Source organism: Sagittula salina (assembly GCF_017813235.1).
GTDB lineage: Bacteria > Pseudomonadota > Alphaproteobacteria > Rhodobacterales > Rhodobacteraceae > Sagittula > Sagittula salina.
Map to the genome: position 1 here is coordinate 1 of NZ_JAGISH010000002.1, position 55,799 is coordinate 55,799.

Below are 55,799 nucleotides of genomic sequence, written 5' to 3' on the forward strand. Positions count from 1 at the left end.
AGCGCATCTCCGCGCGGGATCCCGTTCGCCAAACCGCCGAAATCCACATCCGGGTCGCCCTTATCAATCGCTTCAACGCGCTCGGCACCGCCGAGGTCGTTCGCGTGGCATGAGCCTGAGCGGGAAAGGGTCACTCACCCCTCAGCCCGCCTTTCTGCAACAATCTAGGCGCCAGGCTCTTTAGAATCATATTGTTCTACCAACTTTATTTACAAATCGTGTTGGTGCAGCCTTTAGCTGTCCTTCCCCGTCTGTGACGTTGCGTTATAAGGTGCTGGATTGTGGCCAAGCGGGGTGAAGCACCTCGTTTTTCCCGGGCTACTTATGCAGGCGGTCAAAATCCCGCTTGGCCTCTGCGTGGCGCCGATCAAGGTAATCCGCGAGATCTTGCAGCGCGACGAAACGCGCCGATTTCTGGGATCGGGGTGACTGGCAGGGCTATGTCGCCCGCCTTCACCTTCGTCATGAATTTGACCGGGGTCACCATCGGCACCCTGTCGGCGGAGCTGGGCCGCCCCGCGACGGTCCAGGACGTCCGCGACCTCGACCGCCGCACCGCTGGCCGGATCTACCGTGCGAAGTATTGGGATCGGATCCGGGGCGATGACCTGCCCGCCGGGTTCGACCTGGTCGCCTTCGACGGCGCGATCAATTCCGGTCCGGCGCGCGGGGCGAAGTGGCTGCAGCGCGGCCTTGCCGTGCCCGCCGATGGCAGGATCGGCCCGCAGACGCTTGCCGCCGCCAACGGCGCGCAGAACGGCGTCGCCGTCATCGAAAAGGCCTGCGCCGTGCGCCTGGGCTTCCTGCAGGGGCTGGGCAGCTTTCGCACCTTCGGCAAGGGCTGGGGGCGGCGTGTCGCCAAGGTCGAGGCCCGCGCCGTGTCGATGTGGTCGGGGTCGCGCGCAACGCTGGCAGCACAGGAGCGCCGCGCCACGGCGGCCCGCAAACAGCAACAGACCAATGCCACGGCGGCCGGCGCCGGTGGCGGTGCCGCCGCGGGCGGGGGCGACCTGGCGGGCGTGCCTGACGTGGTCGTCTACGGGATCCTGGCCGTCGCGGTGGTCGCGGCGGTCTACGCGCTGCTGAAGGCGGCGCACCACGCGCGGCGGCGGGATGCCTACCGCGCAGAGCTGGAGGCCTGAGCATGGGCAAACCCTTCTGGAAGTCGAAAACCATCGCGTTCAACCTGGCGGTTGCGGTCGTCGGGGGCGCGAATGAGGTCGCGCCGATCCTCGATCAGCTGGTCGCCGGTGGCTACTCGGGCGAATGGGTGGCCCCGGTGCGGGCGGGCCTGCTGCTGGTCAACGTGGTCGGCAACGCACTGCTGCGCACGACCACGACGCAGCCGGTCACCCTGCGATGACCGGCCCGCTGGCGCGCCTGCTGGCATGGCTGGTGCGGGCGGGCTTCGCGCAGACGGTCGAGGCGGCGCTTGCCCGCCTCGATCAGCGGGCGGAGTTGCTGACCGATCGCGAGCGGATCCAGGCGGAGACGACCGCCGTCCTGGCGCGCGAGGCCGTGGCCGAAGCCCGGATCATGGCGGATTTCAACGCCCGCAAGCTGTCGTTCCCGTGGTTCTGGATCTTTGCCGCCGCCTTTGTCGGCCCGCTGGCCCTGTGGTGGTCGGCGGTCATCCTCGACAGCGTTTTCGGGTTTGCCTGGTCGGTCGCCGACCTGCCGACGCCGCAGATGCAGGCATGGGCGGGCGATATGATCCGCTGGACTTTCTATGTCGGCGGTGGGGTCGGTGCCCTGCGCGCCCTGCGTTGATCATCCGGCCCGCGACAGACGGTCGATCCATTCCCAACCGGCGTATTTGGCGCCGGTCTGCCGCAGATGCGTGTATCGCTGCAGGGACGACCAGGAGCGGTGCCCGCTGACGGCGGCGACCTGGGGGATCGACAGGCCGGTCTCGAACAAGCGCGACACGCCTTCGTGCCGTAGGTCATGAAACCGCAGATCCTTGATCTGCGCCGCATGGCAGGCCCGCGTGAAAGCGGTGTTGATGGTGGCGCCGTTGAAGGGGAACACGCGGGCGTCACCCTGTCCGCGCGGCATTGAGAGTGCAATCTGCAGCGCCTGGTCGGGCAGGTCGCACCATACGTCGTTTCCGACCTTGTCGCCTGGGTGCTTCATATCCTTGATGAAAACTCGCGCGTGCCCCTGTGTCTGATCCAGGCCGCCCCATGTAAGGCGCGTGATTTCGTCCAACCGCCGGGTCGAGAACAGCGCAAAGCCGATAACCCGGTGCATCGGGCACGAGCGGGGCCGCGCCACGTGCCTCTGCGCGAAGTCACTCAAGAGCTTGCCGAGTTCATCCAGTGTCGGGCGGCGGGACCGCTTTGCGCTCTTGGCGGTCAATCGCAGCCGCTTCGCCGCGTCCAGAGCGTCGCGCATGGCATTGCGATCCAGCGGGATCCCATAGGCGGTCGACGCGACGGCAAAGACCGCCTGCAGATGGCTGGCGTAGTTCAGCACTGTCGAGGCGCTGCCGACTTCCGGTCGGGAGCTGATCTCGCGCAGGAAGTCGACCAGGTCGGCGCTGGTCACATCCTCCGCTGGTTGTTCGGCGATATCGTATTCCTCCCGGATGGTTCGGAGAACCTGCGCCTTCGTCCTGCCGATCGTGGCACCGCTGTCTGCGATGTAACGGTCGATCGCGTCGCCCACCGTGCGCCCCTTTCCCTTCACCTTCCGCAGGTCATCGCCGGCCGCGGCGATCTCGCGCGACCGCTTCTTGTGCCACGCCTGCGCCTGTGAGCGCGTGTCGAAGGTCCGGCTTTCCCGGTGCCACCATTTGCCGTTTTTCTTGATCGCGATTTGTGCGAGGTAGGCGGTCGAACCGTCTTTTCGCTTGCGCGGGATGATCTGTGGCACGGAACAACATTTCCTGTTGGGAGAACAACTTTTGTTGTTCCGATAGATCAAAACGGGCAAAAATGGTCAAGAAACGGTAGAAAATTGTGCTGGCGAACAGGTGCGAATGTGTCGGGTAATCCAACAAAATCAGATATTTGCAGTGCCGCCCGCCTGAGTGTGGCGCCGATGATGGACTGGACCGATCGGCATTGCCGGGTCTTCCACAGGTTCATCAGCCGACGCGCCTTGCTGTACACGGAAATGGTCACCGCGCCCGCGTTGGTGCGGGGTGGTGCGCTGCATCTGCTCGACCATTCGCCCCAGGAACATCCCGTGGCCCTGCAACTCGGCGGTTCCGAACCGGAGGAACTGGCGCAGGCGGCGCGTCTGGGGACGGAGGCAGGTTATGACGAGATCAACCTGAACTGCGGCTGCCCCTCGGACCGGGTGCAGTCCGGTACCTTCGGGGCGGTACTCATGAAACACCCGCAGACGGTCGTCGACTGCGTGACCGCGATGAAGCGGGCTACCGACACCGAGATTACCGTAAAGTGCCGGATCGGCGTGGACGATCAGGACGCGGAGGCGGTGCTGCCCGACTTTCTCGCACGGCTTTCCGACGCTGGCTGCACCCGCATCGCCATTCACGCCCGCAAGGCATGGCTGCAGGGGCTGTCGCCCAAGGAAAACCGCGACATTCCGCCGCTCGACTACGATCTTGTTTTGCGGATGCGCGCGGCTTTTCCCGATCTGCACCTGTCGGTCAATGGCGGCATTGATTCGCTCGCACAGGCCGAAGATTTCCTGTTGAAGGGGCTCGACGGGGTGATGATCGGGCGCGCGGCCTATCACCAGCCGTGGGAGGTGCTCGGGCGGGCGGACCGCCTTTGGGGCGATGCGCCCGATCAAACGCGCGAAGACGTGGTCGAAGCCATGTTGCCCTATATCTCTGCGCATCTGGCGGCGGGCGGGCGGCTGCATCAGGTGACGCGACATATGCTGGGGCTTTACGCCGGGCGACCCGGGGCGCGGAAATGGCGGCAGATCCTCTCGACCGAGGCGCATCGCGACGGCGCGGACACCGGCGTGGTGGAACGCGCTCGCGACGCGGTTCTGGCAGAGGCGGTCTGACGCGAGGCACCCGAGAATCATAGCAAAAGGTGGCACCCCTGCCGCGCCGCGCATTTCCGTTAATAATGCCGCGTAAAGCCGATGTTTGTCCTGATTTGGGTGACAATTAACCGGCCCCGCTAAAATTTTTCCTTAATTCGTCCGGAAAACGTTAAATGTCTGGTAATTACTTCATGTGTTCCACGCGCGTCCGCTCGCGGTGAAAAAGGATTGATCTCATGTTGCTTCTCTCGCTCCTGCCCATGTTGCTTCTGGTTTCTCTCGGGGGGCTTTTCGACAGTGGCGAGGAAGACAGCTCCGAGGACTTCCCGGCATCATCCAATCCCGACGGCATGGATACGACGACCGGCGGTGGCACGGATACCATCGGCGGCGAGACGCCCGACATCCTGACCCGTGGCACCCTCGGCGATGACGTCATCACGCTGACGGAGGGCGACGATCTGTACTTCGGGCTGGACGGCGACGACGTGGTCAACGGGGCAGGCGGCGCGGATTCGGTCAACGGCGGGCCGGGCGACGACACGCTGATCGGGGCAGGGGGCGACGACCTGCTCTATGGTCTCGAAGGCGCGGACAGCCTGACCGGCAACGGCGGCAACGACACGTTGAATGGCGGAGCGGGCAACGACGATCTCAGCGGCAACCTCGGCGAGGACAAGCTGGTGGGCGGCGACGGCGATGACCGCCTCGACGGGGGGCCGAACGATGACAAGCTGGTGGGCGACGCGGGTAACGACACGCTGCTGGGCTCCGGCGGGAACGACCTGATGAAGGGCGTGGCAGGGAACGACAGCCTCGACGGCGGGCTTGGCAACGACACGATGGAAGGCGGCGCGGGTGATGATACGCTGATCGGCGGCGCGGGCAATGACGCGATCGATCCGGGCGCGGGCGTCAACGTTGTGGATGCCGGTGACGACGACGATGTGCTGGTGGCCACTGCCGGTACCGGTACGATCGACATGGGTGCGGGCAACGACACCGTGGCCATCACCGGCGACAGCAGCGACCCCGCGCTGGTGGCCTATGACATCACGCTGGGCGACGGTGACGATTTCTTTGCCGGGGTGGATGAGAACTCCACTGTCGACGGCGGCGTGGGCGATGACACGCTGATCGGTGACGGCACGCTGATCGGCGGACTCGGCAATGACACCTTCGGCGGCGACGGCACCTTTACCGGCGGGCGCGGCAACGACACCTACGTTGCCGACATGACCACCACCAGCAGCGTGACCGACTTCCATTCCGGGCAGGACATGGTGGTTTTCCAGCTGCCGGAGGCCGATCTCGCCGATGCCACGACAGAGATCGTGGCCCAGACCGACGGCACCTACATCGTGCGCGCGATGGTGTCCGGCGCGCAGGTGGCGGCGATGACCTCCGCCACGCTGGTCAACCCGGCGGACGTGGCGCTGCAAGGCGTCTGACCCAGGCGCATCGGCCCCGGACCCCGCAAAAGACAAAGGGGCCCGCGCGGCCCCTTTTTCATCCCCACACTGCTGGGCAGACCGCCCTGCAGGCGAGTCCTTGCCCTCGTCAGCCCCGTTTCAGCCGCGCCGCGCGCCCGCCGCGCCGTGCCTTCAGGCGGCTGGCACGGTCCGGCAGGTCCGTCATCAAAGCCGCGCGCTCTTCGTGGCTCATCCGCGCCCAGCCCGAGATTTCCTGGATCGTACGAAAGCACCCGGTGCAGATATGCTCTGCCGGGTGAATCACGCAGATCTTCACGCAGGGGCTTTGGATCTCGTCGCGCATCCAGACCTCTTCATCCTTCATTTCCGCAACCTACCCCGCCAGATAGCGCAGCCGATCCAGCGCGCCCTGCAGGATATAGGAGGCCGCGACGTGGTCTATGACCTCGGCGCGACGCTTTCGTGTCGTGTCCGCCTCCAGCAGCGCCTTTTCGGCGGCGACCGTGGACAGACGCTCGTCCCAGAAGGTGATCGGCCCGGGCCAAAGCCTGGAAAAATTGCGCGCGAAGGCCCGCGTCGATTGGCAGCGCGGCCCCTCCGTGCCGTCCATGTTGCGCGGCAGTCCCAGTACGACACCGGCGATGCGGCGCTTGGCAAGGATTTCCACCAGCCGCGCCGCGTCCGCTGCGAACTTCGTCCGTTTCACCGTTTCCAGCGGCGTGGCCACCGTGCGCATCCCGTCGGACACTGCCACGCCAATGGTCTTCGTCCCGAGGTCCAGCCCCATCAAGGCAGCCATCGGGGGCAGGGCCCGCGCGAAATCGGTCGCTTCGTCAAAGATCAGCGCCTGTTTGGCCCCCTGACCAGCCTCAGGGTTCACCGGATCGATCATTGCGTCACCCCGGCGCGGTCCGCCGCCGCGCGGATCGTGTCGAGCGCCGCGTTCCGCCCGGCAAAGACCTGCTTCGCCTCGGTCCAGACCTTGCCGGCCTGCTCCGTATCGCCCAGCACGCCGAGCGCGGTCACAAGCCGCGCCCATTCTTCCGGCGTGCCTCCCTCGGTCGCCAGCCGGTCCGACAGGCGCGAAACCATGCCCCGGACCATCTCCTGCCGGTCGCCTTCGCTCATCTCGCCGGCGGCGGCCACATCCGCAGCCGAGGGTCCCGCCATTTCCTGCAGGGGTGGCAGCTGATAGCGGTTCTGTCCGGCACGGATCGCCATTTCCTCGATCTGGGCGCGCAGCGGCTCTACCCACGGATCGTCCGGCTGGCTGTCGTCCAGCAGCGCGTCCCACATGCGGAACCCGATGTCCGGGCGTCCGGTCTGCGCCATCATCAGCCCGCCGTAGAACCGCGCGACCCCGTTGGACTTGTCCAGTTGCAGCGCACGTTCCAGCGCCGCCTGTGCTTCGGGCGACACATAGCCCCCCGCCGCCAGAACCAACATATCGGCGAGATCCGCGTAGTCCTGTGCGGTCGCCTTGTCGCCCTTGATGCGAACCACGTTCTGCAATGCCTCATAGGAGGCCGCGTAGTTGCCCAACGCCCCCTCGGACCGCGCCAGCAATATCTGCCCCTGCAGATCGTCCGGGCGCTCCGCCACGGCCGTGCGCAGCTTTTCCACCAATGTGCGATAATCTTCCGGCGCCTCGGCCTGCTGGCCCTGCGGCATGGCGGCCTCGGCCTCCGCCTGGCTGGCGCGATCCTTCAGCGCCTCCTGCGCCATCTCCAGCCGCAGTTGCAACGGCATGTCGCGGTACCCCGGTGCACCGAGTTGCGAATACAGCGCGTAGCCGCCACCCAGCAGCACCAGCGCCAGAACGCCCGCCATTGCCCGGCTCATGGCTTGCGGCTGCGCGGCGGCAACCGTTTCCCCGCGTGCCTTGGTATCCGCCGCCAGCAACCGGCGCGAGATTTCGACCCGCAGGCGCTCGGCCTCGACGGCGTCGATCTTGCCGCGCGCGGCGTCGGCGTCGATCTCGCCCAGCTGGTCGCGGTACACACGGATGTCGAAAGCCTCCGCCGGGCCGGTCGCGCGCCGCCCGGCGACCACCGACCACGCGAGCCCCGCCGCAACCGCCAGCGCCACCGCGCCCGTCAGGATCCAGAACAGCATATTGCCTCCCATTGCGTCGCCCTCGATCTAAGCATCACCCCCGCGACATGAAAGGGTAAATCAACGCACCGCGAAGCCATGTCGCAACTGCGTTCCAGAATGACGGTTGCATGTCGCGGTCGGGACGGTTTGGGTGCAAGAAACGCCCAAACCACCGGGGAATCGAGACATGAAACGCTACTCCGCCTTTGCCATCGTCCGCGAAGCGCTCATGAACGATCACAAGGGCTGGGAACGCGCGTGGCGCAACGCGCAGCCAAAGAAGCGCTACGACGTGGTCATCGTGGGGGCGGGGGGGCACGGGCTTGCCACCGCCTATTACCTTGGCAAGAACTTCGGCATCACCAATGTCGCGGTGATCGAAAAAGGTTGGCTGGGCGGCGGGAACACCGGGCGCAACACGACGATCATCCGATCGAACTACCTGCAGGATGCCTCCGCCGCGATCTACGAAAAGGCCCGGTCGCTGTATGAAACCATGTCCCAGGACCTGAACTACAACGTCATGTTCAGCCCGCGCGGCGTGATGATGCTGGCGCAGACCGAACACGAGGTCCGCGGCTACCAGCGCACGGCCCATGCCAATGCGCTGCAAGGGGTACAGACGGAATTCATCTCGCCCCGCCGGGTGAAGGACATCGTGCCGATCATCAACCTCGACGGGCCGCGTTACCCGGTGCTGGGTGCGCTCTGGCAGGAACGTGGCGGTACCGCCCGCCACGACGCCGTGGCCTGGGGCTACGCGCGGGCCTGTTCGGCCATGGGCATGGACATCATCCAGCAGTGCGAAGTCACCGGGGTCACGCGCGACGGTGCCCGCGTCTCCGGGGTCGATACCTCGAAGGGGCACATCGCCTGCGAAAAACTCGGTATCGTGGTGGCCGGGCACTCCGGCGAACTCGCCCGGATGGCGGGATTCCGCCTGCCGGTGGAAAGCGCGCCGCTGCAGGCTCTGGTATCCGAACCGATCAAGCCGGTCATGGACTGCGTCGTCATGGCCAACACCGTGCACGGCTACATGAGCCAGTCCGACAAGGGCGAGATGGTCATCGGCGGCGGCACGGATTCCTATAACGCCTTCACGCAGCGCGGGTCTTTCCACCACATCGAACACACCGTTGCCGCGTTGATCGAGACCTTTCCCATGGTCTCCCGCCTGAAGATGCTGCGCCAGTGGGGCGGCATCGTCGACATGACCGGCGATCGTTCGCCGATCCTGTCCAGGACCCCGGTCGACGGGATCTTCATCAATTGCGGCTGGGGAACGGGCGGATTCAAGGCCATCCCCGGTTCCGGCTGGGGCTTCGCAGAACTGATGGCTACAGGAAAATCAGCACTTTGCGCGGAATTCGGCATGGACCGCTTCGCCAAAGGTCGCTTCATCGACGAAAGCGTCGCCGCCGGGGTTGCGCATTGATGGCCCATCTCGCCCTCGGGAACCAACTCTCATGCCTGCGTGTTCACTCCCCAGACAACGTTCTGGAGGAAATCCAATGGCCGACACCAACCACCCGCACAATCACACCACGACCACCACGACCCTGCGCGACACCCGCGAGACCCGAGGCGGCAACTCCGGCATCGCCTTTATCGTCGGCATCCTTGTCGTCGTGGCCGCCTTCCTGCTGTGGATGTTCTTCAGCGGCACCGACGACTCGCGCGTCGAAAGCACCGCGCCGGCCGACGTCAACGTCACGGTCGAGGACGCCGCTCCCGCCGCTGACACCAACGCGACCGTCGCCGCGCCGGAACCGGACGCTGCCCCGACGATCGACGCCGCCCCGGCTGATGTGGCACCGGCGGACGAAGCCGCTCCGGCCGACGACACAACGGCTCCGGCTGGCAACTAAGGCACTACCCTCAGGTTCACGGCACGAACCGGAGAAGGTCGGATTGCGCATGCAATCCGGCCTTTTCTCGTGTTTCGGCGTCTCGTGCGCCCGCAACCCTATGCGCGTCGGCCGTGCTTGGGGTCTGCAGCCGTTGCGCACTTCCCGAAAGGAGGCCCTCCCATGCTGATTTTCAACTGTCCCCACTGTGGCGTCGCCGCCGAGGAGACCGAGCTTTCCGGAGGCGGTGAGGCGCATCTGAAACGCTTCGGCCCGGGCTGCAGCGACGCCGACTTCGAAGGCTATCTCTTTACCCGGGAGAACCCGAAGGGCGTGCATTTCGAACGTTGGCGCCATGCCTTTGGCTGCGGCAAATGGTTCATCGCCGCGCGGGATACAGTCACGCTGGAAGTCTTCGGCACCTATCCCGCGCAAACCTCCGAACCCCCGCGGGAGATCTTCGACCGTATTTCCGAGAAACGCCCCGGCTGGTCTTGGTGCAACCTTTCTGGCGAGGCGTGACGTAAAATGATCCACATTCTTGCTCAAAAAGAACAATTCCCACAGCGGAGGGCTGACGCATGAGCACCCGTCTGGCCTCGGGCGGTCGCCTGATCGACCGCTCGAAGAGGATCGAATTCACCTTCAACGGAAAACGTCTGCAAGGCTACGGCGGCGACACGCTGGCCTCCGCGCTGCTTGGCTGCGACCAGATGCTGGTGGGCCGGTCGTTCAAATATCACCGCCCGCGCGGCATCGTCGCCTCCGGCGTGGAAGAACCCAACGCCCTGGTGAACCTTGGCGCAGGGCACCGCCACGAGCCGAACCAGCGCGCGACGACGACGGAGCTTTTCCACGGGCTGACGGCGACCTCGCAGAACCACTGGCCTTCGCTCGACTACGATATCGGCGCCGTGAACGGGTTCTTCGGCCGGTTCCTGACCGCGGGCTTCTACTACAAGACCTTCATCCACCCGCGCCCCTTCTGGAAACACCTTTACGAACCCTTCATCCGCCAGTCGGCGGGACTGGGCCGCGCCCCCGACCCGGAAACCCGCGACCCCGACCACTACGAACACTTCTACGCCTTCGTTGACGTGCTCGTGGTCGGAGGCGGCGTCGCCGGGCTGCAGGCGGCAAAGGCCGCCGGAGAGGCCGGTGCGCGCGTTCTGTTGATCGAACAGACCGCCCATTGGGGCGGCCGCGCCGTGGTCGACGGCGGCGAGATCGACGGAAAATCGCCCGAAGACTGGGTGAAGGAAACCATGCAAGCCCTTGATGCTATGGATAATGTTCGTATCCGCCCCCGCACCATGGGCGCGGGCGTCTACGACCATGGCTACGTGCTGGGCTACGAACGCTGCACCGACCACGCTCCGGAGGCAAAAGGCCCGCGCCACCGGCTCTGGCGGATCCGGGCCAAGCAGATCGTGACCGCCACCGGCGCGCTGGAACGCCCCCTGAGCTTTGCAGGCAACGACGTTCCGGGGGTCATGCTGGCCTCTGCCATGCGCGACTATCTTGTGAACTACGGTGTGACGCCCGGCGACCGCACCGTGGTCGTGACCAACAATGACGACGCCTACCGCACCGCCATCGCGCTGAAACGCGCCGGGCTGGAGGTTCCCTGCATCGTCGATGCCCGCAAGAATGGCGGCGGCGCCCTGATGGCAGAGGCGCAAGCGCTTGGAATCCGGGTCGAAAAGGGGCGCGGGGTCGCCAAGATCTTTGGCGGCAAGCGCGTGAACGGCGTGGCGATCTGCCCGCAGACCGGCGAGGGCGCCGTGCTGGAGGAAATCGCCTGCGAGGCTGTCGCCATGTCCGGCGGCTGGTCGCCCGTCGTGCATCTGTGGTCACATAACGGTGGCAAGCTGATGTGGGACGACGAACGGGCCTTTTTCAGACCCGATCCCGATCGCGGGCCAATCAACCACGACGGTACGCCATTCGTCACCACAGCGGGTGCAGCCTCTGGCCACATGCGCTTGAACGATATTCTGCAAGATGCCGACAAAGCAGGAAAAAACGCCGCCGGGGCAGGGGGCGAGCCAACCGCGCCCAGGGCCTTCGATGCTGACGAGGCGCCGCTCGAGCCCGTCTGGCTGATGCCAGCCGGGGCGCATTACGGCCTGCGGCTGAAAGCCTGGCTGGACTACCAGAACGATGTGAAGGTTTCCGACGTGCAGCTCGCTGCCCATGAGGGCTATGAAAGCGTCGAGCATACCAAGCGATACACCACGCTCGGCATGGCCACGGATCAGGGAAAACTCAGCAACATCAATGGCCTGGCTGTCCTGTCCGGTGCGCTGGGGGAGCATATTCCGCAGGTGGGCACAACCACCTTCCGTCCGCCCTATTCGACCATTTCCATGGGTGCCATCGCGGGGGATGCCCGCGGTGCCCTGTTCCAGCCGGTGCGCAAAACGCCAATGCACGACTGGCACGACGAAAACGGTGCCGCCTGGGAGCCTGTGGGCGCATGGCGACGGCCGTACACTTATGTACGCCCCGGCGAAAGCAAGGTGGATTCCGTAACGCGCGAGGTCAATGCTGCGCGCCAGGCTATTGGTTTGCTTGATGCTTCGACCTTGGGGAAGATCCTCGTAAAGGGACCGGATGCGGGCCGGTTCCTCGATATGCTCTACACCAACATGATGAGCACGCTGAAACCCGGCAAATGCCGCTACGGCCTCATGTGTACAGAAAACGGCTTTCTTACCGATGACGGCGTGGTGGCGCGCTTGGACGAGGACACCTTCCTGTGCCACACGACCACCGGCGGGGCGGACCGGATCCACGCGCATATGGAGGACTGGCTGCAGTGCGAATGGTGGGACTGGAAAGTCTACACCGCCAACATCACCGAAGCCTATGCCCAGATCGCCGTCGTCGGTCCCAAATCTCGAAAACTATTGGAAAAAATCGGCGGGATGGATGTCTCGAAGGAAGCGCTGCCCTTCATGGAGTGGCAGGAGGGCACGCTGGGCGGTTTCGCGGCGCGGGTCTTCCGCATCTCCTTCTCCGGGGAACTCAGTTACGAGATCGCGGTGCCCGCCGGACAAGGCCGGGCGCTCTGGGACAAGCTGTTGGAAAGCGGCGAGGAATTCGGCATCACCCCCTACGGCACAGAGGCGTTGCACGTCATGCGGGCCGAAAAGGGTTTTATCATGATCGGGGACGAGACTGACGGCACGGTGATCCCGCAGGACCTCGGCCTTAATTGGGCGATCTCGAAAAAGAAGACTGACTACCTTGGCAAGCGCGCGCAGGAACGCGCCCACATGGCGAACCCCGACCGGTGGCAGTTGGTGGGGCTGGAGACGCTGGACGGATCGGTCCTGCCTGACGGGATCTACGCCACGGCAAAGGGCAAGAACGCCAACGGGCAGCGCAATACGCAAGGCCGGGTGACCTCTACGTACTATTCGCCGACGCTGAAGAAGGGGATCGCCCTGGGCCTTGTCCACAAGGGGCCGGAGCGTATGGGCGCGGTGATCCCCTTCCTGAAGGACGACGGAGAAACCGTGGTGGAGGCGCGCATCGTCAGCCCGGTATTTCATGACCCGGAAGGGGAGAAGCAGAATGTCTGATCTGAGCGGCTTCGAAGGGCTCGTGGCCATCCGCGAGGTCGAAAACCAGGGCATGCTGACGGTGCGGGGGGACTTCGGGTCCGAGGTGCTGCGCGCGGCGGTGACCGGGCTGACGGGGGTCGATTTCCCCGGACGGCGGGTGGCCCATGTGCAGGGCGCGCGGGGGCTGCTGTGGATGTCGCCGGATGAGCTGGCCGTGCTGCTGCCACGGGGCGAGGCGGCACAGGCCGCGACCCGGCTGGCAGGGCAACTGGCGGGCGTGCACGCGCTGGTGGTCGACGTCTCCGACGCCCGCGTGCATTTCGAGATCGAGGGCCGGGTCGTCCGCGAAACCATCGCCAAGCTGGCCCCCGTCGACATGCATCCCGACAGTTTTACCCCCGGCGAATTGCGCCGCACGCGCTTTGGCCAGGTGGCGGCGGGCTTCTGGATGGCTGACGAACGCACCGCGCGGATCTTCTGCTTCCGCTCGGTGCGGGATTACATGGCGGGGCTGCTGACGGTGGCGGCGGATGACCATTCGGAAGTCGCCTACTTCCGCAAGTGACGCCGTTTTCGCGGCGAAACCATCGGCATCTTGTTCGCCCGCCGGTTGCCAATCCCGACCGCCCCCCGGATAGTGGGGCGGGACTGACGAAAGGGCCGCGCATGATCCGGATACTCCTGCTGCTGGCGGCCACGCTCAGTGCTCTGGTGCCGGGGGGCGGGGCGCGGGCCGGGGATACGGTCGCCTACAAATGCCTGGTGGAGAAGGCGCGGGCCGATGGCTGGATCCAGCCGCTGATCTTCATCGCGCACGACCGGAATGACGGCCGCGTGGTGGTGTCGGACGCGGTGATCCTGCATTTCAACGATGGCCAGCCCGTTCCCGCCCGTGTGGCGAAGGACAACGGCAGGCGCACGACATTTGCCTGGGAGGTGCGTGCCGTGCTGGGCCGGTCGCCGGTCGTGATCCAGTATCGCGGCACCTACATGAAGGCGGACCGCCGGTTCGCTGTCTCGGCCACGATGCCGGGGAATGAGACCGCCTATCATGCGCTTGGGACCTGTCAGGTCGACCGGCTGGCGAGCTAGGCCACGCAGGCGGGCAACCAGGCGGCCACCGCCCGGCTCGCGGCGTTGCACATCGCCTGTGCGGGGGCGTTACAGCCTTTGCGCGGCCCTCTGCGCGCCGAAATTTCAGCGATCACGCTTGACCTTGCGGTCGGGGCGGAACAGGTAGGTAGGTGAAATTCCAAAACACGGAGAGGGTGACCCCAATGGCTTTCGAACTTCCCGATCTTCCCTATGCGCACGATGCTCTGGCCTCCAACGGCATGAGCCAGGAGACGCTCGAGTACCACCACGACATCCACCACAAGGCCTATGTCGACAACGGCAACAAGCTGATCGCCGGCACCGAGTGGGAGGGCAAGTCCCTCGAAGAGATCGTCAAGGGCACCTATCAGGCGGGCGCCGTGGCGCAGAACGGCATCTTCAACAACGCCTCGCAGCACTGGAACCACACCCAGTTCTGGGAGATGATGGGCCCGTCGAACCATGACATGCCCTCCGAGCTGGAAGCGGCGATCAAGGAGAGCTTTGGCTCTGTTGACAAGTTCAAGGAAGAATTCGGCGCCGCCGGTGCGGGCCAGTTCGGTTCGGGCTGGTGCTGGCTGGTCAAGGATGCCGACGGCGGCCTGAAGGTGACCAAGACCGAGAATGGCGTGAACCCGCTGTGCTTTGGCCAGACCGCGCTGCTGGGTTGCGACGTGTGGGAGCATTCCTACTACATCGATTTCCGCAACAAGCGCCCGGCCTATCTGAACAACTTCATGGACAACCTCGTGAACTGGGAAAACGTGGCTTCGCGCCTCTGATTTCCCGGACCCGCAGGATACCGAAGGGGCGTGGCGCAGGCCGCGCCCCTTTTTTGTTTCGGGCCGAGGGCGGGCGCAGCCCGGGTTTCGCGGCGAAACCCTTTTTGTTAACAATGGGTTAACTAAAATTTTGGCAAGGGCGTGCGAAACGCTGTGGCGCTTGCGTCCGGGCGGGCTTGTGGCGCGGCGGCGGGCTGGCTAGGGTCGCCCCCGGTCCGGGCCGGATTTCTCGCGCGGTTCAAGACGTTACCCGCTCCACCCCTCCCGCTCCTGACAAAGGCGCCCCATGTCGCAACAGTTCCAAGGTGTCCTTGCCATGATCGCCGCCTGCGTGATCTGGGGGCTGTCGCCGCTTTACTACAAGTTTCTGACCCACGTTCCCGCGCCGGAGGTCATGGCGCACCGGATGCTCTGGTCGGCGGTCAGCTTTGCGTTGCTGGTGGCGGTGCAGGGCAAACTGGCGCGCCTGCGCGAGGCGCTGTCCAGCCCGCGCCGCGCCGGGCTGCTGCTGCTGGCGGCGCTGCTGATTTCCGTCAACTGGTTCCTGCTGATCGTGTCGGTGCAGATCGAGCGGGTGATGGAGACGGCGCTGGGGCTGTATATTTTCCCGCTGCTGGCGGTGCTGATCGGCACCGTCGTCCTGAAGGAACGGCTGGGGCGGCTGCAGTGGATCGCGGTGGCGCTGGCCGCGCTGGCGGTGGTGCAATTGACCTTTGGGCTGGGGGTGGCGCCCTGGCTGTCGCTGACGGTGGCCACGAGCTTTGCGCTCTATGGGCTGGTAAAGAAACGCGTGGCGGTGGGGCCGGTCGTATCTGTCACGGCGGAAGTGCTGCTGCTGTCGCCGGTGGCGCTGGTCTACGTGATCTGGCGTCAGGCACAGGGCATGGGCGCGCTGGGGGCGGACCTGCCCACCGACGCGCTGCTGGTGCTGTCGGGCGTGGCGACGGCGCTGCCGCTCATGCTGTTTTCGGCGGCGGTGCAGCGCATCGGGATGGGCACGCTCGGGCTGATCCAGTACATCAACCCGACCCTGCAATTCCTGACCGCCGTCTTCCTTTTGGACGAGCCGTTGAACCGCTATCAGGTTATCGCCTTCGCGCTGATCTGGGCCGGGCTGGCGCTGTATTCAGTGCAGTCGATCGCTCGGGCCAGAGTTCAGGCCAGAGTTCAGGCCAGAGTTCAGGCCGAAGTTCAGGCCGAAGTTCGGGCCGAAGTTCGGGCCAAGGCTCAAGCGAGGGTTCAAGAAAGCGCGCGGCGCAAGAGCGCCATGGCCTCTGCCGCGCCACCGCCGCTCTGAACGAAATCCAGGAGCGGCGCCTCGGCGAAACCGTGGTCGATGACGCTGTCCAGAAGCGCCTTCAGCGGCTCCCAGTAGCCTGCGACATCCATCAGCACGATGGGTTTGTCGTGCAGGCCCAGCTGGCGCCATGTCAGCACCTCGAAGAATTCGTCCAGCGTGCCGGGGCCGCCGGGCATGACGACGACCGCATCGGCGTTCATCAGCATGACCTTCTTGCGTTCGTGCATCGTCTCGGTGACGACGAAGCGGGAGAGGTCGGTCTTGCCCACCTCCATCTGCAGAAGGTGGGTGGGGATGACGCCGAAAGTGTCGCCGCCGCCATCCTGCGCGGCGCGCGCGACGGTGCCCATCAGCCCGACATCGCCCGCGCCATAGACCAGCCGCCAGCCTTCGGTGGCGATGGCTGCACCGAGGCGGGCGGCCTCCTCGGCGTATTCGGGGCGGTCGCCCATGCGGCTGCCACAGTATACACAAACGGATTTCAGGGCGGATCGGCTGGACATCGGGGCACTTTCGGTTGGAAAATCGGCTTTTGACCGGTGTTACCCCGTGGTTTATACACGCTCAACTATTCCGTCGCGCGGGCTGGGGGGCTTTGGCGGCGAAAAGATGGGACAGAAGACTGCCATGAACAAAACCTTGATCAACAGCGCCATCGGCGGCGCGGCCATAGCGGGCGCGGTGGTGGTGGCCGTGGCGATGGGCCTTCTCGACTTCGGCGTGGAAGATCCAGTGGAGACGGCCCCGCAGCAGGCGTCTGGTGAGGCGTCTGGGGAGGCGTCTGGTGAGTCTTCTGGGCCGGGGTCGGTTGTTTCGGAAGCCGAGCCGGAGCAGGCGGAGGCCAGACCGGAGCCGAAAGCTGTCGTAGAAGGAACACCTGAAGCCGCGTCCGGAGCAAAGGCGGATGCGGCGGGGCCTTCGGACGAGGTGGCTGAGCCTGCGGCGGCGCAACTCGCCGCGCCCGAGGAACGCGCGCCTGAGGCCGGGCGGGCCGCGACAGAGCAACCCGCAGCCGGGGCAGAGATGCCGCCCGAAGAGGCATCGACGGACGCACAGGGCGATCCGGCGGAGACAGAGGGGGCTGCGGCGGAGACAGAGGGCGCTGCGGCGGAGACAGAGGGCGCTGCGGCCCCGGACGCGGACGTGGCCGAGGCGGGTAGCGCGGGTGTTACGGTGGCACAGCCGGCAGCGGACGCCAGAAGTGGAGGCTCGCGGGTCGCCGAGGCGGATACCGGGCGCGGCACGTCCAAGCTGCCGGAGACGGGGACGCCAGAAGCGAAAACCGCAGGCACCGAAGCTCCGGAGGTGCCGACCGCAGGGGCGGGCGCGTCCACCGCAGGGACTGCGGCCACAGGAGCAGAGCGGCCTGTGCAGAGCGCCGGAACCGACGCGGAGCGGCCCGCAGGCGGCGCGCCGGACGCGGGCGGAGACGCATCCCCCCCGGTGGCGCCGCGCTTTGACACGGTGCGCGCGGAGCCCGGTGGCAGCACGCTGGTGGCCGGCGCGGGCGAACCCGGCGCCGACGTGGAGGTGCTGGTGGGCGGGAGCCCGGCGGCTTCGACCCGCATCGGGTCGGACGGGAAGTTCGTGGCCTTTGTCGATCTGCCCGCCGAAGGGGAGGCGTCGGTGCTGTCGCTGCGCACGCAGGCGGCGGGCGGACCGGTCGTGTCGGAGCAGGAGGTCATCGTGATCCCGGCCCCGCGCGCGATGGCCATGGTCGGGACCGCGCCGCAGCGGGCCGCGCCGCAGCTGCCCGGTTCGGACAGCGTGCCGCATGGCGGGCGGGTACCGCAGGCACCGGGACAGGTGGGCGCGGAGGACACCGGCGCGGTGGCCGTCCCGCGACCGCGCGCCTCCGAGGCGCCGGCGGGGCTTTCGGCGCCCGAGGTCGACAGCGCCCCGGCGGCGCTGGGATCGGGCGACGCGCGGGCCACGGCCAGCGGCCCGGCTGCGGGGGCGATCACCGGCGCCGCGACGGGCGCCGGGCAGTTGCCGCAGGTGGGCGAGGCGCCCGCCGCCGCGCCGACGGTCCTGATGACAGGCCCGGATGGCGTGGAGGCGATGCCCGCCACCCCGCTGGCGCCGGGCGACGTGGCGCTCGACTCGATCCGTTATGGCAACGACGGCGCGGTGCATCTGGCCGGACGGGGGGCGGATGCCGCATTCGTGCGGATCTATCTCGACAACGCGCCTGTCAGCACCGCGCGCATCCGCGAGGACGGCCAGTGGCGGGTGCAACTGCCGGAGGTCGACAGCGGCACCTACACCCTGCGCGTCGATCAGGTGGACGCGGCGGGGCAGGTCCTGGCGCGGGTCGAGAGCCCCTTCCTGCGCGAGGACCCTGCCTACCTTGCCAGCCTGTCGCCGGGCACCGGCCCGTTCCGCGAGATTACCGTGCAGCCGGGCCACACGCTTTGGGCGATTTCGCGAGACCGCTACGGCAAGGGCCTGCAATACGTGAAGATCTTCGAGGCGAACCGCGACCGCATCCGCGATCCGGACCTGATCTATCCGGGGCAGATCTTTGACCTGCCGGAGATCGTCGGGCAGGACGCGGGCACCGCCACGGAGTAGGGGGCTGGCCCTCGCCGCGCGTCCGGGATAGGACGGGCGCAAGAGGACGGGCGCGCTGCGACGGTCCGCTGAACCCGGCATATTTCGAGCAGGAGACCGCGAGGCGGGGGCCCCCGGCCGCGCGGTGCAGAGAGGTTTTCCAATGACCAGACAGCCCGCGGCGCATGCGCCCGCCAGCCAGTCCCTGAGTCACCAGAGCCAACAGCCCACGGCGGCGCAGATCGCCGCGGAAGAGCGTCGCTCGGGCATGCGGACGATCCGCCGGGTCTGGCCCTATATCTGGCCCGAAGGCGAAAAATTCTCGTGGGTGCGGCGCCGCGTGGTGATCGCCATGGCGCTGTTGATCGCGTCAAAGCTGATCGCGGTGGTGACGCCGATCTTCTACAAACGCGCGGTGGATGCGCTCTCGGGCGAAGTGCCGGACCTCGCGCTCGGGGCCGTCGGGCTGACGCTGGCCTATGGCATGACCCGCATTGCCACGGTGGGCTTTGCCCAGATGCGCGACGGCATCTTTGCGCGCGTCGGGCAGCGCGCGCTCCGCTCGCTTGCGCTGGAGACGTTCCAGCACATCCACCGCCTGTCAATGCGCTACCACATCACCCGCAAGACCGGCGGCCTGAGCCGCATCATCGAACGCGGCGTGAAGGGCGTGGAGTTCCTGCTGCGCTTCCTTCTGTTCTCGATCGGGCCGCTGGCGCTGGAACTGGTGCTGGTGGGGGTCGTGCTCGCATGGCTTTTCGACATCTGGTATCTGGTCGTCGTCGCCGTGGTGGTGGGCCTGTATATCTGGTTCACCTTCAAGGTCACCGAATGGCGGGTGAAGCTGCGCCGTCAGATGAATGAGCAGGACACCGACGCCAACCAGAAGGCCATCGATTCGCTGCTGAACTTCGAGACGGTGAAATACTTCGGCGCCGAAGCGCGCGAGGCGGCGCGTTACGACCGCGCCATGGAGGGCTACCAGTCGGCGGCGATCAAGACCGCGACTTCGCTTGCCTGGCTGAACTTTGGCCAGTCCTTCATTATCACAACCGGCCTGATCATCGTCATGGTCATGGCGGCGGTCGGCGTGCAGAACGGCGCCCTGACGGTGGGCGATTTCGTCATGGTCAACGCCTACATGATCCAGATCACCATGCCGTTGAACTTTCTCGGGACAGTCTACCGCGAGATCCGGCAGGCGCTGGTGGACATGGCCGAGATGTTCGACCTGCTGGAGCAGCCCGAGGAGGTGTCGGACAAACCGGACGCCCCGGCGCTGGCGGTGCGGGGCGGGGCGGTGAACCTGGAGAACGTGACCTTTGGTTACGATCCCGCGCGGCCGATCCTCAAGGGCGTCTCGGTCAACGTGGCGGCGGGCGAGAGCGTGGCGCTGGTCGGCCCGTCGGGGTCGGGGAAATCCACCATCGGGCGGCTGCTGTTCCGGTTCTACGATGTCACCGGCGGCGCGGTGAAGATCGACGGGCAGGACGTGCGGGATGTGACGCAGGTATCCCTGCACCAGTCCATCGGCGTGGTGCCGCAGGACACGGTGCTGTTCAACGACACGATCCGCTACAACATCGCCTATGGCCGCGACGGCGCTTCGCAGGACGAGATCGTGGCGGCGGCGAAGGCGGCGCAGATCCACGATTTCATTTTGTCGCTGCCAGAAGGCTACGACACGGCGGTTGGTGAACGCGGGCTGAAGCTGTCGGGCGGGGAGAAACAGCGCGTGGGCATCGCGCGCACGCTTTTGAAGAACCCGCCGATCCTGCTTCTGGACGAGGCGACCTCGGCGCTGGACACGGAAACGGAGGCCTCGATTCAGGAGGCGCTGAAGCGCGCGGGCGAAGGGCGCACGGTGTTGACCATCGCGCACCGGCTGTCGACCATCGCGGATGCCGACCGCATCGTGGTGCTTGAGAACGGGCTGGTGGTGGAGGAAGGCACGCATGACGCGCTGCTGGAGCGCGGCGGGCGCTACGCCACTCTGTGGTATCGACAGCAGGCTGAGGACGCGGAGGCGGCGTGACGTGGGCGCGCCGGGAGGAAGGACTTTCGTCGAAAGTCCTTCGCGACCCAAGGCTTTTCGTCGAAAAGCCTTGGGTCGGGCGGCGGGATGTTTGGTCAGGCGGAGTCGAGAGCCTCTTGCAGGGCGCTGTAGAAGCTGCCGAGGTGTTCGCCATCGGTCACGGCGTGGTTGACCTGCACGTTCACCGCCATGGCGTAGCGGTCGCCTTCGGGTACGATCCGGCCCCATGACACGCGCGGGATGCAGTCCTCCGGTCCAGGCGTGGCGTGGTCGAGCGCGGTGAAATCGAGCCACGGCAGGCAGGAGAGGTAGGCCACCGCGTCGCTGGCCGTGTTGGCCGAAAGGTCGCGGCCCGCGCGCACGGTGGCGATGGTCGCCTGCACGCCCCTGTCGAAGGCGGCGAAATCCGCCTGCCAGTCCTGATAGGCATAGCCAAAGCCGCCACCCGGCCGTGCCACGGTAAAGGACAGCGCCACGCGGTCGTAGCGCACCACGGTGTCATCCCGGAACCGCGTGCGCATGTCGGGCACGGCGGACAGCGCGGCGCCGATGGCCCAGAGAGACGCGCGGAAGGGCGAGACGCCTGCGGGTTTGCGGTCCCGCATCAGGCGCGTCACGTCGAGGCGGCAGGTCACCGCGTAGTGCGGTTTGGCATAGGCGCGAAACCAGCGGTAGGCCTGCGCGCGGTCCCATGTGTCGAGGTCGATCGCGGTGTGGCCTGTCGTCTGGCCTGTCGGCTGGCCCGTCGGCTGGCCCGTAGAAGGTCCGGTCGCGTTTTCACTCATGGGATGTCCTCCTGTGTTGGCTCCGGGCATAGCCGCTGGGACCGGATTTTGCCATGGGGGCGGGCGATGGGGCGGCCGAAGTACGGGCCGGTGGGGCGCTGCCCGATCGGGAGGCGTTCCCGCCGGCCTGCGCGGATATGCGGGGGCTTGCGTGCGCCGTTCATCTTTTGCTCGGGGAATTATCGGATTATGTAGGGGGCAAAGAAGGAGCACCCTTTCATGACGCGGCCCATCGTCGGCATTATCGGCAATTCGCACCTCATCAACGATCAGTACCCGGCGCACGCGGGCGGCGCGATGAATTCGGCGGCGGTGGCGCAGGTGTCGAACTGCCTGCCGCTGCTGATCCCCGCCGATCCCGCGCTGGTTAGCGTGCCGGAACTGCTGGAGGCCTGCGACGGCTTCCTGCTGACCGGCGGGCGGCCCAACGTGCACCCGGAAGAATACGGCGAAGATTACACGGAGGCGCATGGCGCCATGGACCGCGCCCGCGACGCGATTGCCTTGCCGCTGGTGCGGGCCTGCGTCGAGCGGGGGCAGCCGTTCCTTGGCATCTGTCGCGGGTTTCAGGAGGTCAACGTCGCCATGGGTGGCACGCTCTATCCGGAGATCCGCGACCTGCCGGGGCGGATGAACCACCGGATGCCGCCGGATGGCACGCTGGAGGAGAAGTTCGCCCTGCGGCACTGTGTGACACTTACGGAAGGGGGCGTGTTCCACAAGCTTTTCGGCGCGGCCAAGGTGATGACGAACACGCTGCACGGGCAGGGGATCAAGACCCCCGGCAAACACGTCGTGGTAGAGGGTCTCGCCCCAGACGGCACGCCAGAGGCGATTTGCATCGAAGGGGCCGCCGGGTTCACGCTGTCGGTGCAGTGGCACCCGGAGTGGGACGCGGCCAACGATCCGGTTTCGCGCCCGCTGTTCGAGGCATTCGGCGATGCCGCGCGCGACTGGGCCGGATCCCGCCAGTCAGGGCGGATCTTGACGAGCGCCTGAGCCACGGGTCTGCGATGGCGCAATGGCCTTGGCTGGTTGGACCGCGAATCGCGGGCGCTCCGGGGGCGGGCGAGCCGGGGACAGGCAAGATCCGAGGAAATGCAATTTCCGAAGGCTGGCGCACCCGGCGGACAGGCACGACAGGACCGCGCCCTGTCCGGCCCCGGTGACATGCATGCTTTGGGACAGGCGCACACCGCAGGCGGCCCGGCTTCCTGGCTGCTCCGGCGAAGACCCGGCCCGGAGCGTTGCCAAGGCACCGGTCCACGCTGTCAGAGGCACCGTGCCGCAGGGGCTGTGACCTTGACGTTGCGGGGGTTCGCTTCATCATTGACGGCAAAAGGGCTGTGCCTTTTGCCGGGCCTGTTTGGTGCGGTAAGATTTCCGCCCCGGGCCGTTCGGAGCCGTTGTCCGACGGAGCAGACTGACGGCGGAGCAGACTCGCGACGGGGTAGGCTGCGCGGTGGAGCAGACAGGCCAACGGAGCAGATATCCGGCGGGCGGGGCAGACGAACCGCCCCGACAGACGAACAACCCGGGCGAACCACCCCGGCAGTCAAACCGCCCGGACGACCCACTGGGGCGGAGAACCAAGTCGCCGGAGCATTCCGGTGCGCCAGACTTCCCCAAGGGGCCAAACGCCCTTGGGGCCTGACAATTCCGCCGCGATGCGGCAAGACGACAGAGCACGAGACGGCAGCCAGCCTGCCCCGGAATTTCCGAAGAGAGGAGCCCAGATGCCCTTCACCCTCACGGTCAACGGCACCCCCCACGAGGTGGACTTGCCCGGCACGGTGCCGCTTTTATGGGTCCTGCGCGACGCGCTGAACCTGACCGGCACGAAATACGGTTGCGGTGTGGCGTCCTGCGGGGCCTGCACGGTCCACATCGACGGGGAGGCGGTGCGCTCCTGCCAACTGGCGCTGGAGGATGTGGACGGCGCCGTGCTGACGATCGAGGGGCTGGGCACGCCTGACCGCCTGCACCGCCTGCAAAAGGCATGGGTCGAGTATCAGGTGCCGCAATGCGGCTACTGCCAGTCCGGCCAGATCATGCAGGCGGCCGCGCTGCTGGACGAGAACCCGAGCCCGACAGAGGAAGAGATCGACGCCGCCATGGCGGGCAACCTCTGTCGGTGCGGCACGTATGACCGCATCAAGTCGGCAATCCGGTCCGTGGCGGAGGGCGTGTGATGGCGAGCATCGGCAAGATCGCGCGGCGCAGCTTTCTGATCGGTACGGCCGCCATCGTCGGCGGGGCCGCCTTTGGCGCCTGGACCGTGCTGAAGGACCCGCCGAACCCGCTGAAGCCCGCGGAGGGGGAGAGCGTGCTCAATCCCTTCGTGCTGATCGACGGGCAGGGGATCACGCTGGTCAGCCCGCGGGCCGAGATGGGGCAGGGCACGGAAACGACCTGGGCCGCGCTGATCGCGGAGGAACTGGACGTCACGCTCGATCAGGTGCGGATCATCCATGGCCCGCCCGCGCAGGCCTATTACAATCATGCGCTGATGGGGGCCGCGACGGAGGGCTACGACGCCAGCGCCTTTCAGCGATCCATGGGGGAACTCATGGGCCATCTGGGCAAGGTCTTTTCCATGCAGGTCACGGGCGGGTCGACCGCGATGAGGGACGGCTACGACCGGATGCGTGTCGTGGGCGCCGCCACGCGTGAAATGCTGGTGGCGGCGGCGGCGGACCGGCTGAAGTTCGACCCCTCGGAAATGGTCACCTATCGCGGCGCGGTGATCGCGCCGGACGGGACCAAGATCCCCTATACGAAGCTGGCCGCCCGCGCCGCCGAAATGGAGCCGCCGCATACGGAGCTGCGTGCGCGCGAGGAATGGAAGATCCTCGGCACGCAGTTCCGCCGCAGGGATATCCCGCCGAAGACCACGGGCACCGCTACCTTTGCCATCGACACGCGCCTGCCGGGGCAGAAGTTCGCCGCGCTGCGGCTTTCGCCGACGCGGGCGCCGATCCGCGAATTCGACGCCTTCGAGGTCGCGCGGATGCCGGGGGTCGAAAAGGTTGTCGATCTGGGTGACGGGCTTGCCGTGATCGCGAACAACACATGGGTGGCGATGGATGCGGTGAACCGCATCCCCGTGACATGGCACGACGCGGCCTACCTGGCCGACGATGCCGCCATCGGGCAGGCGCTGGAGTCGGGGTTTGATCTGGAACCGGATTCCATGCTGCGCAACGATGGAGACGTGACAAAGCTGCCCGAGGGGACGGAGCGGGTGGAGGCGGAGTATCGCGTGCCCTTCCTGTCGCACGCCACGATGGAGCCGCAGTCCGCCAACGTCTGGTTCGACGGCGGCAAGCTGAAGGTCTGGACCGGATCGCAGATGCCGACCTTTGCCCTGCGCGTCGCCGCCGAGGAGGCGGGGCTGGACGAGGATGAGATCGAGTTCAACGTGACCTATCTGGGCGGCGGTTTCGGGCGGCGCGGCGAAGTGGATGTGGTCCGCTACGCCACGCGCATCGCCAAGGAAATGCCGGGCAGCCCGGTGCTGCTGACCTATTCGCGCGAAGAGGACATGACGCATGACTTCTACCGCCCCGCAGCCGTCGGGCGCTTCAAGGGCGCGGTAAAGGCGGGCACGGCGGTGATGCTGGACGCCAAGGTCGCCTCTGCCCCGGTGGTCGGTCCGGCGCTGACACGCGCGGCGGGTTTTGCGCCGGGCGGGCCTGACACGGCGATCACCGAGGGCACGCACAATCAGCCCTATGCCATCCCCGCCTACCGGGCGCGTGGCTATGCCGTGCCGGACATGCCGCCGGTGGGCTTCTGGCGGTCGGTGGGGAATTCCTTCAACGGCTTTTTCATGGAAAGCTTCATCGACGAGCTGGCGGTGAAGGCCGGGGCCGATCCGTTGCAATTCCGCATGGGCATGACGCGGGACGAATTCCTGCCCGCGTGGGAAGTGCTGAACGCGGTGAAGGAGATGTCGAAATGGACGGGCGAGACGCCGGAAGGCGTCGGGCGCGGTGTGGCCATGTGCTACAGTTTCGGCACGCCGGTCGCCATGGTGCTGGAGGTACGGGACGGGCGCGCGGGGGGCACTGCCGCGCCCGAAGGCGGCGGCCCGGTGCGGATCACGGAGGCCTGGATCGCCGCCGATCCGGGCGTGGCGCTCAACCCCGACAACATCGAGGCGCAGCTGGTCGGGGCCATGGTCTACGGGCTGTCGGCCGCCATCGGCGAAGAGATCACCTTTGCGGGCGGTGCCGTGCAGCAGCTGAATTTCCCTGATTACGAGCCGCTGCGCATGACGCAGATGCCGCGGGTGCACACACGCATCCTTGAAATACAGGAGCATCTGGGCGGTGTGGGCGAGGTCGGCACGCCGCCCGCCGCCCCGGCGCTGGCCAATGCGCTGTTCGATCTGCGCGGTGAGCGTTATCGCACGCTGCCGCTGCGCAAGGCGGTCGATTTCGCGGTCTGAAAGCGCCTGCATCGCGGGTGGGACGCCGGGCCTTGGGTCCGGCGTTTTGCGTTGAGGCGGCGGGGTCAGAGAGCCGTGCGCAGGTGCCAGAGGTCCGGGAAGAGTTCGACCGCCAGCATCCGTTTCAGGTAGGCCGCGCCGGAGGTGCCGCCGGTGCCACGTTTCAGCCCGATGACGCGTTCGACCGTGGTGACATGGTTGAAACGCCAGCGGCGGAAGTAATCCTCCAGATCGACAAGTTTTTCGGCCAGTTCGTAGAGGTCCCAATGGGTGGCGGGATCGCGGTAGACCTCTGCCCAGGCCTGTTGCAGCGCGTCGTTCGGCGCGTGCGGGGCGTGGCGGTCGCGGTCCCGCGCGCCCTGGGGCAGGGCGATGCGGTCCGCCAGCAGGACCACCGCGCAGTCGTAAAGCGAGGGGCGGTCGAGTTCGGCGGCGAGTTTCGCCGCGATTTCTGGCCGGTGGTCGTGCGGGCGGATCATCGCGGGGTTGCGGTTGCCGAGCAGGAATTCGATTTCGCGGTACTGCCACGACTGGAAGCCGGAGCTTTGGCCCAACGTCTTGCGGAAGGTGGTGTAATCCGCCGGCGTCATGGTGCGCAGCACGTCCCAGGCGCCGTTCAGCTGTTCGAAGATCCGCGCGGTGCGGGTCAGCCGCTTGAACGCGGGGCGGATGTCGCCGGAGGAGAGTTCGGCGCGGGCGGCATGCAGTTCGTGCAGCGCGAGGCGCATCCAGAGTTCGGAGGTCTGGTGCTGGATGATGAAGAGCATCTCGTCCGGAGCGTCGGAGATCGGATGCTGCGCCGTCAGGATCGCGTCGAGGCGCAGATAGTCGCCGTAGGACATGCGGGCGTCAAAGGACATTTCCGCGCCGTCCTTGGCGGGGTCGTAGGGGTCGGTCATGGTCGTGTCGCCTTTGTCGAAGCGGGGAAGGGGGCGCTGCCCCCTCGGCCTTCGGCCTCACCCCCGGAGGTATTTGGAAAGCAGAGAAGCAAGGCGTCAGGTGACGGGTTTGCGGGCGCGGTACTCGGGGCGGTCCCAGGCGCGGCTGTCGAGGATCTGCGCCAGCGTGGCGGCGGCGTGGTCGATGTCGCCCTCGGAGAGGTAGAGGGGCGTGATGCCGAAGCGCAGGATGTCGGGGGCGCGGAAGTCGCCGATGACGCCTGCGGCAATCAGCGCCTGCATGATGGCGTAGCCCTGCGGATGCCGGAAGGACACCTGGCTGCCGCGCATCGCGGGATCGCGCGGGGTGGCGAGCGCGAGGTCGGTGGAGGCCTCGACGGCGGCGACGAGGCGGTCGGCGAGTTCCAGCGAGCGGGCGCGCAGCGCGTCGAGGTCGACGCCCTCCCAGACGTCGAGCGCCGCCTCCAGCGCGGCCATCTGCAATACCGGCGGGGTGCCGACGCGCATCCGTTCGATGCCCGCCCCGGGGATATAGTTCAGGTCGAAGGCAAAGGGCGCCTTGTGCCCCAGCCAGCCCGCGAGCGCCGGTTCGGCGTGTTCGGCATGGCGGGGGGCGACGTAGATGAAGGCGGGCGCACCGGGGCCTGCGTTGAGGTACTTGTAGGTGCAGCCGACGGCGAAATCGGCGCCGCCTTGGGCGACGTGGACGGGGAAGGCGCCGGCGGAATGGGCGAGGTCCCAGATGGTCAGCGCGCCGTTGTCATGTGCGAGACGGGTGAGCGCGCCCATGTCGTGGCGGCGCCCGGTGCGGTAGTCGACCTCTGTCAGGAGGGTGACGGCGATGTCCTCGGTGATGTTCTGCGCGACGTCCTCGGGCGGGACGGTACGCAGTTCGAAGCCGTCGGGCAGGAGTTTCAGCAAGCCCTCTGCCATGTAGAGGTCGGTCGGGAAGTTGCCGGTGTCCGAGAGGATCACGCGGCGTCCGGGGTTCAGGTGCAGCGCGGCGGCGAGCGCCTGAAAGACCTTGATCGAGAGCGTGTCGCCGATGACGGTCTGCCCCGGTTCGGCGCCGATCAGGCGACCGATGCGGTCGCCAAGCGCGCGGGGCATGGCCATCCAGTCGGCGGTGTTCCATGCTGAAATGAGCTGCGCGCCCCATTCCTGCGTGACGGTCCGGGCGACACGGTCGGCGGTGGCGGTGGGCAGGGGGCCGAGCGAATTGCCATCGAGGTAGGTGATGCCCTGCGGCAGGTCGAAAAGGGCGCGGGTGCGGGTGAAGTCGGTCATGTCTGTCCTCATGCGCGTGACGGAAGGTCCCGTCCCGGCAGGGGACGGTGGATCAGGGATGCGGCGCGCTGTGCGTGGGCGGGTCCGGGCGGTGGCAGGTATACGGCATCACATGTCGCCCCCGGCGATCTGCACCGCCTGTCCGTTCATGCTGCCGGAGTTCTGCGCGCAGAGAAACAGTGCGGCTTCGGCGACCTCTTCCGGGCGGATCAGGCGACCGTGCGGGTTGACGCCCACCATGAGGTCCTTGGCCGCTGCTGCGTCCATGCCGGTGCGGGCCATGATGCTGTCGACGTTGCGCGATACGATTTCCGTGTCCACGTAGGCCGGGCAGAGGGCGTTGAAGGTCCAGGGCCTGGCGGCGTAATCGGCGGCCAGCGCGCGGATCAGCCCGACGACCGCGTGTTTCGAGGCGGTGTAGGTGGGCGCCCCCTTCAGCCCCTTCAGCCCCGCGACGGAGGAAACGGCGATGACGCGGCCCCAGTCCGTCGTGGTCATGGACTTCAGCGATTCGCGGATGGTGAGGAAGGCGCCATCGAGGTTGGTCGCCATCATGCGGCGCCAGAAATCCAGGTCTGTCTTCAGGAGCGCGCGGCCTTCGGCGATGCCCGCGTTGGGGATGCAGATCTGCACCGGGCCGCGGGCCGCCACAGCAGCCGCGATGCCGTCCACGACGGAGGATTCGTCCATCACGTCCATCCGCAGGGGATGCAGGCCGGGGGTGGCAGCCTCCTCCAGCGTGGCAAGGCGGCGGCCGGTGATGGTGACCTCTGCGCCGTGGTCGGCCAGTGCGCGTGCGATGGCAAGGCCGATGCCCGTGCCACCGCCGGTGACCAGCGCGTGTTTGCCCTTCAGATGCCCGAACATGATGCCCTCCCGTTTGCGCGCGACTTTAACGCCGCTGCCGGGAGGGGCAAGACGATGGTTCTTGGCTTTTTTATTCACGGATGCGAATGTGTTTGGAGATTGGATGGAGGAGACCCGGAAATGACAGGCGTTCGGATTGGGATGGCGCTTCTGGTGGCGCTGGCAGGGGGGCAGTCGGGGGGGCAAGTCGCGGCGGAGGTCGTGGCGCAGCAGGACATCGCGGACAAGTATCCGCAGTCGGAATTGTACAACAAACCGGTCGAGGTCATCCCCGGCGTCTGGAGCGCGATCGGGGCCACCGCGCCGCCGAGTTACGAGAACGCGGGCCACAACAACAACCTGTCCTTCATCGTGACGGGTGACGGCGTGGTGGTGGTGAACGGCGGTGCCTCCGCGCGGCTGGCGCAGGCGCTGCACGACGAGATCCGCGCGGTGACGGACCAGCCGGTGAAGCTGGTGATCGACGAGAACGGCCAGGGCCACGCGGTGCTGGGCAATGCCTACTGGCGGGGGCAGGGCGTCGACGTGCTGGGCCATGTGGAGACCATCGAGGTCGTGGAGCAGGAGGGCGATTTCCTGTTGCAGGCCATGCGGGGCTACAACAAGGACCGCGCGGAGGGCACGGAGATCGCGGTGCCGAATCTGTCATTCGAGGACCGCTATGACGCCAGCATGGGCGGGGTGGAAATCGAGGTGCTGCGCCTTGGCCCCGCGCATTCGCCCGGCGATACGCAGGTCTGGCTGCCGGGGATGGGCATGGTGATCGCGGGCGACATCGCGTTTCATGAACGGATGCCGCCGATCTTTGGCGATACCTGCACCCACTGTTGGATCGAGACATTCGAGGGTCCGTTCACCGCGCTGGGCGCCACATGGGTGATCCCGGGCCATGGCCATCCCACGAACATGGCGGCGGTGCGCGAGGGCACGGTTGGTTATCTCTCGGACCTGCGCGAGAAGATCGGCGCGCATATCGAGGACGGCGGCGACCTCGCGGGTGCCTTTTACGTCGATCAGACGCGCTGGGCGGGGCTGGATACCTTCGAGGAACTGGCGACGAAGAATGCCGGCCGGGTTTTCGAGGAAATGGAGTGGGAGTGAAGCGCATTCCCTGTTGAGTGACGCAAGGGCGCGGGAAAGGCTTTCCGCGCAGGGTTCGCCGTGTCTCGTGAGACGTGGCGCTGCGCCGGGTCATGTCGGGTGTGGGCCGCGCGCAGGCAGGGAGCATTCGCCATCGCGGGCCGGGGGGCACCCGAGGGAAGGGCGCGCTGCCCCCGCCCGCCTGCGGAGCGACTCGCCCGCGGTATGCCGGAACCAAGGAAGCAGGGGCGCCCGGCCTGGCTTCTTTGGTTCGAAAATACCGCGGGGGGAGGCCGCAGGCCGTGGGGGGCAGCGCCCCCTTCGCGCCCGAACGGGCGCGCTTCAGGAGATTTCGACCGCGCGGCCTTCGGCCAGCATCCCGCGGGTGTCGAGCGGTTCGCGGAAGCCCGCGCGAACCTTTTCCGCAAGGTCTTCCTCCAGGCGCTTGACCTCCGCGATCTTGCCGATGATCTCGTCGATACGGTCGAAGGGCACCACGACCACGCCGTTCAGGTCGGCCACGATCATGTCGCCTGTCGATACGTGGCGCCCTCCGACCACCGCCGCGGTGCCGGTCACGCCGGGGCCGCTGACCGAGGGCGAATTCGGGTTCAGCCCGGCGCACCAGCAGGGCAGGCCGGTTTTCACGATGCCCTCGTAATCCCGCATCGGACCGTCAGTGACAAAAGCCGCCGCGCCGGCGTTCTTCAACATGCCCGAGATCTGATCGCCAATGGTCGCGCATGTTCGCGTGCCATGCGCCGCATGCACGAGGATGTCGCCGGGAACCAGGCGCTCGACCGCCGCCAGCGTGGCGAGGATGTCGGCGGGACCGGAATCGCAGACCAGCGCCGGGCCAGCGGCAAAGCTGGGCAGGTCCTGCCCAAAGCCCAGCGGTGCGACGCTGGCGTCCATCGCGGCTGTGCCGCCCATCGCGTCGGCCACATGCGCGGTCTCCACGCCCTGGAAGGCGGCGATCTGTGCGTCGGTCGGGCGCGGAGCGGAGGCGATGAGTGTCAGGGCAGGGGGCACTTCGATCATGGCTGTGGTCCTTTTTGGATGTCAGTCGCGTGTCACCCGCCACAGCAGGCGGATGTAGGCCAGGCCGGAGGCGGTGGCCTCGCAGCGGGTTTTTTCCATCTGCAGGAGGGATGCCTCGATCTCTGTCAAGCGGCCCAGGTCGGCCAGCCGGTCGCATTGCAGCAAGCCCGAGAGCAGGTCGTATTTCGCTTCGATACGGGCGCGCAGGGCGACGGGTTCGGGGGCTTCCGTGTCCAGCAGACCCAGCCGCGCGGCGGTGGCGCGGGTCCAGGAGTCCTTTGCCTCCGAGAAACACAGCGTCACCGCCGCGGGCGCCTCTGCGCTGATCGTGCCGCACGGGGCATGCGCGGTTGCAAGGCAGGCCTTGGGGTCGGAGTTTGCGTTCCGTGCCGTCTGCACGCAGGCGGTCAGGGCCGCGACATCCGGCGCGGTTTCCGCCGCCCCGGCGGGCCGTGCCGTGCAGGCGGTCATTGGGGCGGCCAAAAGGGCGGCCACCATGGCCGCGATGGTCCATCGCATGAAGTCCTCCCGTGGGATACAGGGACATCCGGCGCGGTTTTCCGCACCTTGTCGCCGCCATGGGAGGGGTGCGACCCGGTGGTGTCAAGGGGGCGCTTGCATTTGGTATACCAAATCGCGAGGATGGCCGCAGCGGCGCCCCGGGAGATTCGGGCCGGAAGATTCGGGCCGGAAGATTCGGGACCGGGTTCCGGCCGGTAATGAGACCACACTTGAAACCGGGCTTGAATCCGGGATCGGCACCGGGAATCGGGCGGGAACTCCGGCCCGGATTTGAATGGGATGCGCCAGTCTGCGCCCGTGACCGGGCAGAGGGAGGACAAGATGTCAGACACCCGCGCGAAAAAGCGCTTCCGCAGCCAGGAATGGTTCGACAACCCGAACAACCCCGGCATGACCGCACTCTATGTCGAGCGTTATCAGAACAGCACCTACACCCGCCAAGAGCTGATGTCCGAACGCCCGGTGATCGGCATTGCCCAGACCGGCAGCGACCTTGCGCCTTGCAACAAGATCCACGTCTTCCTGATGGACCGGATCAAGGCGGGTATCCGCGAGGCGGGCGGCATTCCGATGGAATTCCCCGTCCATCCGATCCAGGAGACCGGCAAGCGCCCGACGGCGGCGCTGGACCGCAACCTGGCCTATCTCGGTCTTGTCGAAGTGCTGCACGGCTACCCGCTGGATGGCGTCGTGCTGACAACGGGCTGTGACAAGACCACGCCCGCCATGCTGATGGGCGCGGCGACGGTCGACATTCCTGCCATCGCGCTCAACGGCGGGCCGATGCTGGACGGCTGGTGGAAGGGCAAGCGCGCCGGATCGGGCGCCATTGTCTGGGAAAGCCGCCGCCTGCTGGCCGAAGGCAAGATCGACTACGAGGAATTCATGTCACGCGTGTGCTCCTCGGCGCCATCGCTCGGGCATTGCAACACCATGGGCACGGCCTCCACCATGAACGCCATGGCAGAGGCATTGGGCATGTCCCTGACAGGGAATTCGGCCATCCCCGCGCCCTTCCGCGAGCGCATGGCCATGGCCTACGAGACCGGCAAGCGCATCGTGCAGATGGTGCTGGACGATCTGAAGCCGTCCGACATCCTGACCCGCGAGGCCTTTGAGAACGCCATCGTGGTGAATGCCGCCATCGGCGGGTCCACCAACGCGCCGCCGCATCTGCAGGCCGTCGCCCGCCACGCGGGCGTCGAACTGAACGTGAAGGACTGGGAAACCGTCGGCTTTGACGTGCCGCTGCTGGTGAACATGCAGCCCGCCGGCGAATACCTGGGCGAAAGCTTCTTCCGCGCGGGCGGGGTTCCGGCGGTGATGGGCGAGCTGCGCAAGGCGGGCCGCATCCATGACGGCGCGATGACCGCCACGGGCCGGACCATGGGCGAGAACCTCGCGGGCTGGGAAAGCCAGGACCGCGCGGTGATCAAGACCTACGCCGAGCCCATGCGTCAGAACGCGGGGTTCAAGGTGCTCTCGGGGAACCTGTTCGAGAGCGCGCTGATGAAGACCTCCGTGATCTCGAAGGACTTCCAGGAACGCTTCCTGTCGCATCCCGGCGCCGAGGGCATCCACGAGGCACGGGCCATCGTTTTCGAAGGGCCGGAGGATTACCACGACCGGATCAACGACCCCGCGCTGGCCATCGACGAGGATTGCATCCTTTTCATCCGCGGCGTCGGCTGTGTCGGTTATCCCGGTTCGGCCGAGGTGGTGAACATGCAGCCGCCGGACGCGCTGATCAGGGCGGGCATCAACCACCTGCCCACGGTGGGCGACGGACGGCAGTCGGGGACATCGGAATCGCCGTCGATCCTGAACGCTTCGCCGGAATCCGTGGTGGGTGGCGGATTGGCCTACCTCGCCACCGGCGACCGGGTCCGGCTCGATCTGAACGCCTCGCGCATGGATGCGCTGGTGCCTGAGGATGAATGGCAGGCCCGCATCGACGCGTGGAAGGCACCGGAGATGGTGCACCAGACGCCCTGGCAGGAGATCTACCGCACCCATGTCGGCCAGTTGGCCGATGGCGGCTGTCTGGAACTCGCGACGGCCTACCAGAAGGTCGCGCAGTCGCTGCCGCGCGACAACCACTAGGGGCATTCGGGGGGCAGGAGGGGGCTCCGCCCCCCGCGCATGCGCGCTCCCCCCGGCGGTATTTGAAAACCAAAGAAGCAGGGAGGGGGCGCGCCATGAGCAAGTCCATCATCATCACCGGCGCGGGCCGCGGTATCGGCAAGGCCTGCGCGCTGACGTTTCTGGAGGCGGGCTGGAAGGTCGGCCTCGTCGGCCGTCAGCCGGCGCCGCTGGAAGAAGTCGCCGACGGGCACGCGGGCGCCCTGGTTCTGCCGGGCGACGTGGGGCAGGAGGCGGAGGTCGATCAGGTGTTCGACCGCGCCATGAGCGAATGGGGCCACATCGACGCGCTGTTCAACAACGCTGGCGTATCGGTCATGGGGGCCACGATCGATGAGATCAGTGTTGACGATTGGCGCCGCTGCATGGACATCAACGTCACAGGCTCCTTCATCTGTGCCCGCGCGGCCTTCCGGCGGATGCGCGAGCAGAATCCGCAAGGCGGGCGCATCATCAACAACGGCTCCGTTTCGGCGGATGTGCCGCGCTGGGGCTCTGCGCCCTATACCGCGTCCAAACACGCGATCACCGGTCTGACGCGGTCCATTTCGCTGGACGGGCGGCCCTTCGGCATCGCCTGCGGCCAGATCAACATCGGCAACGCGCTGACCGACATGGCGGCCAAGATGACCAAGGGCGTGCCGCAGGCTGACGGCTCCATCGCGGTGGAACCCGTCATGGACGTCAGGCACGTGGCCGACGCCGTGCTGCATATGGCGGAACTGCCGCTCGAGGCCAACGTGCAGTTCATGACCATCATGGCGACGAACATGCCCTACATCGGCCGCGGCTGAGCGCGGTTGACCGGGAGGGGGCGTCGTCCCCTGTCTTACCCTGGTCCAGAGACCTCCGGGGGGAGGCGCGCAGGGGCGGGGGGGGCAGCGCCCCCTTACCGCTGGACCGGCAGGGGTCGCCGCACCCGCCCGCGCACCACCCGTTCGCGCTGCCAGATATACAGCCCCGACCCGATGATGATCAGCCCGCCACACAGCGTCCAGATCGTCGGCAGTGTGTCGAACAGCGCCCACCCCGAGAATGCTGCCATGAAGATCTGCACATAGACCACCGGTGCCAGGATCGAGGCATCCGCCAGCCGGTGCGCCACCGTCGCCGCGATATGCCCCGCCGCGCCAAATCCGCCGATCAGCACGAAAGGCAGCCAGGACCAGCCCTCCGGCCAGGTCCAGCCCTGCCAGACAAGCGGCGCGAGACAGGCCGCCGCCACCCCGGACGACCAGAGCTGCTGGGTCGCGTTGGCCTCTACGTCCGACAGCATCCGCGTCAGGACAAAATAGCACGATGCGCAGCACAGGGCCCCGAGGCTGAGGAACATCGCCGGATGGAAGTCCGCGCCCCATGGCTGCATCACCACCAGAACCCCCAGAAAGCCGACGCAGACCGCCACGATGCGCCGCAGCCCCACCGTTTCCCCCAGCAACGGCACCGCCAGAAGCGTGATGACGATCGGCCCCGCGAACATGATCGTCGTGGTGACGGTGATCGGCAGGTATTGCAGGGCGGTGAAATTCAGGATCGTGGAACCCAGCAGGAACAGCGAGCGCAGCAGCTGCTTCATTGGCGCGCGGCTGCGAAAGGCCGAAGGATCGCGCAGCCCGAACAGCGCCACGGCCAGCACGAAATGCCCGAAATACCGGGCAAAGACCACCTGTAGCGCGGGCAGCCCCGCGAGGATCAAGAGCTTTGCAGAACTGTCGATGCAGGTGAAAAACCCCACCGCCAGGACCATCAGGAGCACACCTGTGCCGGTTCGCTCCTCGCGCGGTTTCGCCTCTGCCATCTCGCCTCTCTTTCCTGTCCGCAGGCCGGGGGGCCGACCCGCACTGCTTTGCCGATCCCGGTGCCCGGTCAGGCCGAACAGAACCGATAAGGCCCGATCAGGCCTGATCAGGCCCGGTCACGCCGCCGCCCAGCCGCCATCGATCACATGCGCCTGCCCGGTGGTGAAGGCGCTCTCGTCCGAACCGAGATAGATCGCCAGATGCGCGATCTCTTCCGCCGTACCGATCCGCCCCATGGGCTGGCGCGCCTCGAAGGCCCGCCGCGCCTCGTCATAATCGCCCATCGCCCGCAGCCGGTCGTGCAGCGACGGGCTGTCCACTGTGCCCGGACAGATGCAGTTCACCCGGATGCCCTGCTTGACGTAATCCACCGCAACCGATTTCGTCAGGCCGATCACGGCGGCCTTCGACATGCCGTAGATGCAGCGGTTCGGCGCCGCCACGATGGAGGACGCGACCGAGGCGATGTTCACGATTGCCCCGCCGCCGCGCGCGATCATGCCCGGCAGGGCGGCATGCATGGCGTGAAACTGCGACTTCACGTTCAGCGCCATGGCAAAGTCGAACTCCGCCTCCTGCGCATCGAGCAGCGCGCCCGCATGTACGAATCCCGCGCAATTGACCAGGATATCCGGCGCCGCCGCCTCGATGGCCGCGCAAACCGCGGCCCGGTCGGTCACGTCCAGCGCGTGGCACTCCGCATTCAGCCCCTGAAGCAACTCGGCCTTCAGGTCGGTGGCCACGACCGTGGCGCCTTCGCGGGCGTAGCCTTCGGCGATGGCCCGGCCGATGCCCTGCCCGGCGGCGGTGATGAAGGCGCGTTTGCCCTGCAATCTCATGTCTCTCTCCCTTTGGGTTGCGGCACGCGGTCACGCGGCCCGTGTTCCGGGGGGCGCGTCATACGCCCCGATACTCTCCGGGCACCCTGTCCGGCACGACCGGCCGCCCGGTCTGCCCCGACAGCGCCGCGGCCAGCGTCACTTCCATCGCGGCGATGCCATCGGCGGCGGTGCAAAGCACGTCGTCCGGCTTCCCCTCGACGGTGCCGGCAAACCGGTCGATCTGCGCCAGCAGCGGATCGATGCGCGCAAAGCTTCGCCCGTCCTGCCGTGCGAGCGGTTTCGACCACTCGATTTCCCCCGGCCCTGATCGCCCCCAGCGCGTGAGCGAGGGGAAAGCCACCGCGCCTTCGGTTCCCACCAGCCGCAGGTAATCCTCGCCCGATCCGGCGATTGCGGGGTTCTCGTATGATCCCGCTTCAAAGGACCACGGCGACGCCCCCGCGTCCGAAATCAGGAAGGACCCCAGCGCGCCGTTGGCAAAACGAAGGGCCAGCGCGGCGGTGTCTTCAATCACGAACCCCCGCCGCGCGGAGGACAGCAGCGCCGTGACCTCCACCATGTCGCCGACAAGGAACCGCATGAGGTCGACCTCATGTGTCAGGTTCGTCAGCAGCGGTCCGGCGCCGGGCATACGCCGCCAGTCGGCCTCGTAATAGGCGGCGTGCTTGCGCAGCGACCACAATCCCTGCACGGCCACGAGATCGCCGATGTCAGCCAGTGCCGAACGCGCGGCGATGGAGAACGGGTGGCACCGCCGGTGATGGCCGGCAAACAACGGCAGCCCCCTGGCCTCCGCCAGACGCGCCAGCGCCCGCGCTTCGTCCAGCGTCGCGCCCAGCGGCTTCTCCCCGATCACGGCCCAGTTCCGCCCGAGGCAGGCGGAGACAGAGGCGAAATGGTCCTGCGTCGGTGTCGCCACCACGGCGGCACGCACGGTGTCGGGCACGGCGTCGAGGCCCGCCACCATCGGCAGGCCCTTCGCCGCCAGCGCGGACCGCAGGGTCGCATCCGGTTCCACCACGGCCACGAGGTCGACCCGCTTCGACAGGGTCGCGACCTCGATGTGACGCTGTCCGATCGACCCGGCCCCCACCACGCACAACGGTATCCGCGCCATCACGCCACCTCTCGTTCCGTCATCCCACGTCGGCGCCCAGGCGCCGTGCCCCCGCTTCTTTGGTTCGCAAATACCGCGGAGGGGTCCGGGGAGGCAGCGCCTCCGCGGCTCGCGCGCCGAAGGCGCGCGGGTCGCCCCGGCGCAGCCGGGGCGAAGCTCACATCACCGCGCCGATCTGCCATGGTACGAACTCGTAGTCGCCCAGCCCCTGCGCCTCCGACTTCGTCTGCTCGCCCGACGCCATCCTCAGCCACATCTCGTAGATCTCGCGGCCGACGTCCTCGACGGTCTTGCCTTCCGTCAGGATGGTGCCCGCGTTCACGTCCATGTCCTCGGTCATGCGGTTGTACATCTCGGAATTCGTCGCCACCTTCATCGACGGGCTGGGCTTCGCCCCGAACGCCGATCCGCGCCCGGTGGTAAAGCACACGAGGTTGCAGCCCGACGCGATCTGCCCGGTGACAGAGGCTGGGTCGTAGCCGGGGCTGTCCATGAAGGTAAATCCCTTCGCGGTCACGGGCTCCGCGTACTTGTAGACACCCGTCAGCGGCGTGGTGCCGCCCTTGGCCGCCGCGCCCAGCGATTTTTCGAGGATCGTGGTCAGGCCGCCCTTCTTGTTGCCGGGGGAGGGGTTGTTATCCATGCTTCCCTTGTTGCGGGCGGTGTAATCCTCCCACCAGCGGATCAGATCCACCAGCTTCTCGCCCACATCGCGGTTGATCGCGCGGGCGGTCAGCAGGTGCTCGGCGCCGTAGATCTCCGGCGTTTCGGCCAGCACGCCGGTGCCACCCTGCGCCACCAGCAGGTCGCAGGCATGGCCCACCGCCGGGTTCGCCGTGATGCCCGACCAGGCGTCCGAGCCACCGCATTGCAGCGCAACCATCAACTCGGAAGCCGGGCATTCCTCGCGCCTGGCGGCGTTGACCACCGGCAGCATGGCCTCGATCTTCCTGATGCCCAGTTCGACGGTCTTGCGCAGCCCACCCACGTCCTGGATGTTCATCGACTGAAACAGCGGGCCGGGTTTCAGACCGTAGGCCTCTACCAGCCAGTCGATCTGGTTCATCTCGCAGCCCAGGCCCGCCATCAGCACGCCGCCGACATTGGGGTTCTTCGCGTAGCCCCACATCACGCGCTGCAGCGCCTCGAACCCTTCGGAGCCCTGACCCGCCATGCCGCAGCCCGTACCGTGCACGAAGGCCACGACGCCGTCGACGTTGGGATAGTCCGCCAGCGTCTCTTCGGTGAAATGCGCCGCGATCCGGCGCGCGGCGGTGGCCGAGCAGTTCACCGAGGTCAGCACCGCGATGTAGTTGCGCGTGCCGACGCGTCCCGACGGGCGGCGATAGCCCATGAAGGTGTCGCGTGTCACCGCCGGAGGCGCGGGGCGAATATTCGTGGAATAGTCGTACTCGGTGTCGACGTTGCGGAATTCGAGATTGTGGGTGTGCACATGCGCGCCCTGCGCGATGTCCTCGGCGGCGTAGCCGATGACCTGTGCGTATTTCACCACCGCCGCGCCCTTGGGAATGTCGGTCGTGGCCAGCTTGTGGCCACGCGGGATCAGCTGCGTGGCGCCGTGGCTCCCGACCTCGAGGGCGGTGACGGCGGTGACGACGTTATCGGCGTCGGAGAGTCGGACGGTGGTCATGGGGTCCTCGGTCGTTTCAGCGGGTTGAGACGTCTGCCGTGGGGGCCAGCCCCCACACCCCCGCGGTATTTGCGAACCAAAGAAGCAGGGGTGCGCGGGTGATCGTCTAGTATGTCAGTCGATGTCTGCGCCTTTCGGGGGCGCGGTTCAAGGGGTGGGTCAGGCAGTCCGGCGCGGTCAGGCGCAGACCGGCGCGTCGGCGCTCCAGCGGTGGATGGGGATATGCGGCTGGCGCGACAGATCTGCACGGGCGGTTTCCCAAAGGCCTTTCCATGCGGTCCAGTCGCGCAGTTCTTCGGCGGGATATGCGGCGGAGCGGGCGACGAAGGACGGGAAGTGGCCGCGCCCCGTCGGCGCGCCCGTCACGTTGAACCGGATGTCAAAGGACCAGCGGAAGTCCTGCGACTGGTTCGCCAGCGAGGCGTGCGGCGTCAGCGGGTGAAACAGCACCGCGCCGCCCGCCTTGACCGGGAGCGGGATCGCCTTGCTTTCGTCGAGGCAGCCGGGTGCGATGGCGGTCTGTTTCTGCGGGCAATGCGGATACATCTGCGGTTTGCCGGGCACCACCTTCAGGCAGCCGTTGTCCACCGTGGCGTCGGAGATCGCCAGCCAGACGGTGACCATGCGGGTTCCGTCGGCCTCTTGGTGGGCGACGGCGCGGTCCTGGTGCCAGTCGGTGGCGGTGATATGGGCGCGCAGTTCGTCCTCGACCAGCGTCGGGGCGGGGGGCTTCAGCCGGACGTGCTGGATCGGGTTGGATGTGAGTTCCGGTCCGATCAGGTCCTCCACCATGTCCAGCAGGCGCGGGTGGGTGATCATGTCGAAGACCGCCGGGCCAAAGTGGAACGGCGTGTCGGGCGTGATGTCGCCGCCGGGCAGGGAGATGTCCATGGGCTGGAACCAGTCGCAGCCCGCGGCGTAGGAGGTCAGCAACTTCTGCCAGAAATCCTGATCGCCGGCGGGCGGCACGCGGCCCTCGGCTTCCCACCCGGAATAGAGCCGGTCGAGGAGGTCGGCGTATTCCGCCTTGACCGCGTCGAGCGCGCTGCGGTCCAGCACGTTGTCGACGACGAGGTAGCCTTCGGTCTCGAAGCGGGTGATCTGGTCGGGGGTCAGCATCAGGGGCATGGCGGCGCCTTTCCGATTTGCCTGAATTCTGGATGCGGGTGTGTCGGAGCGGGGAAGGCGGGACAGCGTCCCGGACCCCCGGCGTATCTGCAAAGCATAGTACGAAAACGGGGGGCGCCGTCGCGGGCGCCCCCCGGAAAGGGTCAGAGGAAGACCGTCACGATGGGCGGCCATGCCAGCAGCACCAGCAGCGCGAGCAGCTGCAGCGCGATGAACGGCAGGAAGCCCCGGAAGATATCCGTCAGCGAGATATGCGGCGGCGCCACCGATTTGAGGTAGAAGGCGGCCGGGCCGAAGGGCGGCGACAGGAAGCTGACCTGCATGTTCATGCAGAAGACCACGCCGAACCAGATCGGGATGTAGCGCGCATCCACGGTGCCGAACCAGCCGATTTCCTCCGCCGGGAGGCGGACCACGATGGGCAGGAAGACCGGCATGATCAGCAGCACGATGCCGACCCAGTCCATGAACATCCCCATGATGAGGAAGATCAGCATCATGATGAGGATCACGCCCATGGTCGGCATGTCGGCGCCGACGATCAGGTTGGCCACGTAGGTCGGCCCGCCCGCCAGCGTGTAGGCGGCCGCCAGCGCCGCGGCGCCGATGGTCACCCAGATGATCGTGCCGGTGGATTTCACCGTGCGCAGCAGCGCGTCCCAGACGATCTCGAATGTCATCTCGCGCCGGATCAGGCCGATGACGAAGACGGCGACGACCCCCATGCCCGCGGCTTCGGTAATGCCGGTGATGCCGCCGTAGATCGACCCCAGCACGACGCCGATCACGATCACCGGGGCGATCAGGCCTCGGCCCATCTCCCAGCCCTGCGCGGTGCGCTCGCGCCCCACGAGGACAAAGGCGACGAGGCCGAAGACCACGAAGGCGCCCGCGAGCCATGGCAGGTCGGAGGCCATGCCCAGAAGGATCGGATCGACGCCTTCGGTCGGGACATTGGCGGACGTGACGGTGAAGAACAGCGCGCGCAGGAACAGCGCGGCGGTAATCCACATGCCGAACTTCGACAGGAAGCCGAGGAACATCAGGCCCTTTTCGTTGCCCTTCGGAGCGGAGGGATCTTCGGGCGGGAGCGGCGCCATGTCCGGGCTCATCTGCGTGCGCACGACGATGTAGATGATGAAGAACGACGCCAGCATGAAGCCCGGCAGGAAGGAGGCGGTGAACAGCGCCTTGATCGAGGTTTCGGTCACCAGCCCGTAGAAGATCAGAACGATGGACGGCGGGATCATGGTGCCGAGCGAGCCGGAGGCGCAGATCGTGCCGATTGCGAGGTTCTGATTGTAGCCAAGCCGCAGCATCTGGGGCAGGGCGATGAGGCCGAGCAGCACGACTTCGCCGCCGATGATGCCCGACATGGCGGCCATGATGACGGCCATGACGGAGGTCACGATGGCGATGCCGCCGCGCACTCTGCTGAGCCAGACATTGAGCGAGGAATACATGTCCCGCGCGATGCCCGATCGTTCCAGCAGCGCCGCCATGAAGATGAAGAGTGGCACCGAAATCAGGACGTAATTGACCATCTGTCTGTAGATGGCCTGTCCAAGCACCGAGAACGGCCCCTTGCCGAAAGTGCGGAACAGGATGTCTGCGTCGAATTTCAGCAGCAGCGTCACGACGGCCAGAAAGGCCGAGGCAAAGCCCAGCGGCATGCCGATCGCCAGCAGCGCGAACATGCCGAGGAGGAGGATCAGCGAGATCGTACCTACGTCCATTATTTGTCCTCCAGGGTCTTGCGGATATTCTCGATCTCGTGCTCGTCGATATCGTCGGCAGAGTGGTGTTCGGGTGCCTTGTTCCAGTCCGCGATCAGGTTGGACAGCGCCTGCAGCCCGACAAGGATCGCGACGATCAGCACCGTCGTCTTGACCGTGCCGGGGATCGGTGGATCCCAGGCGGACCCGTAGCCTTCGAGCGTCAGCAGACGCTTTTCGGCGTCGGCGTAGCCGCCCCAGACCAGACAGAAGATGAAGGCCCAGATGAGCAGGACCGACAGCGTGTCGGCGGACTTCTGCATCCAGCGCGGCATCAGGTCGTAGATCACGTAGATGCGGATGTGGCTGCGCTGCTGCATGGCGTAGAGGCCGGCGAACAGGAACACGAAGGCCGCGATCCACAGCGACAGTTCGTTGGCCCAGAGCGTGCCGCCGTTGAAGACGTAGCGGGCCACCACCTCGAAGCTCATGGTGATGACGATGAACACCGTCGCCAGCATGGCCAGCCGGCCCAGCACGAGGCTGACGATGTCGAAGGGACCGCTGCGCTCGACTTCGATCACACCCTTGATGTCGGACATCCACAGCGCGCTGAAAAGCAGCGCCAACCCGAGGCAGACCAGCAGCGCCCAGACGATCGGGCGCCCGGTGGGGCGGATCATCTCATGCATGCCGATGGGGTCCACCGTGGTGAATTGGGCCAGGACGAGCCAGGCGTAGATCGCCGCCGTCAGGGCCATGAAGATGAACATGGCCGACTTGATCGGCCCCCTGAGGGACCCAAGCCAGACGCTCTCCCCGTTCATATGCTGCCTCCACGCATTTCGATAACTCTCTGGTTTCTCAGTAAAACGGCGGGCCCCATTCGCGGGCCCGCCGTCCTTGTCTTGCCGTTCAGGCGGACCTTATTCGGACAGCAGTCCGAGATCCTTCAGGTAGCTGCGGTGGCTTTCGACCAGTGCCGCGGCTTCCGGCGAACGCGTCGCCCAGTCGTCCCACGCGACCTGCGCGCCCTTGCGGAACTCGGCGCGGTCCTCGGCGGACCAGTCCCACAGCTTCACGCCCTTGGCGGTCAGCATGGCGGCGGCCTCTGCGTTCTTCTTCTCGTTCGACAGGGCGGTGTGCAGCGACAGTTTCTGCATCGCGGTGTCGATGATGCGGCGCTGCGCGTCGGTCAGACCGTCCCAGACTTCCTTGTTGCACGCCAGGTGGTCCGACGGCATGGAGTGGAAGCCGGGGTAGGTGGCGTGTTCCACGAGGTCATAGAGACCGAGACCCACGTTGTTCGACAGGCCCGACGCGTCCGCGCCGTCGATGATGCCGGTTTCCAGCGCGGTGAAGATCTCGGTAAAGTCCATCACGATCGGCTGCGCGCCGAGGTTTTCGAAGATCTCGGTCTCCAGACCCGGGGGCGAACGGAACTTCCAGCCCTTCAGATCCTCGAAACCGGCCAGCGGCTTCGACGAGGACAACGATTCCTGACCATAGAGCCACCAGCCGATCAGCTGCATGCCCTGACCGTTGTACAGCTCCTGCGCGGCGTCGTAGCCGCCACCGTAGTACAGCCACGACAGCTGCTGCCACGGGGTGTCGTAACCGCCCATGATGTCGCCGACGAACTGGAAGGCCGGGTTCTTGCCGGTCTGGTAGGCGCCGCCGGTCATGTCGCAGTCGAGGATGCCGTTGATGGCCGCGTCGAAGGTTTCGGTCGTGGCGACGACGGACGAGCTGTAGAACATCTCGATGTCGACAGAGCCGCCCGACATGGTTTCCACGTCATCCGCGAACTGGGCGGCGAGGATGCCCGAGGGGTGTTCGGTCGCATAATGCGTCTGGATGCGCAGGGTCACGTCCTGGGCGCTGGCCGCCGACGCGGCAAGGGCGACGGCGGCTGCCGTCGTCATAAGCTTCTTCATGGTGTCCTCCCGTAGCGACGACCCTTTGGGCCGCCTTCGTTGTCCGTCGGACAAGGCGTCCTCTACTTGCCTTGCCCCGGGACCATTCCGGCCCCTGTCAGGATGGTATACCAACCCGCTGCCGACACGCTAAACCAAACGCCGGTCGACACGCAAGATTTTTTGGTATACCAAATTTTTCTTAGGGGAGGCCGTGCCCGTCAGGGTAAGGAAGGCGGCGAAAAACCGATAAAAGCCAGAAAGAAGGGCTGCGCCATGCCGGAGGAGACACTGCCGGACCAGATCGCGAATCGCCTGCGCCGGGATATCCTGCGCGGCACCCTGCCGCCGGGTACGCCGGTGAAGGAACGCGATCACGCCAGCGAACTGGGGGTCAGCCGGACCCCGATGCGCGAAGCGATTCGCATTCTCGCCAAGGAGGGGCTGGTGCTCCTGCGTCCGGCGCGCTCGCCCATCGTGGCGCAACCGTCCTACGAGGAAGTCGCGCATAACATCGAGGTCATGACCTCGCTCGAACTCCTCTCTGCCCGGCTGGCCTGCGACCGCGCCTCCGACGCGGAAATCGAAGGCATCGCCGCCCTCGCGGACCGGATGGAGCGGGACTACGACACCTCCGATGCTGTGGATGTCTTCGAAATCGACATGAGCTTTCACCGCGCCATCGCGGAGGCCGCGCACAATCCCGTGCTGGCCGAAATGCATGCCTCGCTGCTGGCGCGGCTGTGGCGGGCGCGTTACCTGTCGGCCACGCGCAAACGCTCGCGCGACCGGGTGCTGAACCAGCACGCCGAGATCGTGAAGGGCCTGCGCGCCCGCGATCCCGAACTGGTGACGGAAAACGTGCGCTCGCACCTTCTGCACCTGCTCATCAACGTAAAGGATTATTTCGGCAGCGAGGGGGACATGCCCCCGGAGGTCGCGCCCGATCCGCTTTCGGGATCGCTTGCGGGCGCCGGACCCGAGGCGTCCCCCGAAACACGGCCCGAAGCACGGCCCGAAACACGGCCCGAAACACGGCCCGAAACACCGCCACCCGAGGATACCGCCGCCGCCGGGGAATGATCCGTCAGCGGCACAAACCGACCACATCCGAGAAAGGAAAGATGTAATGAAACTGCTGCGTTACGGCCCGCAGGGGCAGGAGAAGCCGGGGCTTCTGGACGCCGAGGGCCGCGTGCGCGACCTCTCCGGCGAAGTCGCGGATTTCGCCGGGGACGCCGTCTCTCTGGAGGCGCTGGACCGCCTGCGCGGGCTTGACGTTTCCGCCCTGCCGGTTGTCGAGGAGCCGGGCCGCATCGGCGCCTGCCTCGCTTCCGTGCCGAACTTCTTCTGCGTCGGCCTGAATTATGCCAAGCATGCCGCCGAAAGCGGCATGGCGATTCCGCCCGAACCCATCCTCTTCAACAAGGCGACCTCGGCGCTGTCCGGTCCCTTCGACGCGGTGGTGATCCCGCGCAATTCCGAGAAATCCGACTGGGAGGTGGAACTGGGCGTGGTGATCGGCCGCGAGTGTTCCTATGTCTCCGAGGCGGAAGCGCTGGATTACGTCGCGGGCTACTGCACGATCAACGACGTCTCCGAACGCGCCTTCCAGATCGAACGCGGCGGCCAGTGGATGAAGGGCAAATCCGCCCCGACCTTCGGCCCGACGGGTCCGTATCTGGTGACGGCGGACGAGGTCGGCGACCCGCAGGCGCTGCGCGTGACGCTGAAGCTGAACGGCGAGACGGTGCAGGATTCCGACACCTCGGACATGATCTTCACCGTGGCGCAGATCGTGTCGCACATGAGCCAGTTCATGAAGCTGGTGCCCGGCGACATCATCGCCACCGGCACGCCCTCGGGCGTGGGCATGGGCATGAAACCGCAGCGTTTCCTGAAGCCCGGCGACGTGATGGAAGTCGAGGTCCAGGGCCTCGGCGCGCAACGCCAGGAAGCCGTCGCCGCCTCCTGAGCGCGGTGGACGCGACCTGTGATCCGCGTGACAGACACGACACGGGCGGCCTCATCGGCCGCCCGTTCTGGTTCCACGCACACCCGCCCGGCCTCCTAACTTTCTACCGCAATGCTACATGCGGAGGGCCGCTCCGCCCGACGCGCGCGTTGCCACGAGGGGCATGTTTTCCACCGGTTTCAGGCCCCGCGCTTGCCCTGATATTACCCTGGGCCCGACGGCGGCGGGCCAGAGCTTTCACCGCCGGGATGCGTAGCCAATTCCCTGAGATTCCCTTAACAGTATTCCCCAAGGCATTGATTTTATTTGGTGGAAATATCGTCCCACGCTGGGACACGCCCCCCGACGCGCCCCCCGACTGGCCCCCTGCCACGGCCCGGAAATATTGCTGGAAATGTTTCCGGTCAGCCTGTCGCGAACGGACCCCGAGGCGGACTTTTCCGGCGGGAGCCAGACCGCGAATCCGTCCCTCATGGCCGAAAGCCGCCCCAAGGAGACCCCGATGCCCCTGACCATGAACCGCGAGGTTTTCATCACCTGCGCCGTGACCGGATCGGGCGGCACTCAGGACCGATCTTCCCACGTGCCGCGCTCGCCCCGTCAGATCGCCGAGAGCGCCATCGCTGCGGCCCGCGCCGGGGCGGCGGTGGTTCACTGCCATGTCCGCGACCCGGAGACGGGCGCCCCCTCGCGCAAGCTGTCCTTTTACCGCGAGGTGACAGACCGCATCCGGGAGGCGGAGGTCGACGTGGTGCTGAACCTGACGGCGGGAATGGGCGGCGACATGGTCTTTGGCCCGGCGTCGCAGCCCTTGCCGCTGCGGGCGGCTGGCACCGACATGGCGGGCGCGGAGGAGCGTGTCGCCCACGTGCTGGAATGCCGCCCCGAAATCTGCACGCTGGACTGCGGCACGATGAACTTCGCCGAGGCCGACTACGTCATGACGAACACGCCGGGGATGCTGCGGGCCATGGGGCGGATGATGACCGAGGCCGGCGCGAAGCCGGAGATCGAAGCCTTCGACACCGGGCACCTGTGGTTCGCCAAGGAACTGGTGAAGGAGGGCGTTCTGGCGGGACCCGCGCTGGTTCAGCTGTGCATGGGGGTGCCCTGGGGCGCGCCGGACGATTTGAATACCTTCATGGCGATGGTGAACAATGTGCCGCCGGGCTGGACCTTCAGCGCCTTTGGCCTGGGGCGGCACCAGATGGCCTATGTCGCGGCGAGCGTGCTGGCGGGGGGCAATGTGCGGGTCGGGCTGGAGGATAACCTCTGGCTCGACAAGGGTGTATTGGCGCGGAACGAGGATCTGGTGACCCGCGCGAAGACCATCATCGAAGCGATGGGCGCGCGTGTGATCGGCCCGGCTGAGGTGCGCGAACGGCTGGGGCTGATCAAGCGCGCGCCGGAAGGAGCCGCCTCTCGCGCCTGACGGGCGGGCGGTTCGGCTTGACAGTCCAAACGCGGCGGGCCTTACGGTCCTCGCATGTTCGGATTCAAAGATATCGAAATCATTCGGTCCGTCGTGCGTCACGGCGGGTTTCGCGCCGCCTCGGATGCCACGGGGCTGGCGCAATCGGCGATTTCGCGGCGTATCAGGCATCTCGAAGACCGCATGGGCATCACGATTTTCGAACGTGACGGGCGTGGTGTCAGGCTGAGCGCCACGGGGCGGAGGCTATGCGACGAGGCGGAGGTGCTGATCGCGCAGCGTGACCGTATCCTGGACGAACTGACACAGGGCGTCATGGCGGGGGTGGTGCGGCTGGGCGTGGCGGAGACAATGACCCACACGATCCTCCCGCGCATGCTGACCACACTGCGCAACCGCCATCCGTTACTGCGCTTCGAAATCTCTGTGGATACCTCCGAACAGATGGGGCAGGCGCTGAAGGATGACGCGCTCGACGTGGTCATCATGCTGCGCGATCAGGCACCGCGCGGCATCGTGCTGACGCCCCTGCCGCCGGTGGGCATGGGCTGGTTCGTGTCGCCCGACCATTTCACTCTGCCCAGCCCCGCGGGAATCGGCGATCTGGCCGCGCTGCCCATCGTTTCCTTCCCGAAGACCACGATCCCGCACCGGCAGGTTCTGGATTTGTTGACGCCGGGGCGCAGGCAACCGGCGACGGTGCATGGTTCGGCGTCGCTTGCGACCATGGTGAACCTTGTGAAGCAGGGATTCGGCATCGGGACGATTCCACATGACATCGTTGCCGCATGGCCGCAGGCGATGTTGCGAGAGATCGACGTTCTGCCGGAGGCCGCACTGCCACCGCTGGAGTTCGTGATCTGCCATGATTCTGAAAGGAATGAGGAAATCGGTCGAGAGGTCACACGGGCAGCGGTCGAAGCGGGACGAGATTGATCTCAATAGAAGATCAAAAGTGGGGCCAACTGAACTATTGATTCAATCGGTCACTCTGCGAATGCTGGGGCATCGCAATAGTTAACCACGACCGGACCTCAATGACCGAATCGACCTCCGCCATTTCCACCCCCGCTGCCCTGCGCGCCCTGATCCGCGAGGGCCGCTTTGACGGGCCGACCGCCGGGCACGGCGGCGAGGCGTTGCAGGCGAATCTCGTGATCCTCGCGGGAGAGGCGGCGCAGGATTTCCTGCGCTTCTGTCAGGCCAACCCGCGCCCCTGTCCGCTTCTGGCGGTCGGGGAACCGGGCGATCCGAGCCTGCCGACGCTGGGCGATATCGACCTTCGCCACGACGTGCCGCGCTACCGGGTCTGGCGCGACGGCGCGCTGGAGGGCGAGCCCATCGACATCGCGGATCTGTGGCGCGACGACATGGTGTCCTTTGCCATCGGCTGTTCCTTCAGCTTCGAGGACGCGCTGACCCGCGCTGGTATCCCGGTCCGCCATCAGGCCGCCGGGCGCAACGTGCCGATGTATCGCACCAGCCTTGCCACTCGCGCCGCCGGGCGCTTCTCCGGTCCGTTGGTGGTGAGTATGCGGGCCATGCCCGCCGCCGACGCCATCGAGGCCATAGCCATCTGCCAGCGCTTTCCGTTGGCGCATGGCGCGCCGGTGCATATCGGCGACCCGGCGCAGATCGGCATCACTGATCTGGATCGCCCCGATTACGGCGACGCACCGGACATCCGGGCTGGCGACATTCCCGTCTTCTGGGCCTGCGGCGTGACACCGCAGGCGGCGATTACCGCTGCGAAACCCGCGCTCGCCATCACCCATGCGCCGGGGCACATGCTCGTGACCGACGTACCGTCGAGCCAGGCTGAAAGACGACTGACCGGGATCCACACCCGGTAAGGCGCGAAACAACAAGAACCCCAACAGGAGAACACCATGAAAAAGACGATGATGACCGCCATGACCGCCGCGCTGCTGGCCGGTCCGGCGCTGTCCGAGGAACAGCTGGCCGTGGTCGGCAGCTGGTCCAGCCTGCCGCTTTACAAACAGTTCACCACCCCCTTCTGGACCGAGGAGCTGCCGAAATTGACCGGCGGCGCCTTCAGCGCACAGCTCACGAGCTTTGACCAGATGGGTATTGCCGGCGGTGACGTCTACCGGATGCTGGGCGATGGCGTCTTTGACGTGGGCCAGACGGTGGCGGACTACACCGTCGGCGATGCGCCGGAACTCGAAGGTCTGGACGTGCCGCTGGTCGCGACCAGCGCCGAGGAAGCCCGCGAAATGGTCGAGGCCGCGCGCCCGATGGTCGAGGATATCATGCGCGACCGCTTCAACGCCGAGGCGCTCGGGATCGCGCCCTATCCGCCGCAGGTCGTCTTTTGCAAGGGCGAGATCGCATCGCTTGCCGATCTTGAGGGCAAGAAGGTGCGCGGGTCCGGCCGGATGACGACCAAGCTCCTTGAGGCGCTCGGGGCCGAGGGTGTCAATATCGCCTTTTCCGAAGTGCCGGGATCGCTGCAGCGAGGCGTGATCGACTGCGCCGTGACCGGCGCCGGGTCGGGCTATTCCGCTGGTTGGTGGGAGGTTTCCGACCACCTGATGACACTGCCGCTGGGCGGATGGGACCCGGTGGTGATCGCCATGAACAAGGATCGCTTCGACGGCCTGTCGCCCGAGCTGCAGCAGACGCTGAAGGTCGCCGTGAAGGAAGGGCTGGAGGACAAGGCCTGGGCCGCCGCGCAGGGCGGTCTGGACAATGATATCGCCTGCCTGACGGGGCAGGGCGAATGCACCTCCGGCGATGCCGCGTCGATGACGCTGGTCGCGGCGAGCGAGGCGGACCTGGCCTCTGCCCGCGAGGCGCTGGAAACTGTCGTGCTGCCGGAATGGGCGGAACGCGCCGGATCCGACTGGGCAACCCGCTGGAACGAAAGCGTCGGCCAAGCCGTCGGCGTTTCCGTCCCGGTCAAGGACTGAGGCCCGGGCGTGCATCGCATGGAAACACTGGAAGGCGCGCTCCGGCGCGCCAACCGCCTCGTGGCGCTGGCCCTCGGGCTGGCCCTTGTGGGGACGGTGATCTTTGTCCTGATCGATGTGATCGGGCGCAAGACCGGCTGGGGGTCGCTGGGCGGCTCTGACGAGATATCGGGCTACGTGATGGCCGCCGTCGCCAGTTGGGGCCTGTCATGTGCCCTGCTGGACCGCGCGCATGTCCGTATCGATCTGATCCGGCAACGGCTGAACGCGGCGGGGCAGGGGCTGATGGATGTCTTTGCCATGATGGTCACCAACGGCGTCGTCCTGCTGATCGCCTGGCACTGCTGGCCCGTCCTGGAAAAGACCATCGAGCGTGGATCGCGCGCGAACACGCCGCTGGAAACGCCGCTGTGGATTCCACAGGGCATCTGGTTCGCGGGCTGGGCGTGGTTTGCGCTATGCGCCACGGCGCTCAGCCTCATTGCCATCGCCTATCTTGCCCATGGCAGGCACGCGGACGTGACCCGCGTGATCGGCCTCGGCTCGGAGCTTGACCCATGATCTGGACCGTCGCCGCCTCGCTTCTCGGGCTCATGGCGCTTTCGCTGCCGGTGGGCATCGTTCTCTTCATCCTCGGGATCGGCGTGGGCGAGATCTACTCCGCCTTTCCGCTGCTGCGCGGGCTGGGGCAGGTCCTGTGGTCCTCGTCGTCCTCCTCTACCCTGATCGCCGTGCCGTTGTTCGTGCTGCTGGGCGAAATCCTCGTGCGCGGTGGTGTGGCGTCGCGCACCTATGCCGCGCTCGATAAATGGCTGAGCTGGCTGCCCGGCGGGTTGATCCACGCCAATATCGCCACAGCGACAATGTTCTCGGCCACCTCCGGGTCGTCGGTTGCGACCGCCGCCACCGTGGCCACCGTCGCCATGCCGCAGGCGGAGAAACTGCATTACGACCCGAAGCTTTTTTCCGGCGCCATTGCCGCCGGGGGCACGCTGGGCATCCTGATCCCGCCCTCGATCAACCTGATCGTCTACGGCTTCCTGACCGAAACCTCGATCCCGCAGCTCTTCTCGGCGGGCCTGATCCCGGGCCTGCTGATGGCGCTCGCCTTCGTCGTGGTCACCGCCCTGATCTGCAAGGCGCGCCCCGCACTCGGCGGCCCATCGCGCAGCTTTACCTGGGGAGAGCGCATCCGCAGCCTCGTGCAGCTGGTGCCGATCATCATCCTCTTCATGGTGGTGATCGGGTCGATCTATGCGGGCTGGGCCACGCCCACCGAATCCGCCGCCATCGGCGTGGTGATCGCGGGGCTGATCGCGCTGACCCTCGGCACCGGCCTGAGCCTCGCCACGCTGGCGGAGGCGCTGCACGGCACCATCCGCATCTCCGCCATGATCATGCTGGTGATCGCGGGGGCTTATTTCCTCAACTTCGCCATGACCTCGGCAGGGCTGGGACGGGCGCTGACGCAGATGCTGGAAAACACCGGCTTGCCGCCGATCGGAACGCTGTTGCTGGTGGTGCTGCTCTACCTCGTTCTGGGGTTCTTCATCGAAACGCTTTCGCTCATGGTCGCCACCATCCCGATCATCGTGCCGATCGTCGCGGGGCTGGGCTATGACAAGGTCTGGTTCGGGGTCCTGCTGATCGTCCTGATCGAGATGGCGCTGATCACGCCGCCCGTCGGCCTGAACCTCTTCGTGGTGCAGGGGGCGCGTGCCAAAGGCTCCATCAGCGAGGTCATCCTTGGCGTCATTCCCTACGTGCTGGTCATGCTCTGCATGATCGGCCTTCTGATCGCGCTGCCGGGGATTGCCCTGTGGCTGCCCTCCATCCTCTGACAGGAGTCCCATTGATGACACTCGACTTTCGCGCAGGCGGCGCGGCCCTTTCGCTCGACCTCGCGCATCTGATCGTAGCGGGCTGGACCGGCCGCGACGCCGACGCCATCGCGCATCACATCGAGGAGCTCGCCGCCCTCGGTGTGCCCGCGCCCTCGGCCACGCCGCTCTACTACCGCGTCTCCGCGCCGCTGCTGACCATGGCCACGCGGATCGAGGTTGTGGGCACGGCCTCCTCCGGCGAGGTGGAGCCGCTGCTTGTGATCTCGGACGGCAAGCGCTACCTCGGACTGGCGTCGGATCACACCGACCGCGCTCTCGAAACCTATTCCGTCGCCATGTCGAAACAGGTCTGCGCCAAACCCTGCGCGGCCGAACTGTGGGACTGGGATGAAATCGCGGACCGCATCGAGGAGATCGAACTGCAAAGCTGGATCGAGGAAGACGGCGACTGGACTCTCTACCAGTCGGGCACGCTCGCCGCGATCCGCCCGCTGGCGGACCTGATGACCGGCAGCCGTGCCGAGGCGCTGGCGCAGGACGGTCCCGTCGCCATGCTTTGCGGCACCTTCGGCGCAAAGGGCGGGGTACGCCCGGCGGCGCGCTTCCGCATGGAGATGCGCGATCCGGCGACTGGCCGCGTGATCCGCCACGAATACGACACCGTCACGCTACCGGAGGTCGCATGACCGTCCACACGAAATCGCCCATCATTGACCTCGCGGCAAAGGTCGAGACCGCCATCGCCCGCGTTCAGGCCCTGCCTGAGGCGGAGCGTCGTGCCATCTTCACCGCCTTCTCCCCGGCCCGCATCCAGGCGGAGGCGGCGTCGCTGCACGCCCGACACGCCGGCGGCGAGGCGCTGCCGCTCTTCGGTACGCTCATCGCGGTAAAGGACCTGTTCGACGAGGCGGGCGAGGTTACCTCCGCTGGTTCCCGTCTGCTGGCCGACCGCCCTGCGGCGCAGGCCGACGCGGTCGCTGTCGCGCGGCTGAAGGCCGCCGGTGCGCTGATGTTCGGGCGCACGTCCATGTCGGAATTCGCCTACTCCGGTGTCGGGCTGAACCCGCACCACGGCACGCCCTCGGGCACACTGGTGGCGGGCGGTATTCCCGGCGGCTCCAGTTCCGGCAGCGCGGTCTGCGTCGGCCTGGGGATCACCGACGCGGCCATCGGCACGGATACCGGCGGCTCCCTGCGCATTCCGGCGGCGGCGAATGGCATCTGGGGGTTCAAGCCAAGCCAGGGGCTGATCGAAGCCACGGGGGTGCACCCGCTGGCGCCAAGCTATGACGTGCCTGGTCCCATGGCGAGCGATCTGCCGCTGCTGCACCGCCTTGCTGCCGTCATGGCGGGGAACGCGCTTCGGATCGAGACGCCCGAGACCCTGCGCCTCGCCGTGCCCACCGGGGCCTTTACAGACGGGCTGTCGCCGGAGGTCGCTGCGCTCTGGCAGGCGGAAAAGGCCCGCATGACCCGGCTGGGCCATACCCTCGTGCCCTGCGATCTTTCTAAGATAGGCGCGGCCATCGGGCTGAACCGCATCATTGTCGCGGTCGAGGCGCATCGCATCTACGCCGACCACATCGACCGCCTGAAAATCCTTGGCGATCCCCGCGTGCTGTCGCGCATCCGCTTTGCCGAAACGCTCAGCGACGACGAGATCGCGCAGGCCTATGACCGCCGCGCCGAGGTCGTTGCCCGCTTTGCCGACGCGATGCAGGATGTCGATGCGCTGCTTGCCCCCACGCTCATGTGTCTGCCGCCAAGCATCGCGGAGGTTGAGGCCGATTTCGACCGGCTCAATATGGAGATGCTGCGCAACACCTCGCTGGTGAATCTGGTGGATGGCTGCGCGCTGGCGATGCCGACGCCGGGACTGAGACCCAGCTATGCCATGACCATGCTGGTGGGGGCAAAGGGGGCGGATGCGCGCCTGCTCGCCCTCGCGGACGCGCTGAAAGGGTAAACGATGTCCGCCGCCGCCCCCCTCACCGCCGAAGTGTTGCCCGCCGGGCTGGACGGTTTCATCATTCGCTTCGCGCTGACGCCGGACCCGGCGGCGATGGTCGCGGCCCGACGTTTTGCCAATCGGCTGGAGGACGAGGCCCCCAAGGGGGTGACGGAAATCGCGCCCGCGCTGGTGACGGTTCTGGTGCGCTTCGATTGCGCCCGGACGGGCCGAGCCGATCGGTCGGCGCTGCGGGCACGGATGGAGGCCATGGCGCAGGAGGTCATCGCCGGGCCACTGGACATGCCGGATCCCGCGCGGCGCTGGACGATCCCCGTGGCCTTCGGCGCGGCCAACGGCCCGCAACTGGCCCAGGTAGCCGGGGCCGTGGGCACCAGCGAGGAGGCCGCCGTACGGGATATCTGCGCCGCCGACCTGCGCGTGCTCACCATTGGCTTTGCCCCTGGCCAGCCCTATGTCGGGCTGTTGCCGGAGGCCTGGAACCTGCCACGCATGGCGGAACTTAACCCTTCCGTTCCGGCGGGGGCGCTGGTGGTGGCTGTGCGGCAGTTCGTGCTGTTTGGCGCGGAATCCGCCACCGGCTGGCAACAGGTGGGGCGCGCGGCCTTCCGCACTTTTGTGCCGGCGCGCGAGGAGCCGACCCTGCTGCAAGGCGGCGACGCAATTCGATTTGCGCACGCAACGCCTGCGGAGATCGACACGCTGGAAAAGGGTGGTGACCCTATGGGCGGTGCGCGGCTGGAGGTGCTGCGATGACGGCGCTGCAGATCACCCGCGCTGACGGCATCCTCACGGTGCAGGACATGGGCCGGCCCGGCCACTTGGCACAAGGTCTGTCGCGCGGCGGTGCCATGGACCGGCGCGCGCTGCTGGAGGGGGCCGCGCTGCTGAATACCAAAAGCCCGCTGGCGGCCATCGAAATGGCGGGCGCGGGTGGAGAGTTCAGCGTCACCGCCCCCACGCGCATTGCGTTGACCGGTGCACCCATGGCCGCGACGCTGGACGACGCGCCGCTGCGCTGGAACGCCAGTCACCTCGTGACGCCGGGCCAGCGCCTGCGCATCGGCGGCGCCCAAAGCGGCACCTACAGCTACCTGACCCCGGCAGGCGGTATCGCCACCGAGCCGTGGCTGGGCAGCCGCGCCGCGCATCTGAGCATCGGAATCGGTGGCGCGCTCAGGGCGGGCGACACGCTCCCTGTCGGCGACGACCCGGAGCCGGACCGCCCGTCCCATGGGTTGCCCCCCGAACCGCGTTTTGACGGCGGCACGATCCGCGTGATCGACGGCCCGCATACGGTTCTGTTCTCTGACGCCGTGCTCGACGCGTTCTACGCCACCGCCTTTCGCCGGGGGCCGCGCGGCAACCGGCAGGGTCTTCAACTGGTGGCAGAGGCGCGCTTTGGCACCGAGCACGCGAAGGGGCTGGCCTCCGACATGATCGGGCCGGGCGACGTCCAGATGACCGGGGATGGGGTGCCTTACGTCCTGATGGCCGAGTGCCAGACCGTCGGCGGTTACCCCCGCATCGGAACGGTAATCCCCGCAGACCTGCCGCGCGTGGCGCAGGCCGCCCCCGGCGCGGTTTTGCGCCCCCGCCGCGTGACGCTGGACGAGGCGCTCGCCACCGCCCGGTCAGAGGCCGATGAACTGCGCGACCTGTCCGGACGGTGTACGCCGCTTGTCCGCGACCCGGCGGCGATCCGTGATCTTCTGT

Annotated in this window: 52 protein-coding genes and 2 pseudogenes (1 of these 54 running past the window's edge); 34 read left to right on the forward strand and 20 right to left on the reverse strand. The window is 66.8% G+C overall.

Translation table 11 applies throughout. From position 1 onward, the window contains the following. Window positions 1–113 (forward strand): annotated as a pseudogene (locus J5474_RS03950) (IS5/IS1182 family transposase); the annotation flags it as partial. A gap of 205 nt (window positions 114–318) precedes the next feature. Here J5474_RS03950 and J5474_RS23220 read toward each other — a convergent pair. Further along, window positions 319–414, reverse strand: a pseudogene (locus J5474_RS23220) (pyocin activator PrtN family protein); the annotation flags it as partial. Window positions 415–440: 26 nt separating this feature from the next. On the opposite strand from J5474_RS23220, the gene J5474_RS03960 reads away from it, so the two are divergent. Genes J5474_RS03960 through J5474_RS03970 form a run of 3 tightly spaced genes read left to right on the forward strand, consistent with a single transcriptional unit; the run spans window position 441 to window position 1,770 of the window. Further along, window positions 441–1,142 carry a glycoside hydrolase family 108 protein gene (locus tag J5474_RS03960; RefSeq protein ID WP_209359516.1) on the forward strand — a complete coding sequence of 234 codons (702 nt, stop codon included), beginning with the start codon at window positions 441–443 and terminating at the stop codon, window positions 1,140–1,142. Between the two features lie 2 nt (window positions 1,143–1,144). Continuing rightward, window positions 1,145–1,363, forward strand: coding sequence for a hypothetical protein (locus J5474_RS03965; RefSeq protein WP_209359517.1), 219 nt, complete (start codon window positions 1,145–1,147; stop codon window positions 1,361–1,363). Then, window positions 1,360–1,770, forward strand: a complete 411-nt coding sequence (locus J5474_RS03970) for a hypothetical protein (RefSeq protein WP_209359518.1) — start codon at window positions 1,360–1,362, stop codon at window positions 1,768–1,770. The genes J5474_RS03965 and J5474_RS03970 overlap by 4 nt, the downstream gene beginning before the upstream one ends. On the opposite strand, the gene J5474_RS23095 is transcribed toward J5474_RS03970, so the two are convergent. Further along, window positions 1,771–2,877: a tyrosine-type recombinase/integrase gene (locus J5474_RS23095; protein ID WP_209359519.1), complete on the reverse strand. Its 1,107-nt coding sequence runs from the start codon at window positions 2,875–2,877 to the stop codon at window positions 1,771–1,773. 108 nt (window positions 2,878–2,985) lie between these two features. Here J5474_RS23095 and dusA point away from each other — a divergent pair, with 108 nt between their 5' ends. Next, entirely contained in the window at window positions 2,986–3,990 is a 1,005-nt protein-coding gene (gene dusA / locus J5474_RS03980; RefSeq protein WP_342454005.1) for a tRNA dihydrouridine(20/20a) synthase DusA, read from the forward strand. Between the two features lie 218 nt (window positions 3,991–4,208). Then, the gene (locus tag J5474_RS03985; RefSeq protein ID WP_209359521.1) at window positions 4,209–5,423 is read left to right on the forward strand and encodes a calcium-binding protein; all 1,215 of its coding nucleotides are present in this window, start codon (window positions 4,209–4,211) and stop codon (window positions 5,421–5,423) included. Window positions 5,424–5,532: 109 nt separating this feature from the next. Here J5474_RS03985 and J5474_RS03990 read toward each other — a convergent pair whose 3' ends face one another. The 3 genes from J5474_RS03990 to ccmI all read right to left on the reverse strand — a co-directional run bounded on the left by J5474_RS03990 (window position 5,533) and on the right by ccmI (window position 7,520). Next, entirely contained in the window at window positions 5,533–5,769 is a 237-nt protein-coding gene (locus tag J5474_RS03990; protein ID WP_209359522.1) for a DUF1289 domain-containing protein, read from the reverse strand. A gap of 9 nt (window positions 5,770–5,778) precedes the next feature. Continuing rightward, window positions 5,779–6,204: a Holliday junction resolvase RuvX gene (ruvX, locus tag J5474_RS03995; protein ID WP_425342861.1), complete on the reverse strand. Its 426-nt coding sequence runs from the start codon at window positions 6,202–6,204 to the stop codon at window positions 5,779–5,781. An 89-nt stretch (window positions 6,205–6,293) separates the two neighbouring features. Continuing rightward, entirely contained in the window at window positions 6,294–7,520 is a 1,227-nt protein-coding gene (gene ccmI, locus J5474_RS04000; RefSeq protein WP_209359524.1) for a c-type cytochrome biogenesis protein CcmI, read from the reverse strand. A gap of 169 nt (window positions 7,521–7,689) precedes the next feature. On the opposite strand from ccmI, the gene J5474_RS04005 reads away from it, so the two are divergent. From J5474_RS04005 to rarD, 8 genes are all read left to right on the forward strand, one after another. Next, entirely contained in the window at window positions 7,690–8,937 is a 1,248-nt protein-coding gene (locus J5474_RS04005; protein ID WP_209359525.1) for a sarcosine oxidase subunit beta family protein, read from the forward strand. 76 nt (window positions 8,938–9,013) lie between these two features. Then, the gene (locus tag J5474_RS04010) at window positions 9,014–9,370 is read left to right on the forward strand and encodes a hypothetical protein (RefSeq protein WP_209359526.1); all 357 of its coding nucleotides are present in this window, start codon (window positions 9,014–9,016) and stop codon (window positions 9,368–9,370) included. Between the two features lie 162 nt (window positions 9,371–9,532). After that, window positions 9,533–9,871: a sarcosine oxidase subunit delta gene (locus J5474_RS04015; RefSeq protein ID WP_209359527.1), complete on the forward strand. Its 339-nt coding sequence runs from the start codon at window positions 9,533–9,535 to the stop codon at window positions 9,869–9,871. Window positions 9,872–9,930: 59 nt separating this feature from the next. Then, the gene (locus J5474_RS04020; RefSeq protein WP_209359528.1) at window positions 9,931–12,939 is read left to right on the forward strand and encodes a sarcosine oxidase subunit alpha family protein; all 3,009 of its coding nucleotides are present in this window, start codon (window positions 9,931–9,933) and stop codon (window positions 12,937–12,939) included. After that, window positions 12,932–13,486 carry a sarcosine oxidase subunit gamma gene (locus J5474_RS04025; protein WP_209359529.1) on the forward strand — a complete coding sequence of 185 codons (555 nt, stop codon included), beginning with the start codon at window positions 12,932–12,934 and terminating at the stop codon, window positions 13,484–13,486. The genes J5474_RS04020 and J5474_RS04025 overlap by 8 nt, the downstream gene beginning before the upstream one ends. 101 nt (window positions 13,487–13,587) lie before the next feature. Then, on the forward strand, window positions 13,588–14,013 hold the full coding sequence (locus J5474_RS04030; protein WP_209359530.1) for a hypothetical protein: 426 nt from the start codon (window positions 13,588–13,590) through the stop codon (window positions 14,011–14,013). Between the two features lie 185 nt (window positions 14,014–14,198). Continuing rightward, on the forward strand, window positions 14,199–14,798 hold the full coding sequence (locus J5474_RS04035) for a superoxide dismutase (protein ID WP_209359531.1): 600 nt from the start codon (window positions 14,199–14,201) through the stop codon (window positions 14,796–14,798). A gap of 286 nt (window positions 14,799–15,084) precedes the next feature. Further along, window positions 15,085–16,095 carry an EamA family transporter RarD gene (rarD, locus tag J5474_RS04040; RefSeq protein ID WP_209359532.1) on the forward strand — a complete coding sequence of 337 codons (1,011 nt, stop codon included), beginning with the start codon at window positions 15,085–15,087 and terminating at the stop codon, window positions 16,093–16,095. Here the strand turns inward: rarD and J5474_RS04045 are convergent. Next, window positions 16,038–16,601, reverse strand: coding sequence for an LOG family protein (locus J5474_RS04045; RefSeq protein WP_209359533.1), 564 nt, complete (start codon window positions 16,599–16,601; stop codon window positions 16,038–16,040). The genes rarD and J5474_RS04045 overlap by 58 nt on opposite strands. Before the next feature lie 124 nt (window positions 16,602–16,725). Between J5474_RS04045 and J5474_RS04050 the strand changes: the two genes are divergently transcribed. Both J5474_RS04050 and J5474_RS04055 read left to right on the forward strand, forming a co-directional pair. Then, window positions 16,726–18,672: a LysM peptidoglycan-binding domain-containing protein gene (locus J5474_RS04050; RefSeq protein ID WP_209359534.1), complete on the forward strand. Its 1,947-nt coding sequence runs from the start codon at window positions 16,726–16,728 to the stop codon at window positions 18,670–18,672. Window positions 18,673–18,919: 247 nt separating this feature from the next. Further along, the gene (locus J5474_RS04055) at window positions 18,920–20,686 is read left to right on the forward strand and encodes an ABCB family ABC transporter ATP-binding protein/permease (protein ID WP_245216267.1); all 1,767 of its coding nucleotides are present in this window, start codon (window positions 18,920–18,922) and stop codon (window positions 20,684–20,686) included. 95 nt (window positions 20,687–20,781) lie between these two features. Here the strand turns inward: J5474_RS04055 and J5474_RS04060 are convergent, their stop codons facing one another. Further along, window positions 20,782–21,471, reverse strand: coding sequence for a CatA-like O-acetyltransferase (locus J5474_RS04060; protein WP_209359536.1), 690 nt, complete (start codon window positions 21,469–21,471; stop codon window positions 20,782–20,784). A gap of 219 nt (window positions 21,472–21,690) precedes the next feature. Between J5474_RS04060 and J5474_RS04065 the strand changes: the two genes are divergently transcribed. From J5474_RS04065 to J5474_RS04075, 3 genes are all read left to right on the forward strand, one after another. Continuing rightward, entirely contained in the window at window positions 21,691–22,470 is a 780-nt protein-coding gene (locus J5474_RS04065) for a gamma-glutamyl-gamma-aminobutyrate hydrolase family protein (protein ID WP_209359537.1), read from the forward strand. A gap of 737 nt (window positions 22,471–23,207) precedes the next feature. Then, window positions 23,208–23,663 (forward strand): (2Fe-2S)-binding protein, encoded by a 456-nt coding sequence (locus J5474_RS04070; protein ID WP_209359538.1) that lies wholly within the window; start codon window positions 23,208–23,210, stop codon window positions 23,661–23,663. Continuing rightward, window positions 23,663–25,924: a xanthine dehydrogenase family protein molybdopterin-binding subunit gene (locus J5474_RS04075; protein WP_209359539.1), complete on the forward strand. Its 2,262-nt coding sequence runs from the start codon at window positions 23,663–23,665 to the stop codon at window positions 25,922–25,924. Before J5474_RS04070 ends, J5474_RS04075 begins: the two co-directional genes overlap by 1 nt. 65 nt (window positions 25,925–25,989) lie before the next feature. Here the strand turns inward: J5474_RS04075 and kynA are convergent, their stop codons facing one another. The 3 genes from kynA to J5474_RS04090 all read right to left on the reverse strand — a co-directional run bounded on the left by kynA (window position 25,990) and on the right by J5474_RS04090 (window position 28,977). Continuing rightward, window positions 25,990–26,823 (reverse strand): tryptophan 2,3-dioxygenase, encoded by an 834-nt coding sequence (gene kynA, locus J5474_RS04080; protein ID WP_209359540.1) that lies wholly within the window; start codon window positions 26,821–26,823, stop codon window positions 25,990–25,992. Between the two features lie 96 nt (window positions 26,824–26,919). Continuing rightward, window positions 26,920–28,110: a kynureninase gene (kynU, locus tag J5474_RS04085; RefSeq protein WP_209359541.1), complete on the reverse strand. Its 1,191-nt coding sequence runs from the start codon at window positions 28,108–28,110 to the stop codon at window positions 26,920–26,922. A 108-nt stretch (window positions 28,111–28,218) separates the two neighbouring features. After that, window positions 28,219–28,977, reverse strand: a complete 759-nt coding sequence (locus J5474_RS04090) for an SDR family NAD(P)-dependent oxidoreductase (protein ID WP_209359542.1) — start codon at window positions 28,975–28,977, stop codon at window positions 28,219–28,221. A 141-nt stretch (window positions 28,978–29,118) separates the two neighbouring features. On the opposite strand from J5474_RS04090, the gene J5474_RS04095 reads away from it, so the two are divergent. Beyond that, the gene (locus J5474_RS04095; protein WP_209359935.1) at window positions 29,119–30,078 is read left to right on the forward strand and encodes an MBL fold metallo-hydrolase; all 960 of its coding nucleotides are present in this window, start codon (window positions 29,119–29,121) and stop codon (window positions 30,076–30,078) included. Between the two features lie 321 nt (window positions 30,079–30,399). Here J5474_RS04095 and J5474_RS04100 read toward each other — a convergent pair whose 3' ends face one another. Next, window positions 30,400–31,098, reverse strand: coding sequence for an RraA family protein (locus tag J5474_RS04100; RefSeq protein WP_209359543.1), 699 nt, complete (start codon window positions 31,096–31,098; stop codon window positions 30,400–30,402). 21 nt (window positions 31,099–31,119) lie between these two features. Continuing rightward, window positions 31,120–31,617 carry a hypothetical protein gene (locus J5474_RS04105; RefSeq protein WP_209359544.1) on the reverse strand — a complete coding sequence of 166 codons (498 nt, stop codon included), beginning with the start codon at window positions 31,615–31,617 and terminating at the stop codon, window positions 31,120–31,122. 324 nt (window positions 31,618–31,941) lie between these two features. On the opposite strand from J5474_RS04105, the gene J5474_RS04110 reads away from it, so the two are divergent. Further along, window positions 31,942–33,723 (forward strand): IlvD/Edd family dehydratase, encoded by a 1,782-nt coding sequence (locus J5474_RS04110; protein ID WP_209359545.1) that lies wholly within the window; start codon window positions 31,942–31,944, stop codon window positions 33,721–33,723. Between the two features lie 95 nt (window positions 33,724–33,818). Further along, window positions 33,819–34,556, forward strand: coding sequence for an SDR family oxidoreductase (locus J5474_RS04115; RefSeq protein WP_209359546.1), 738 nt, complete (start codon window positions 33,819–33,821; stop codon window positions 34,554–34,556). Window positions 34,557–34,651: 95 nt separating this feature from the next. Here the strand turns inward: J5474_RS04115 and J5474_RS04120 are convergent, their stop codons facing one another. The 8 genes from J5474_RS04120 to J5474_RS04155 all read right to left on the reverse strand — a co-directional run bounded on the left by J5474_RS04120 (window position 34,652) and on the right by J5474_RS04155 (window position 43,951). After that, entirely contained in the window at window positions 34,652–35,560 is a 909-nt protein-coding gene (locus tag J5474_RS04120; RefSeq protein WP_209359547.1) for a DMT family transporter, read from the reverse strand. Between the two features lie 117 nt (window positions 35,561–35,677). Beyond that, on the reverse strand, window positions 35,678–36,400 hold the full coding sequence (locus J5474_RS04125; RefSeq protein WP_209359548.1) for an SDR family oxidoreductase: 723 nt from the start codon (window positions 36,398–36,400) through the stop codon (window positions 35,678–35,680). A 58-nt stretch (window positions 36,401–36,458) separates the two neighbouring features. Then, entirely contained in the window at window positions 36,459–37,520 is a 1,062-nt protein-coding gene (locus J5474_RS04130; RefSeq protein WP_209359549.1) for a Gfo/Idh/MocA family protein, read from the reverse strand. Window positions 37,521–37,677: 157 nt separating this feature from the next. Then, window positions 37,678–39,171, reverse strand: coding sequence for a UxaA family hydrolase (locus tag J5474_RS04135; protein ID WP_209359550.1), 1,494 nt, complete (start codon window positions 39,169–39,171; stop codon window positions 37,678–37,680). A 177-nt stretch (window positions 39,172–39,348) separates the two neighbouring features. Further along, on the reverse strand, window positions 39,349–40,299 hold the full coding sequence (locus tag J5474_RS04140) for a phytanoyl-CoA dioxygenase family protein (RefSeq protein WP_245216230.1): 951 nt from the start codon (window positions 40,297–40,299) through the stop codon (window positions 39,349–39,351). 143 nt (window positions 40,300–40,442) lie between these two features. Beyond that, a complete protein-coding gene (locus tag J5474_RS04145; RefSeq protein ID WP_209359551.1) occupies window positions 40,443–42,035 on the reverse strand; it encodes a TRAP transporter large permease in 1,593 nt (530 codons plus the stop codon). Next, the gene (locus J5474_RS04150) at window positions 42,035–42,841 is read right to left on the reverse strand and encodes a TRAP transporter small permease subunit (protein ID WP_209359552.1); all 807 of its coding nucleotides are present in this window, start codon (window positions 42,839–42,841) and stop codon (window positions 42,035–42,037) included. Before J5474_RS04150 ends, J5474_RS04145 begins: the two co-directional genes overlap by 1 nt. A 99-nt stretch (window positions 42,842–42,940) precedes the next feature. After that, window positions 42,941–43,951 carry a TRAP transporter substrate-binding protein gene (locus J5474_RS04155; protein WP_209359553.1) on the reverse strand — a complete coding sequence of 337 codons (1,011 nt, stop codon included), beginning with the start codon at window positions 43,949–43,951 and terminating at the stop codon, window positions 42,941–42,943. Window positions 43,952–44,206: 255 nt separating this feature from the next. Between J5474_RS04155 and J5474_RS04160 the strand changes: the two genes are divergently transcribed. From J5474_RS04160 to J5474_RS04215, 12 genes are all read left to right on the forward strand, one after another. Beyond that, window positions 44,207–45,013 (forward strand): GntR family transcriptional regulator, encoded by an 807-nt coding sequence (locus tag J5474_RS04160; RefSeq protein WP_209359554.1) that lies wholly within the window; start codon window positions 44,207–44,209, stop codon window positions 45,011–45,013. A gap of 46 nt (window positions 45,014–45,059) precedes the next feature. After that, complete coding sequence (locus J5474_RS04165) at window positions 45,060–45,905, forward strand: fumarylacetoacetate hydrolase family protein (RefSeq protein ID WP_209359555.1); 846 nt, start codon at window positions 45,060–45,062, stop codon at window positions 45,903–45,905. Window positions 45,906–46,407: 502 nt separating this feature from the next. Then, window positions 46,408–47,337 carry a 3-dehydrocarnitine:acetyl-CoA trimethylamine transferase BcoG gene (bcoG, locus tag J5474_RS04170; RefSeq protein ID WP_209359556.1) on the forward strand — a complete coding sequence of 310 codons (930 nt, stop codon included), beginning with the start codon at window positions 46,408–46,410 and terminating at the stop codon, window positions 47,335–47,337. A gap of 54 nt (window positions 47,338–47,391) precedes the next feature. Then, the gene (locus tag J5474_RS04175; protein ID WP_209359557.1) at window positions 47,392–48,273 is read left to right on the forward strand and encodes a LysR family transcriptional regulator; all 882 of its coding nucleotides are present in this window, start codon (window positions 47,392–47,394) and stop codon (window positions 48,271–48,273) included. Window positions 48,274–48,374: 101 nt separating this feature from the next. Then, window positions 48,375–49,190, forward strand: a complete 816-nt coding sequence (locus J5474_RS04180) for a putative hydro-lyase (RefSeq protein WP_209359558.1) — start codon at window positions 48,375–48,377, stop codon at window positions 49,188–49,190. 36 nt (window positions 49,191–49,226) lie between these two features. After that, a complete protein-coding gene (locus J5474_RS04185; protein WP_209359559.1) occupies window positions 49,227–50,270 on the forward strand; it encodes a TRAP transporter substrate-binding protein in 1,044 nt (347 codons plus the stop codon). Window positions 50,271–50,288: 18 nt separating this feature from the next. Beyond that, window positions 50,289–50,831 (forward strand): TRAP transporter small permease subunit, encoded by a 543-nt coding sequence (locus J5474_RS04190; RefSeq protein ID WP_245216231.1) that lies wholly within the window; start codon window positions 50,289–50,291, stop codon window positions 50,829–50,831. After that, a complete protein-coding gene (locus J5474_RS04195; RefSeq protein ID WP_209359561.1) occupies window positions 50,828–52,111 on the forward strand; it encodes a TRAP transporter large permease in 1,284 nt (427 codons plus the stop codon). The genes J5474_RS04190 and J5474_RS04195 overlap by 4 nt, the downstream gene beginning before the upstream one ends. 14 nt (window positions 52,112–52,125) lie before the next feature. Beyond that, window positions 52,126–52,800, forward strand: coding sequence for a DUF2848 domain-containing protein (locus tag J5474_RS04200; RefSeq protein WP_209359562.1), 675 nt, complete (start codon window positions 52,126–52,128; stop codon window positions 52,798–52,800). Continuing rightward, window positions 52,797–54,080, forward strand: a complete 1,284-nt coding sequence (locus J5474_RS04205; protein ID WP_209359563.1) for an amidase — start codon at window positions 52,797–52,799, stop codon at window positions 54,078–54,080. The genes J5474_RS04200 and J5474_RS04205 overlap by 4 nt, the downstream gene beginning before the upstream one ends. A gap of 3 nt (window positions 54,081–54,083) precedes the next feature. Beyond that, entirely contained in the window at window positions 54,084–54,839 is a 756-nt protein-coding gene (locus tag J5474_RS04210) for a 5-oxoprolinase subunit B family protein (RefSeq protein WP_209359564.1), read from the forward strand. Then, window positions 54,836–55,799, forward strand: the 5' portion of a protein-coding gene (locus tag J5474_RS04215) for a 5-oxoprolinase subunit C family protein (protein WP_209359565.1). The gene runs 68 nt beyond the window's last position; only the first 964 of its 1,032 coding nucleotides appear in the window; it begins with the start codon at window positions 54,836–54,838; the stop codon falls past the right edge of the window. The genes J5474_RS04210 and J5474_RS04215 overlap by 4 nt, the downstream gene beginning before the upstream one ends.

Excerpts from the sequence above, each read along its gene's own strand:
- J5474_RS04010 (WP_209359526.1), top strand. The coding sequence starts at position 9,014 with ATGGCCGACACCAACCACCCGCACAATCACACCACGACCACCACGACC.
- J5474_RS04110 (WP_209359545.1), top strand. The coding sequence starts at position 31,942 with ATGTCAGACACCCGCGCGAAAAAGCGCTTCCGCAGCCAGGAATGGTTC.
- J5474_RS04045 (WP_209359533.1), bottom strand. The coding sequence starts at position 16,601 with ATGTCCAGCCGATCCGCCCTGAAATCCGTTTGTGTATACTGTGGCAGC.
- J5474_RS04150 (WP_209359552.1), bottom strand. The coding sequence starts at position 42,841 with ATGAACGGGGAGAGCGTCTGGCTTGGGTCCCTCAGGGGGCCGATCAAG.
- J5474_RS04115 (WP_209359546.1), top strand. The coding sequence starts at position 33,819 with ATGAGCAAGTCCATCATCATCACCGGCGCGGGCCGCGGTATCGGCAAG.
- J5474_RS04020 (WP_209359528.1), top strand. The coding sequence starts at position 9,931 with ATGAGCACCCGTCTGGCCTCGGGCGGTCGCCTGATCGACCGCTCGAAG.
- J5474_RS04065 (WP_209359537.1), top strand. The coding sequence starts at position 21,691 with ATGACGCGGCCCATCGTCGGCATTATCGGCAATTCGCACCTCATCAAC.
- J5474_RS03990 (WP_209359522.1), bottom strand. The coding sequence starts at position 5,769 with ATGAAGGATGAAGAGGTCTGGATGCGCGACGAGATCCAAAGCCCCTGC.
- J5474_RS04005 (WP_209359525.1), top strand. The coding sequence starts at position 7,690 with ATGAAACGCTACTCCGCCTTTGCCATCGTCCGCGAAGCGCTCATGAAC.
- bcoG (WP_209359556.1), top strand. The coding sequence starts at position 46,408 with ATGCCCCTGACCATGAACCGCGAGGTTTTCATCACCTGCGCCGTGACC.
- J5474_RS04125 (WP_209359548.1), bottom strand. The coding sequence starts at position 36,400 with ATGAGATTGCAGGGCAAACGCGCCTTCATCACCGCCGCCGGGCAGGGC.
- J5474_RS03970 (WP_209359518.1), top strand. The coding sequence starts at position 1,360 with ATGACCGGCCCGCTGGCGCGCCTGCTGGCATGGCTGGTGCGGGCGGGC.
- J5474_RS04135 (WP_209359550.1), bottom strand. The coding sequence starts at position 39,171 with ATGACCACCGTCCGACTCTCCGACGCCGATAACGTCGTCACCGCCGTC.
- J5474_RS04205 (WP_209359563.1), top strand. The coding sequence starts at position 52,797 with ATGACCGTCCACACGAAATCGCCCATCATTGACCTCGCGGCAAAGGTC.
- J5474_RS04030 (WP_209359530.1), top strand. The coding sequence starts at position 13,588 with ATGATCCGGATACTCCTGCTGCTGGCGGCCACGCTCAGTGCTCTGGTG.
- J5474_RS04165 (WP_209359555.1), top strand. The coding sequence starts at position 45,060 with ATGAAACTGCTGCGTTACGGCCCGCAGGGGCAGGAGAAGCCGGGGCTT.
- J5474_RS04140 (WP_245216230.1), bottom strand. The coding sequence starts at position 40,299 with ATGCCCCTGATGCTGACCCCCGACCAGATCACCCGCTTCGAGACCGAA.
- J5474_RS04160 (WP_209359554.1), top strand. The coding sequence starts at position 44,207 with ATGCCGGAGGAGACACTGCCGGACCAGATCGCGAATCGCCTGCGCCGG.
- J5474_RS04145 (WP_209359551.1), bottom strand. The coding sequence starts at position 42,035 with ATGGACGTAGGTACGATCTCGCTGATCCTCCTCCTCGGCATGTTCGCG.
- J5474_RS04185 (WP_209359559.1), top strand. The coding sequence starts at position 49,227 with ATGAAAAAGACGATGATGACCGCCATGACCGCCGCGCTGCTGGCCGGT.
- J5474_RS04095 (WP_209359935.1), top strand. The coding sequence starts at position 29,119 with ATGGCGCTTCTGGTGGCGCTGGCAGGGGGGCAGTCGGGGGGGCAAGTC.
- kynA (WP_209359540.1), bottom strand. The coding sequence starts at position 26,823 with ATGACCGACCCCTACGACCCCGCCAAGGACGGCGCGGAAATGTCCTTT.
- kynU (WP_209359541.1), bottom strand. The coding sequence starts at position 28,110 with ATGACCGACTTCACCCGCACCCGCGCCCTTTTCGACCTGCCGCAGGGC.
- J5474_RS04200 (WP_209359562.1), top strand. The coding sequence starts at position 52,126 with ATGACACTCGACTTTCGCGCAGGCGGCGCGGCCCTTTCGCTCGACCTC.
- J5474_RS04210 (WP_209359564.1), top strand. The coding sequence starts at position 54,084 with ATGTCCGCCGCCGCCCCCCTCACCGCCGAAGTGTTGCCCGCCGGGCTG.
- J5474_RS04090 (WP_209359542.1), bottom strand. The coding sequence starts at position 28,977 with ATGTTCGGGCATCTGAAGGGCAAACACGCGCTGGTCACCGGCGGTGGC.
- J5474_RS04175 (WP_209359557.1), top strand. The coding sequence starts at position 47,392 with ATGTTCGGATTCAAAGATATCGAAATCATTCGGTCCGTCGTGCGTCAC.
- J5474_RS04025 (WP_209359529.1), top strand. The coding sequence starts at position 12,932 with ATGTCTGATCTGAGCGGCTTCGAAGGGCTCGTGGCCATCCGCGAGGTC.
- J5474_RS03985 (WP_209359521.1), top strand. The coding sequence starts at position 4,209 with ATGTTGCTTCTCTCGCTCCTGCCCATGTTGCTTCTGGTTTCTCTCGGG.
- J5474_RS04055 (WP_245216267.1), top strand. The coding sequence starts at position 18,920 with ATGCGGACGATCCGCCGGGTCTGGCCCTATATCTGGCCCGAAGGCGAA.
- J5474_RS04070 (WP_209359538.1), top strand. The coding sequence starts at position 23,208 with ATGCCCTTCACCCTCACGGTCAACGGCACCCCCCACGAGGTGGACTTG.
- rarD (WP_209359532.1), top strand. The coding sequence starts at position 15,085 with ATGTCGCAACAGTTCCAAGGTGTCCTTGCCATGATCGCCGCCTGCGTG.
- J5474_RS03965 (WP_209359517.1), top strand. The coding sequence starts at position 1,145 with ATGGGCAAACCCTTCTGGAAGTCGAAAACCATCGCGTTCAACCTGGCG.
- J5474_RS04015 (WP_209359527.1), top strand. The coding sequence starts at position 9,533 with ATGCTGATTTTCAACTGTCCCCACTGTGGCGTCGCCGCCGAGGAGACC.
- ruvX (WP_425342861.1), bottom strand. The coding sequence starts at position 6,204 with ATGGCTGCCTTGATGGGGCTGGACCTCGGGACGAAGACCATTGGCGTG.
- J5474_RS04195 (WP_209359561.1), top strand. The coding sequence starts at position 50,828 with ATGATCTGGACCGTCGCCGCCTCGCTTCTCGGGCTCATGGCGCTTTCG.
- J5474_RS04155 (WP_209359553.1), bottom strand. The coding sequence starts at position 43,951 with ATGAAGAAGCTTATGACGACGGCAGCCGCCGTCGCCCTTGCCGCGTCG.
- J5474_RS04180 (WP_209359558.1), top strand. The coding sequence starts at position 48,375 with ATGACCGAATCGACCTCCGCCATTTCCACCCCCGCTGCCCTGCGCGCC.
- J5474_RS04050 (WP_209359534.1), top strand. The coding sequence starts at position 16,726 with ATGAACAAAACCTTGATCAACAGCGCCATCGGCGGCGCGGCCATAGCG.
- J5474_RS04035 (WP_209359531.1), top strand. The coding sequence starts at position 14,199 with ATGGCTTTCGAACTTCCCGATCTTCCCTATGCGCACGATGCTCTGGCC.
- J5474_RS03960 (WP_209359516.1), top strand. The coding sequence starts at position 441 with ATGTCGCCCGCCTTCACCTTCGTCATGAATTTGACCGGGGTCACCATC.
- J5474_RS04105 (WP_209359544.1), bottom strand. The coding sequence starts at position 31,617 with ATGCGATGGACCATCGCGGCCATGGTGGCCGCCCTTTTGGCCGCCCCA.
- ccmI (WP_209359524.1), bottom strand. The coding sequence starts at position 7,520 with ATGCTGTTCTGGATCCTGACGGGCGCGGTGGCGCTGGCGGTTGCGGCG.
- J5474_RS04190 (WP_245216231.1), top strand. The coding sequence starts at position 50,289 with ATGGAAACACTGGAAGGCGCGCTCCGGCGCGCCAACCGCCTCGTGGCG.
- J5474_RS04120 (WP_209359547.1), bottom strand. The coding sequence starts at position 35,560 with ATGGCAGAGGCGAAACCGCGCGAGGAGCGAACCGGCACAGGTGTGCTC.
- J5474_RS04060 (WP_209359536.1), bottom strand. The coding sequence starts at position 21,471 with ATGAGTGAAAACGCGACCGGACCTTCTACGGGCCAGCCGACGGGCCAG.
- J5474_RS04130 (WP_209359549.1), bottom strand. The coding sequence starts at position 37,520 with ATGGCGCGGATACCGTTGTGCGTGGTGGGGGCCGGGTCGATCGGACAG.
- J5474_RS04100 (WP_209359543.1), bottom strand. The coding sequence starts at position 31,098 with ATGATCGAAGTGCCCCCTGCCCTGACACTCATCGCCTCCGCTCCGCGC.
- J5474_RS04075 (WP_209359539.1), top strand. The coding sequence starts at position 23,663 with ATGGCGAGCATCGGCAAGATCGCGCGGCGCAGCTTTCTGATCGGTACG.